The organism is Streptomyces sp. NBC_00154 (genome assembly GCF_026342835.1).
Taxonomy (GTDB): Bacteria; Actinomycetota; Actinomycetes; order Streptomycetales; family Streptomycetaceae; genus Streptomyces.
Window position 1 is genome coordinate 7,717,882 of the sequence record NZ_JAPEMI010000001.1, and the last position, 55,026, is coordinate 7,772,907.

56 protein-coding genes and 9 pseudogenes (2 of these 65 cut by a window edge) are annotated in these 55,026 nt (G+C 68.2%); 42 read left to right on the plus strand and 23 right to left on the minus strand.

From position 1 onward, the window contains the following. The 4 genes and pseudogenes from OHA03_RS47895 to OHA03_RS34820 all read left to right on the plus strand — a co-directional run. Positions 1-26, plus strand: partial view of a peptidoglycan-binding protein gene (locus OHA03_RS47895; RefSeq protein WP_323181301.1) — the final stretch only. The gene continues 1,012 nt to the left of window position 1, outside the view; 26 of the gene's 1,038 nt are visible here — the last part of the coding sequence; the start codon falls outside the window, past its left edge; its stop codon occupies positions 24-26. A 100-nt stretch (positions 27-126) separates the two neighbouring features. Beyond that, positions 127-1,236, plus strand: a complete 1,110-nt coding sequence (locus OHA03_RS34805) for a peptidoglycan-binding protein (RefSeq protein ID WP_267007634.1) — start codon at positions 127-129, stop codon at positions 1,234-1,236. A gap of 157 nt (positions 1,237-1,393) precedes the next feature. Continuing rightward, a pseudogene (locus OHA03_RS47900) lies at positions 1,394-2,550 on the plus strand (hypothetical protein). 91 nt (positions 2,551-2,641) lie between these two features. Further along, positions 2,642-2,914, plus strand: a complete 273-nt coding sequence (locus OHA03_RS34820; protein WP_267007637.1) for a hypothetical protein — start codon at positions 2,642-2,644, stop codon at positions 2,912-2,914. A 146-nt stretch (positions 2,915-3,060) separates the two neighbouring features. Here the strand turns inward: OHA03_RS34820 and OHA03_RS34825 are convergent, their stop codons facing one another. Next, on the minus strand, positions 3,061-3,717 hold the full coding sequence (locus tag OHA03_RS34825) for a GNAT family N-acetyltransferase (protein ID WP_267007638.1): 657 nt from the start codon (positions 3,715-3,717) through the stop codon (positions 3,061-3,063). Positions 3,718-4,027: 310 nt separating this feature from the next. On the opposite strand from OHA03_RS34825, the gene OHA03_RS34830 reads away from it, so the two are divergent. From OHA03_RS34830 to OHA03_RS34850, 5 genes are all read left to right on the plus strand, one after another. Next, positions 4,028-4,312 (plus strand): hypothetical protein, encoded by a 285-nt coding sequence (locus OHA03_RS34830; protein ID WP_267007639.1) that lies wholly within the window; start codon positions 4,028-4,030, stop codon positions 4,310-4,312. Positions 4,313-4,354: 42 nt separating this feature from the next. After that, complete coding sequence (locus tag OHA03_RS34835; RefSeq protein WP_267007640.1) at positions 4,355-4,618, plus strand: hypothetical protein; 264 nt, start codon at positions 4,355-4,357, stop codon at positions 4,616-4,618. 363 nt (positions 4,619-4,981) lie between these two features. Further along, positions 4,982-6,127: a PP2C family protein-serine/threonine phosphatase gene (locus OHA03_RS34840; RefSeq protein ID WP_267007641.1), complete on the plus strand. Its 1,146-nt coding sequence runs from the start codon at positions 4,982-4,984 to the stop codon at positions 6,125-6,127. 362 nt (positions 6,128-6,489) lie between these two features. Next, on the plus strand, positions 6,490-6,744 hold the full coding sequence (locus OHA03_RS34845; protein WP_267007642.1) for a hypothetical protein: 255 nt from the start codon (positions 6,490-6,492) through the stop codon (positions 6,742-6,744). Positions 6,745-6,793: 49 nt separating this feature from the next. Further along, positions 6,794-6,916 (plus strand): hypothetical protein, encoded by a 123-nt coding sequence (locus OHA03_RS34850; protein WP_267007643.1) that lies wholly within the window; start codon positions 6,794-6,796, stop codon positions 6,914-6,916. A gap of 122 nt (positions 6,917-7,038) precedes the next feature. Here OHA03_RS34850 and OHA03_RS34855 read toward each other — a convergent pair whose 3' ends face one another. Beyond that, on the minus strand, positions 7,039-7,647 hold the full coding sequence (locus OHA03_RS34855) for a TetR/AcrR family transcriptional regulator (RefSeq protein ID WP_267007644.1): 609 nt from the start codon (positions 7,645-7,647) through the stop codon (positions 7,039-7,041). Between the two features lie 70 nt (positions 7,648-7,717). Here OHA03_RS34855 and OHA03_RS34860 point away from each other — a divergent pair, with 70 nt between their 5' ends. The 3 genes from OHA03_RS34860 (at position 7,718) to OHA03_RS34870 (ending at position 10,544) form a co-directional block, all read left to right on the plus strand. Then, a complete protein-coding gene (locus tag OHA03_RS34860) occupies positions 7,718-8,767 on the plus strand; it encodes a zinc-binding dehydrogenase (RefSeq protein WP_267007645.1) in 1,050 nt (349 codons plus the stop codon). Next, positions 8,764-9,390, plus strand: a complete 627-nt coding sequence (locus tag OHA03_RS34865) for an NADPH-dependent F420 reductase (protein WP_267008263.1) — start codon at positions 8,764-8,766, stop codon at positions 9,388-9,390. Before OHA03_RS34860 ends, OHA03_RS34865 begins: the two co-directional genes overlap by 4 nt. Positions 9,391-9,455: 65 nt before the next feature. After that, complete coding sequence (locus OHA03_RS34870) at positions 9,456-10,544, plus strand: alkene reductase (protein WP_267007646.1); 1,089 nt, start codon at positions 9,456-9,458, stop codon at positions 10,542-10,544. Between the two features lie 275 nt (positions 10,545-10,819). Here OHA03_RS34870 and OHA03_RS34875 read toward each other — a convergent pair whose 3' ends face one another. The 4 genes from OHA03_RS34875 to OHA03_RS34895 form a co-directional block, all read right to left on the minus strand. Further along, positions 10,820-11,512: a hypothetical protein gene (locus tag OHA03_RS34875; protein ID WP_267007647.1), complete on the minus strand. Its 693-nt coding sequence runs from the start codon at positions 11,510-11,512 to the stop codon at positions 10,820-10,822. 211 nt (positions 11,513-11,723) lie between these two features. After that, positions 11,724-12,092 carry a hypothetical protein gene (locus OHA03_RS34880; RefSeq protein ID WP_267007648.1) on the minus strand — a complete coding sequence of 123 codons (369 nt, stop codon included), beginning with the start codon at positions 12,090-12,092 and terminating at the stop codon, positions 11,724-11,726. Next, complete coding sequence (locus tag OHA03_RS34885; RefSeq protein ID WP_267007649.1) at positions 12,065-12,715, minus strand: hypothetical protein; 651 nt, start codon at positions 12,713-12,715, stop codon at positions 12,065-12,067. Before OHA03_RS34885 ends, OHA03_RS34880 begins: the two co-directional genes overlap by 28 nt. A gap of 350 nt (positions 12,716-13,065) precedes the next feature. Next, positions 13,066-13,764 carry a TetR/AcrR family transcriptional regulator gene (locus OHA03_RS34895; protein WP_267007650.1) on the minus strand — a complete coding sequence of 233 codons (699 nt, stop codon included), beginning with the start codon at positions 13,762-13,764 and terminating at the stop codon, positions 13,066-13,068. A 262-nt stretch (positions 13,765-14,026) separates the two neighbouring features. Here OHA03_RS34895 and OHA03_RS34900 point away from each other — a divergent pair, with 262 nt between their 5' ends. Together OHA03_RS34900 and OHA03_RS34905 are read left to right on the plus strand one after the other, a co-directional pair. Then, entirely contained in the window at positions 14,027-14,389 is a 363-nt protein-coding gene (locus OHA03_RS34900) for a hypothetical protein (protein ID WP_267007651.1), read from the plus strand. A 437-nt stretch (positions 14,390-14,826) separates the two neighbouring features. Then, positions 14,827-15,102, plus strand: a pseudogene (locus tag OHA03_RS34905) (site-specific integrase); the annotation flags it as partial. Here OHA03_RS34905 and OHA03_RS34910 read toward each other — a convergent pair. Then, on the minus strand, positions 15,065-16,309 hold the full coding sequence (locus OHA03_RS34910; RefSeq protein ID WP_267007652.1) for an MFS transporter: 1,245 nt from the start codon (positions 16,307-16,309) through the stop codon (positions 15,065-15,067). The pseudogene OHA03_RS34905 and the gene OHA03_RS34910 sit on opposite strands and share 38 nt — an antisense overlap. A gap of 102 nt (positions 16,310-16,411) precedes the next feature. Between OHA03_RS34910 and OHA03_RS34915 the strand changes: the two genes are divergently transcribed. After that, positions 16,412-17,497 (plus strand): helix-turn-helix domain-containing protein, encoded by a 1,086-nt coding sequence (locus OHA03_RS34915; RefSeq protein WP_267007653.1) that lies wholly within the window; start codon positions 16,412-16,414, stop codon positions 17,495-17,497. Between the two features lie 192 nt (positions 17,498-17,689). Here OHA03_RS34915 and OHA03_RS34920 read toward each other — a convergent pair whose 3' ends face one another. Next, positions 17,690-17,815 carry a hypothetical protein gene (locus OHA03_RS34920; RefSeq protein ID WP_323181302.1) on the minus strand — a complete coding sequence of 42 codons (126 nt, stop codon included), beginning with the start codon at positions 17,813-17,815 and terminating at the stop codon, positions 17,690-17,692. A 522-nt stretch (positions 17,816-18,337) separates the two neighbouring features. On the opposite strand from OHA03_RS34920, the gene OHA03_RS34925 reads away from it, so the two are divergent. From OHA03_RS34925 to OHA03_RS34945, 5 genes and pseudogenes are all read left to right on the plus strand, one after another. Continuing rightward, entirely contained in the window at positions 18,338-18,544 is a 207-nt protein-coding gene (locus tag OHA03_RS34925) for a hypothetical protein (protein WP_267007654.1), read from the plus strand. Between the two features lie 237 nt (positions 18,545-18,781). Further along, positions 18,782-20,221, plus strand: a complete 1,440-nt coding sequence (locus tag OHA03_RS34930) for a cytochrome ubiquinol oxidase subunit I (protein WP_267007655.1) — start codon at positions 18,782-18,784, stop codon at positions 20,219-20,221. Continuing rightward, on the plus strand, positions 20,218-21,219 hold the full coding sequence (locus tag OHA03_RS34935) for a cytochrome d ubiquinol oxidase subunit II (RefSeq protein ID WP_266991326.1): 1,002 nt from the start codon (positions 20,218-20,220) through the stop codon (positions 21,217-21,219). The genes OHA03_RS34930 and OHA03_RS34935 overlap by 4 nt, the downstream gene beginning before the upstream one ends. Then, a pseudogene (locus tag OHA03_RS34940) lies at positions 21,219-21,500 on the plus strand (DNA helicase); the annotation flags it as partial. The gene OHA03_RS34935 and the pseudogene OHA03_RS34940, both read left to right, overlap by 1 nt. A 123-nt stretch (positions 21,501-21,623) precedes the next feature. Beyond that, positions 21,624-21,899, plus strand: a complete 276-nt coding sequence (locus tag OHA03_RS34945) for a hypothetical protein (protein WP_267007656.1) — start codon at positions 21,624-21,626, stop codon at positions 21,897-21,899. Between the two features lie 8 nt (positions 21,900-21,907). Here OHA03_RS34945 and OHA03_RS34950 read toward each other — a convergent pair whose 3' ends face one another. The 3 genes from OHA03_RS34950 to OHA03_RS34960 all read right to left on the minus strand — a co-directional run bounded on the left by OHA03_RS34950 (position 21,908) and on the right by OHA03_RS34960 (position 24,607). After that, positions 21,908-23,593 (minus strand): ISL3 family transposase, encoded by a 1,686-nt coding sequence (locus OHA03_RS34950; RefSeq protein WP_323181304.1) that lies wholly within the window; start codon positions 23,591-23,593, stop codon positions 21,908-21,910. Positions 23,594-24,059: 466 nt separating this feature from the next. After that, positions 24,060-24,278 carry a hypothetical protein gene (locus OHA03_RS34955; RefSeq protein WP_267007657.1) on the minus strand — a complete coding sequence of 73 codons (219 nt, stop codon included), beginning with the start codon at positions 24,276-24,278 and terminating at the stop codon, positions 24,060-24,062. An 11-nt stretch (positions 24,279-24,289) separates the two neighbouring features. Continuing rightward, complete coding sequence (locus OHA03_RS34960) at positions 24,290-24,607, minus strand: hypothetical protein (protein WP_267007658.1); 318 nt, start codon at positions 24,605-24,607, stop codon at positions 24,290-24,292. Positions 24,608-24,929: 322 nt separating this feature from the next. Between OHA03_RS34960 and OHA03_RS34965 the strand changes: the two genes are divergently transcribed. Next, positions 24,930-25,142, plus strand: a complete 213-nt coding sequence (locus OHA03_RS34965) for a hypothetical protein (RefSeq protein WP_267007659.1) — start codon at positions 24,930-24,932, stop codon at positions 25,140-25,142. 51 nt (positions 25,143-25,193) lie between these two features. Here OHA03_RS34965 and OHA03_RS34970 read toward each other — a convergent pair whose 3' ends face one another. Continuing rightward, positions 25,194-25,625, minus strand: a complete 432-nt coding sequence (locus OHA03_RS34970; protein ID WP_267007660.1) for a hypothetical protein — start codon at positions 25,623-25,625, stop codon at positions 25,194-25,196. A 1,137-nt stretch (positions 25,626-26,762) separates the two neighbouring features. Further along, positions 26,763-26,978: pseudogene (locus tag OHA03_RS34975) on the minus strand (transposase); the annotation flags it as partial. 270 nt (positions 26,979-27,248) lie between these two features. Between OHA03_RS34975 and OHA03_RS34980 the strand changes: the two are divergent. The 4 genes from OHA03_RS34980 (at position 27,249) to OHA03_RS34995 (ending at position 30,260) form a co-directional block, all read left to right on the plus strand. Then, on the plus strand, positions 27,249-28,334 hold the full coding sequence (locus OHA03_RS34980) for an integrase core domain-containing protein (RefSeq protein ID WP_267007661.1): 1,086 nt from the start codon (positions 27,249-27,251) through the stop codon (positions 28,332-28,334). Between the two features lie 199 nt (positions 28,335-28,533). Then, the gene (locus OHA03_RS34985; RefSeq protein WP_267007662.1) at positions 28,534-29,271 is read left to right on the plus strand and encodes a hypothetical protein; all 738 of its coding nucleotides are present in this window, start codon (positions 28,534-28,536) and stop codon (positions 29,269-29,271) included. Between the two features lie 312 nt (positions 29,272-29,583). Then, entirely contained in the window at positions 29,584-29,778 is a 195-nt protein-coding gene (locus OHA03_RS34990; protein WP_267007663.1) for a hypothetical protein, read from the plus strand. 104 nt (positions 29,779-29,882) lie between these two features. Further along, the gene (locus OHA03_RS34995) at positions 29,883-30,260 is read left to right on the plus strand and encodes a hypothetical protein (RefSeq protein WP_267007664.1); all 378 of its coding nucleotides are present in this window, start codon (positions 29,883-29,885) and stop codon (positions 30,258-30,260) included. A 189-nt stretch (positions 30,261-30,449) separates the two neighbouring features. On the opposite strand, the gene OHA03_RS35000 is transcribed toward OHA03_RS34995, so the two are convergent. After that, entirely contained in the window at positions 30,450-31,028 is a 579-nt protein-coding gene (locus tag OHA03_RS35000) for a TetR/AcrR family transcriptional regulator (protein WP_267007665.1), read from the minus strand. A gap of 90 nt (positions 31,029-31,118) precedes the next feature. Here OHA03_RS35000 and OHA03_RS35005 point away from each other — a divergent pair, with 90 nt between their 5' ends. The 4 genes from OHA03_RS35005 to OHA03_RS35020 all read left to right on the plus strand — a co-directional run bounded on the left by OHA03_RS35005 (position 31,119) and on the right by OHA03_RS35020 (position 33,754). Continuing rightward, a complete protein-coding gene (locus OHA03_RS35005) occupies positions 31,119-31,565 on the plus strand; it encodes a DUF1772 domain-containing protein (protein ID WP_267007666.1) in 447 nt (148 codons plus the stop codon). 45 nt (positions 31,566-31,610) lie between these two features. After that, positions 31,611-31,961, plus strand: coding sequence for an antibiotic biosynthesis monooxygenase (locus tag OHA03_RS35010; RefSeq protein WP_267007667.1), 351 nt, complete (start codon positions 31,611-31,613; stop codon positions 31,959-31,961). 582 nt (positions 31,962-32,543) lie between these two features. Continuing rightward, a complete protein-coding gene (locus OHA03_RS35015; RefSeq protein ID WP_267007668.1) occupies positions 32,544-32,969 on the plus strand; it encodes a DUF4267 domain-containing protein in 426 nt (141 codons plus the stop codon). 539 nt (positions 32,970-33,508) lie between these two features. Continuing rightward, complete coding sequence (locus OHA03_RS35020; RefSeq protein ID WP_267007669.1) at positions 33,509-33,754, plus strand: hypothetical protein; 246 nt, start codon at positions 33,509-33,511, stop codon at positions 33,752-33,754. A gap of 42 nt (positions 33,755-33,796) precedes the next feature. Here the strand turns inward: OHA03_RS35020 and OHA03_RS35025 are convergent, their stop codons facing one another. Continuing rightward, the gene (locus OHA03_RS35025) at positions 33,797-34,435 is read right to left on the minus strand and encodes a helicase associated domain-containing protein (protein ID WP_267007670.1); all 639 of its coding nucleotides are present in this window, start codon (positions 34,433-34,435) and stop codon (positions 33,797-33,799) included. On the opposite strand from OHA03_RS35025, the gene OHA03_RS35030 reads away from it, so the two are divergent. From OHA03_RS35030 to OHA03_RS35045, 4 genes and pseudogenes are all read left to right on the plus strand, one after another. Then, entirely contained in the window at positions 34,428-35,027 is a 600-nt protein-coding gene (locus OHA03_RS35030) for a hypothetical protein (RefSeq protein ID WP_267007671.1), read from the plus strand. The two genes, OHA03_RS35025 and OHA03_RS35030, sit on opposite strands and share 8 nt — an antisense overlap. A gap of 182 nt (positions 35,028-35,209) precedes the next feature. Continuing rightward, complete coding sequence (locus OHA03_RS35035; protein ID WP_267007672.1) at positions 35,210-36,301, plus strand: IS110 family transposase; 1,092 nt, start codon at positions 35,210-35,212, stop codon at positions 36,299-36,301. 65 nt (positions 36,302-36,366) lie between these two features. Further along, positions 36,367-36,753: pseudogene (locus tag OHA03_RS35040) on the plus strand (transposase); the annotation flags it as partial. A gap of 451 nt (positions 36,754-37,204) precedes the next feature. Beyond that, the gene (locus OHA03_RS35045) at positions 37,205-37,687 is read left to right on the plus strand and encodes a lamin tail domain-containing protein (protein ID WP_267007673.1); all 483 of its coding nucleotides are present in this window, start codon (positions 37,205-37,207) and stop codon (positions 37,685-37,687) included. Positions 37,688-37,945: 258 nt separating this feature from the next. Here OHA03_RS35045 and OHA03_RS35050 read toward each other — a convergent pair whose 3' ends face one another. The 6 genes and pseudogenes from OHA03_RS35050 to OHA03_RS35075 all read right to left on the minus strand — a co-directional run bounded on the left by OHA03_RS35050 (position 37,946) and on the right by OHA03_RS35075 (position 42,851). Further along, on the minus strand, positions 37,946-38,386 hold the full coding sequence (locus OHA03_RS35050; protein ID WP_267007674.1) for a cupin domain-containing protein: 441 nt from the start codon (positions 38,384-38,386) through the stop codon (positions 37,946-37,948). Positions 38,387-38,423: 37 nt separating this feature from the next. Then, positions 38,424-39,186 (minus strand): annotated as a pseudogene (locus tag OHA03_RS35055) (glucose 1-dehydrogenase). A gap of 51 nt (positions 39,187-39,237) precedes the next feature. Further along, entirely contained in the window at positions 39,238-40,500 is a 1,263-nt protein-coding gene (locus OHA03_RS35060) for an MFS transporter (RefSeq protein ID WP_267007675.1), read from the minus strand. 32 nt (positions 40,501-40,532) lie between these two features. Further along, positions 40,533-41,078: a cyclophilin-like fold protein gene (locus OHA03_RS35065; RefSeq protein WP_267007676.1), complete on the minus strand. Its 546-nt coding sequence runs from the start codon at positions 41,076-41,078 to the stop codon at positions 40,533-40,535. Positions 41,079-41,095: 17 nt separating this feature from the next. Next, a complete protein-coding gene (locus tag OHA03_RS35070; RefSeq protein ID WP_267007677.1) occupies positions 41,096-41,761 on the minus strand; it encodes an SDR family oxidoreductase in 666 nt (221 codons plus the stop codon). A 73-nt stretch (positions 41,762-41,834) separates the two neighbouring features. Beyond that, on the minus strand, positions 41,835-42,851 hold the full coding sequence (locus OHA03_RS35075; RefSeq protein ID WP_267007678.1) for a zinc-dependent alcohol dehydrogenase family protein: 1,017 nt from the start codon (positions 42,849-42,851) through the stop codon (positions 41,835-41,837). A 257-nt stretch (positions 42,852-43,108) separates the two neighbouring features. Here OHA03_RS35075 and OHA03_RS35080 point away from each other — a divergent pair, with 257 nt between their 5' ends. From OHA03_RS35080 to OHA03_RS35100, 5 genes and pseudogenes are all read left to right on the plus strand, one after another. Further along, complete coding sequence (locus OHA03_RS35080) at positions 43,109-43,996, plus strand: helix-turn-helix transcriptional regulator (RefSeq protein ID WP_267007679.1); 888 nt, start codon at positions 43,109-43,111, stop codon at positions 43,994-43,996. A gap of 353 nt (positions 43,997-44,349) precedes the next feature. After that, positions 44,350-44,888 (plus strand): annotated as a pseudogene (locus OHA03_RS35085) (transposase); the annotation flags it as partial. Then, a pseudogene (locus tag OHA03_RS35090) lies at positions 44,885-45,907 on the plus strand (transposase); the annotation flags it as partial. The pseudogenes OHA03_RS35085 and OHA03_RS35090, both read left to right, overlap by 4 nt. Positions 45,908-46,426: 519 nt before the next feature. Beyond that, positions 46,427-47,632: an ISAs1 family transposase gene (locus tag OHA03_RS35095; RefSeq protein WP_267007269.1), complete on the plus strand. Its 1,206-nt coding sequence runs from the start codon at positions 46,427-46,429 to the stop codon at positions 47,630-47,632. A gap of 504 nt (positions 47,633-48,136) precedes the next feature. Then, positions 48,137-48,640, plus strand: a complete 504-nt coding sequence (locus tag OHA03_RS35100; protein WP_267008265.1) for a reverse transcriptase domain-containing protein — start codon at positions 48,137-48,139, stop codon at positions 48,638-48,640. 192 nt (positions 48,641-48,832) lie between these two features. Here the strand turns inward: OHA03_RS35100 and OHA03_RS35105 are convergent. Beyond that, positions 48,833-50,071: pseudogene (locus OHA03_RS35105) on the minus strand (IS4 family transposase); the annotation flags it as partial. On the opposite strand from OHA03_RS35105, the gene OHA03_RS35110 reads away from it, so the two are divergent. Continuing rightward, positions 50,070-50,864 carry a group II intron maturase-specific domain-containing protein gene (locus OHA03_RS35110; protein WP_267007680.1) on the plus strand — a complete coding sequence of 265 codons (795 nt, stop codon included), beginning with the start codon at positions 50,070-50,072 and terminating at the stop codon, positions 50,862-50,864. The pseudogene OHA03_RS35105 and the gene OHA03_RS35110 sit on opposite strands and share 2 nt — an antisense overlap. A 205-nt stretch (positions 50,865-51,069) precedes the next feature. On the opposite strand, the gene OHA03_RS35115 is transcribed toward OHA03_RS35110, so the two are convergent. Then, on the minus strand, positions 51,070-51,720 hold the full coding sequence (locus OHA03_RS35115; RefSeq protein WP_267007681.1) for an FMN-dependent NADH-azoreductase: 651 nt from the start codon (positions 51,718-51,720) through the stop codon (positions 51,070-51,072). A gap of 147 nt (positions 51,721-51,867) precedes the next feature. On the opposite strand from OHA03_RS35115, the gene OHA03_RS35120 reads away from it, so the two are divergent. The 3 genes from OHA03_RS35120 to OHA03_RS35130 all read left to right on the plus strand — a co-directional run. Beyond that, positions 51,868-52,533, plus strand: a complete 666-nt coding sequence (locus OHA03_RS35120; protein ID WP_267007682.1) for a nitroreductase — start codon at positions 51,868-51,870, stop codon at positions 52,531-52,533. A 99-nt stretch (positions 52,534-52,632) separates the two neighbouring features. Continuing rightward, complete coding sequence (locus tag OHA03_RS35125) at positions 52,633-53,361, plus strand: SDR family oxidoreductase (RefSeq protein ID WP_267007683.1); 729 nt, start codon at positions 52,633-52,635, stop codon at positions 53,359-53,361. Positions 53,362-54,549: 1,188 nt separating this feature from the next. Then, positions 54,550-55,026: the beginning of a SpoIIE family protein phosphatase gene (locus OHA03_RS35130; protein ID WP_267007684.1), read on the plus strand. The gene runs 1,323 nt beyond the window's last position; only the first 477 of its 1,800 coding nucleotides appear in the window; the start codon lies at positions 54,550-54,552; the stop codon falls past the right edge of the window.

Here is a 55,026-nt window from a genome sequence, read left to right on the forward strand (position 1 = left end):
TCCACTGGGACGTCACCTTCAGCTGACCCCTCCGCCCCACCCCCCCATCACGCCAGGTGGCCGCGCCCTGCCCGGGCGCGGCCTGGCCACCCCGAACACACATCCTCAGAAATGGATCACAGCATCATGAAGCGCTCACCTCGCACCCTGCGCACCGCCGCCGCCAGCACCTGCGCCATCGCGGCCCTCACCGTGTTCGGCGCCGCACAGCCATCCGGCATCGCCACCGCCAGCAGCGACCCGGCCGCCGCCACGGCCCGCCACGCCACCACCCTCCAGAGCAACCCGAACTGGCCCACGACACGCAGCGGCAACCACGGCATCGCCGTCACCGCCCTGCAGCACCTGCTCACCGCCCACGGCCACGCCGTCTCCCCGGACGGGGCGTACGGCCCGCGCACGGCGGCAGCCGTTCGGGCCTTCCAGACTCGCCATCACCTCAAGGCCGACGCCGTGGCTGGCGCGAAGACCTGGAAGGCCCTCGTCACCACCGTCCGCGCCGGCAACCACGGCTCCGCCGTCACCGCCGCCCAAAAGCTGCTCACCGCCCACGGCCACACCGTCTCCCCAGACGGGGCATTCGGCCCCCGCACGGCGGCTGCGGTTAAGGCCTTCCAGACCCGCAGCCACCTCGATGCCGACGGCGTCATCGGCCCGAGGACCTGGAACGCCTTGCTCACCACGGCCAGGTCCACGCAGCCGACTACACCGAGCACCAGGCCCGGAACCGGCACCTACACGCTGAAGCTCACCAGGAACGGGGAGCAGCCGCTCAACTCACGACTGGCGCTGCTCCGGGGCGGCAAGGTGATCGACTCCTACCGTGCCGGGTCAGGAATGGGCAGCACCGACGAGTGCCGGCCCGACAAGGGGTGGCTGCCCAGCGGGACCTACAAGGTCAAAGGGCACGAGACCAACCGCGGCGGTTGGAACTACAACCCCCGCGTGCAGATCCAGGGCTACGCCATCCAGATCGAGGACAAGACCTGCACTCCCAAGCCTGGCGGCCACAAGCGCGTCAAGCGCACGCAGATGTTCATCCACAGCGAGATGCTCGCCGACGGCACGCAGGCCTTCGACAACCCCTTCAACGGGGATGACTGGTGGCGCTGGGACAACGCCGGCGACTACAGCTCCAACGGCTGCATCAAGCTCGCACCCAACGACCTCAAGGACCTCTTCACCCACCTCAACCGGGCCGGCTGGCCCAAGAATCTGACACTCCACGTCAGCTGACCACACACCCCAGGCCGCGCATCACGTTCGACCTGCGGGTCCCCGAACAGCAGGGAGGCCTGAGCCGCGACGGTTCGGGCCTCCTCCACGGTCCCCGGGGGTGGATGTTCATGCACGCGGTTCCAGGTCCAATAACCAGGCATGGAGCGGGGCACCGATGGGTGATGATGACGCGGTGAGTCTGGACTTGAGTAACTACGAACTCCTCTGGCCCACGACGCTGTTCGTGACCGAGGGCGAGTGGGTCCTGCGTACCACGGGGCCCTCCTGGGAAGATCGAGCGAAGTGGCTTCTGGCCGAGGCCTTTGCCGGCACCACAGCCGGTGCGGACTTCGAGCAGATACCCAGTCACAGGGAGTCGGCAGCCGATCCCTGGGCCACCACAGCCAGCCGCTGGGGCTACCAGGCCGGGAGGGATCGGGATCAGTGCGACTGGTTCGAGGAGCTCATTAGGCGGGCATCCGAGCTCCGGCACGCGGCGGCGCCGCGGCCGTATTGGCCTCAGCGCTACGGCAGCGGACTCTCGCCGGAGGCCAGCACCGAACGAGACGCCCGGCAGGACTTTGCGCGGCTCATCGGCGACTTCGCCGACAACGGATACCTGGTCGAGGTGTTCGGTGAGTACTGCGTCGACGGCCACGATGACCTGCCCGATGCCTCCGAGGTGATTGAGCGGCGCCTGGGCATTCCTGACCTGTGGCCGCTGGCCCGGAGGCGTGGGATGAGGAATCCTTCTACGGCCTCATCGAGGTACTCCACGATTTGGTGAGCCGCCCCCGCATGCGGCGGTATCACAGCTACAGCGGGTGCGGTTGGCACCACTCGGAATTTCACAACGGCCCGGCCCGGGTCCTGTACCGGTGGAAGGTCAACAAGCTGCTGCGCGAGGCCGGCATCGAGTACGAGCTCGCTGCGGAGGGCGAGGACCTCGGGCGCCTGATCGCCGTCACCGACGATGCCCGAAGCCAGCTGGTACATCGTGCTCTCAACGACAGCCCACCCGACGCCACCGCCGGAGTTCGCCACGCCATCGCACTTTTTCGAGGACGTGACACGTCGCCAGAGAGCAAGAGATCGGCGATCTTCAACCTTGGACGCATCCTCGAGGAACGGCGCGCCCTGATCAAAGAGGACCTTGGCGGGAAAGATGAAGGCGCCCTGTTCCAGATCGCCAACGGCTTCGACCTGCGCCACCGCCGGGCCGGCCAGCGCGGCGAGTACGACGAAGCGTTCCTCGACTGGATCTTCTGGTGGTATCTCGCCACGGTCGAACTGACCAACCGGCTGATCGCGTCACGCGGTGGCCCTGCATGAGACCACAGACCAAAGAACCCGAAGCCGTGCAAGCGAGGTCCGCCGGGACCTCGTTCCATGTCCCTCTGCCAACTGAAAGTTGAGAACGAACGTGGATGAGAACGAGGTGCACTGCCCGCGGTGCGGAAGCGCGGACACCGACGTCAAGCCGGGTGACGGCCGCGTCGAGCACGGCCGGTGTCTGCGCTGCGAAAAGGACTTCCACGCCACACCTGGCCCGGTCTGCGGGAGCTACCGCATCGACGGCTCCTATGGCATCTCCGGCATCCGCTTCACGACGCTCCCCGAGACCGTCACGTGCAAGGACTGCCGGAGTGAGATCCCGGCACGCGACCCCGGCCCCGAAGGACCGTCCGAGCCTTAACCGAGGCCCCGCAGTACCGGATCGAGCTCGGCCGCCGCGCCACAGAGGCTGCACGGGTGCTGCGCCGCGTCCAGCGCCCGGCCAGGGACAGGACCGGCGCGCCCGCCCCGCGTCGCGGCAACGTTTTGGAGGCGGCGGAACCTGGGTCAGGGCGCGGGGAGGGGCAGGACTCCATCAATGACCAGATGCCGACCGTAGGGGGTGGGCATGGGCTGCATCTGGACACCGGTGCGCAGCGGCTTCACCGAGAAGCGGAAGCCCTTGATCGGGCCGTGGCAGATGAACCCCGTCGGTGTGGGGATGCCGATGCCGTCGGGGGAGAGCGTGAAGCCGAGCCCCGCGTAGAAGTCCGTCAGCTCCGGTTCGTGCGTGACGTACAGGACGGCCGCGCCCAGCTTCCCGGCCGGGTGCGAGCCTGCCGCCTTCTCCGCTTCGGCGACCAGGGCACGCGCGACGCCCTTGCCGCGCCACTGGTCGACCACCGCGAGGGAGTCCAGGCAGGCGACCAGTCCGGCGATGATGTGCGCGTTGGGTGATCCCATGAGCATGGGGTGGGTGAAGGCCCACGTCGCCGGCAGTGCGAGCGCGCCGCCGATCAGCGCGCCGGACGATGTCTCCTCCACCACCCGTGCGTGCGTGAGCCTCTCCGGATCGAGGCTCTGGTCGATCACGGAGGGAAGCGCCCGCCAGGAGCCGTCGGGGTTGTCCGGGTCGGCCAGCCGGATCACAGGCTTCAGCGGGGCCGCGTCGGATTGGGTTGCGTTCCGGATCACGATGCCCTCCGGCAGGGACGGAACGCTCACGAGGATGACGGCACCCGGCTGTACTCCGGCCCTTTGGGCGGCGGCAGCGTACATGCGCCCGCCCAGGACGTTGCCCGAGTACAGGCGCTCTGCCTCCCTACGCACCGGATTCCCCGACCGACGGGCACCCTTGCGCGCACCGTTTCGCTTCCCCATGACGTCCCTCCCCTTGTCCTCGCGAACCTCCCCCACCCGGGACTGCCTTAACACCTGACAGACGGCGGCGACTTGGGCAGCATCAGCCATAGGGCGCCCGCACCGGCGGAGGGCCCGCCGCTGTCCACAAGCACCCCATGGCTTCCTGGTCGGCATGAGCGATCACGAGCAGCAGCAGCCGGCCCCGCGCCGCAGCAAGGTCCTGGAGGCCCTCGCGCGGGCGGAGCGGAAGGTGTTCACCCGACCCGCGCCGAAATCCGCAAAGGCTCAGGTGAAATTCCTTCTCACGCGCACGAAGGACTCGGCGCGAAACCTGGCGGACCGCCTGGGCGTCTCGACCCGTACGGTGGAGCGCTACCGCGCCGGAAAGCTGACGAAGCCGCAGAAGCGTCTCCAGGCCGCCCTGGTGGAGGCAACCGAATCCGAATGGCAACCGTAGGTCAGGGCACAGGCACGGGAGCAGGCAGCCACCTCCGGCGGCATGATGGTGCACGTCGTCGCCTACTTCGGGTTCACCGCCAGCGGGTCCTCCGACGACGGCCGCGAGCGCCACGTCACCACCGCGATCTTACCCACCTACGCCGCCCAGATACTCCAGCTCCAGGAAGATGGTGCGACGGAGGAGGAGCTGCATTCGATCGTCGCTGAGGCCATCACCGAGTCCTATTTTACGGACTGGGGTACCCGCGGCCAGGGTCTGGTCGCGGATTTTACGCATGTCCAGTCAATAGAATTCGAGTTCTGAAACGGCTGAATTCTGAACCTGCTATAAACCATATGAGACTGAGCGCGATAGTTGGCGGACTGGCGCCTGGGACCGGCACGGTGCGCCGTTCCGGGCGTATGAATGTGCCGAAGCGTCCAGGGAAGGCCAGGTCCGCCGTGGGGGCGCATGGTTGCACGCGGGACGGCGGTGTGTGACATGCCGCTGGTGGCGTAATGGGGTCTTGCACTCGCTGGCCAGGTAACCCTGTATTGCGTCGGTCACGGGTGCAGCTCGTCGGTGCTGTCGTGAGAGTGGATCTTTGGGCGGATCCGGCGAGAGGAACCGGAGATGACTGAAAGGTCTGCGGGGCTGGCCGGACTGCTCGCTGCGGCAGAGGTCCGGATGCCTGTCGAGTCGGTCGAGGTGGTCGCCTTCGAGCTGGCGAGGCGCCTGGGGGCCCGATCTGTTTCCTTTTTGATCACCGACTTCACCGGCAACGCTGTTGTGCGTCTGAGCAACGCCGACGCCGGTGAGGAGCGGGAGCGCATCAGGTTGCCCGGCACCGTCTACGGGCAGGTACTTCGCGAACAGCGGGTGTCCGTCCGCCGAGGCGGGCACCCCGACGGGCAGGTCCAGATCGTTGCCCCGGTGACCAACCGGGGGGATGCCATCGGGCTTCTTGAAGTCTTCCTCCCGAAAGCCCCCGAACCTGCAACCGTGCAGGCGGTCGTCGAGGCGGCGCATGCGCTGGCTTACATCCTCATTGCCAACCGCCGTTTCACCGACCTGTACCAGTGGGGCCGCCGCACCCTCCCCATGAATCTGGCCGCTGAGATCCAGAACACTCTCCTTCCCGACAGTCTCACCTGTGAAGGACTGCAGTTCACGGTCTCCGGCGAGCTGATCCCGACCGAAGAGATCGCCGGTGATACCTTCGATCACTCCCTCGACCGCCACACGCTGCATGTGTCCATCACGGACGCCATGGGCCACGATGTCCGTGCCGCTCTCATCGCGACCCTGCTTGTTGGCGCTCTGCGCAGCGCGCGGCGCGGAGGTGCCGACCTGGCCGACCAGGCGCGGCAGGCTCATCAGGCCTTGCTGGACCACGGCCTGCATGGCCCGTTGGTCACCGGCCAGCTCTTGCGCATCGATCTGCAGACGGGAAGCGTCGGCTTCGTCAATGCCGGTCACCCCTGGCCCTGGCTTCTGCGCGGGGGACGTCTCGAGCGCATCATTCCGGAGATCGATCCGCCCTTCGGTGCCCCCTTGCTGCACCCGCATCGCGTCCAGTCGCTCCAGCTGCGACCAGGTGACCGCCTCATCCTGGTCACCGATGGCATGCTCGAGCGTAACGCCGCTGCCGAGGACCTTCCGGCTCTGATCGAGGGCACTCGCGACCTGCACCCTCGCGAGGCCGTTCACACGCTTACTCAGGCTGTCCTGTGTGCTCAGCGAGGTGTCCTGCATGACGACGCCACCGTGGTCTGCCTGGACTGGCTAGGCACCCGGGACGAGGAGTTCCGAGCGGTTGGGAAGCCGGACTGAGCGCCGCAATTGGCGAATCCCGCCAACCGTGGCGCTCAGCCACACCATATTTGGCGGGCCGCCGTACAGCGCTCTGGCGGCTGCCCGCTCTCTCAACCCACACCCACGAACGCGAGGCCGAAGATGTCCAGGATCTGGCCGCCTGGCGGCGGTGCCCGTCGCCCGCTCTCTCCTCGGGTCGCCGCGCCCCGCGAGCCGGTCGACCCCGCCCGCATCGGCCGGCGCGTGGTGCGCCGCCGCGCCAAGGGCATGGACGCCGACGCCATTGCGTCGGCCCTCGAGGAAGCCCGGTTCGACGCGCGGCAGGACTCGCGGCACGAGCACCTGGCCGACGACGACCGCGGTCGCGCAGAGCTCGCGGAGTGGGAGCGCAGGTCAGGGCGCGCGGTAAGACGCCAGACTCCGAGATCCGTCTACGCAAGCAGATCGTCAAGCTGAAGGAACTCCGCGTCAAGGACGCCAAGGAGCTGTCGCAGTTGCAGACCGACATCGATCACCTCGTCCGCGCCGTCAACCAACTGACCGTGGAGAACCGGCAACTACGCGGTGCGCTGTCGCAGCCCAGTTCCCCGGTCAGAGCACTGCCGACGCAGCCGCGGCCCAATCGGATCCCGTGAACCGCGCTCAGGGGCCCCAGCTCGGCCGTGGGGAACATCGTTACAGCCGTTGGCAAGAACCCTGATCATCCTGGGCCGCTACAGCTTCAACGCCTCCGTGCCGTGCGAGGGCCTACGTCTGCTGCGTGACCCGGACGCGATCGAGCTCGACGAAGAGGGCGCGGAGGAGTAGAGCCCTCAACCAGGTCAGGCCGATCAGCCTTGTAGGGAGCGTGTCCATTCCTGCGCCTGTCGGGGCCGGGCCGTCTATCGCGAACGCCTCAGCTCCACGTCCCGCAGCGGCCCTGAGTCGCATCAGTCGAGGGCGTGGCTGCGGCCGGTCTGCAGGATCTCGTCGGAGAGCTCGGGCTCGACGTGGCATACGGCGCGGGCGAGCATCAGCGCGCCGACCATTTCGCTGAGCAGGCGGATGGCCCTGTGGCGGGCCTCGGCCGGGTCGAGCTCGTGGCCCTTCTCCTCGGCTTCGCGCAGGAACTCGGCGGCGAAGCCGGTGAGGTAACCCTCGACGCCTTCGGCGTACGCGCTCTGCACGGCTTCGCTGTGCCGTCCGGCGTCGGTGACCAGGGAGGCGGAGGGACAGCCGCCGTCCGGGGCGTCACGGTGCTCGGTGGACAGATACCCGGCCACGACCCGCTCCAGCGGAGAGCCGGCCTGGCCCGGACCGTCCTCGATCGTCCGGGCCAGGCCCCCGAGCGAGGCGGCGTAGGAGGCGCCGCACACCTCCACGGCCAGGTCGTTCTTGGAGGCGAAGTGGTTGTAGAAGCCGCCGTGGGTGAGTCCGGCTTCCTTCATCAACTCGGCGATGCCGACCGCGTCGATGCCCTGCGAGCGAAACATGCGGCTCGCCGCTTCGAGGATGTTCTGCCGGTTGCGGGCCTTGTCCTCCTTGGTGATCCGCGGCATGGCCGTCCTCTCGCGTCGCTCTCGGTTTGACATTTTTAATGATGCCTCTCATCATAGCAGGAGAGTTTCAATGATGACCATCATCAATAGTTCGTGGAAGGGGAGCGTCATGCACGCCATCGCCTACGACCAGCACGGAGAAGCCGGGCAGGTACTACGCCTGAGCGAGCAGCCGGCCCCTGCTGCGCCCGCGGCCGGGCAGGTGCAGGTGCGGGTGCTGTCCCGGCCGATCCACCCCGGCGACCTGGCGGGAGTGGAGGGCCTTCCGGGTGGGCCGCGGCAGCGGTTCGCCACGCCACGGATTCCCGGCGTGGAGGGAATGGGCGTCATCGAGACCGTCGGCGAGGGTGTGCAGGATCTGCGGCCCGGTCAGCGGGTGGCGTTCTTCCCGGTGCCGGGCGCGTGGAGCGAACTCGTCACGGCGCCGACCGATCTTGTGGTGCCGGTGCCCGAGGACCTCAGCGACGAGACCGCGGCTTTGATGCTGGTCAACCCGCTGACCCTGCTCTCCTTGCTGCAGGCGGTCGAGGACGCCCAGCACGGCCAGGCCGGTCCGGTGGTGCAGACGGCCGCCGGTTCGTCGGTGGGAAAGCTGGTCAGCGCCGCAGCACTCAAGCACGGCATCCCGCTGGTCAACCTGGTACGCAGCGCCACGGGGGCGCAGACCTTGCGGCAGCGCTTCCCTGGACTGCCGACCATCTCGACGGCCGACGCGGACTGGCGCACTCAGGTCCAGGACGCGACCGGCGGCCGGGGTGCCCAGGTCATACTGGACGCGGTGGGCGGATCCCTGACCGGTGAACTGGCCGGGCTGCTCACCGACGGCGGCACGCTGATCACCTACGGAGGGCTCGGTTCCGGCAGCACGCCGCTGGAGTCGCTCGCGCTGACCCCGCGGGCCCTGACCGTGCGGGGCACGTCCATCTTCCAGTGGATGGCCGCCCGCACGCCTGAGGAACGGGCCGAGGACGTCGCCTTCGCCGCCCGTCTGGCCGCGACCGCCCCGGAACTCTTCGAGGTCGCCGCCAGCTACGACCTCGCCGACTTCGCGAAGGCCATCGACCATGTCCGCCGCCCCGGCAAGAGCGGAACCGTCCTGCTCACCAGCCCCGCACCCTGAACCCCACGAAGGGCACCGCCATGAAGATCGGAACCCTCGGCGCCGGAACCGTCGCCCAGGCCATCGCCCGCCACGCCGTGGCCCACGGCCACCAGGTCGTACTGAGCAACAGCCGCGGCCCCGCCTCCCTGGCCGGCCTCGCCGACGAACTCGGACCGCTCGCCCACGCCGGCACCCCGCAGGAAGCCGCCGCGGCGGAACTCGTCGTGCTCGCAGTCGGCTGGCCCCAGATCCCGGACGCGGTAGCCGGCCTGCCACCCTTCGACGGGCGCATCGTCATCGACGCCACCAACCAGTTCGTCTCCCCGCCCCCGCCCATGAAGATCGCCGACCTGGGCGAGCTGACCGGCAGCGAACACGTCGCCTCACTGCTGCCCGGAGCCCGCGTCGTCAAGGCGTTCAACACCCTCTACGGCCAGTACATCGCCGCCGACCCGCGCCACCAGGCCGGACGCCAGGTGCTGTTCCTCGCCGGTGACGACTCCGACGCCAAGACCACCGTCAAGGACCTCACCGCCGCCTTCGGCTTCGCCCCCGTCGACCTCGGCTCCTTGCGCGAGGGCGGACGCCTCATGCAGCTCGGCGGCCCACTCTCCGGCCTCCACGCCCTCAAACAGGACTGAGCCGGGCCCTCGCCCATTCCTCACTCTCCTCCTCATCCACCCCCCTCAGCACAAGGAAGTTACTCATGACCACCACCCAGCCCCTGTTGCAGCCCGTCCGCCTCGGCGCGCTGGAGCTCCCCAACAGCGTCGTCATGGCCCCCATGACCCGCGCCCGCGCTCAGAACGCCGAGCTGGCCCCCACCGACCTGCACGCGACCTACTACGCGCAGCGCGCCGGCGCCGGCCTGATCGTCACCGAGGGAACCTGGGTCAGCCCCGACGCGGTCGGCTTCATCCACGTGCCCGGCATCTACACCGACACGCAGACCGCCGGCTGGGTGAAGGTCACCGAAGCCGTCCACGAGGCCGGCGGGCGGATCGTCTCCCAGTTCGGTCACCTCGGCGCGGCCTCCCACCCCGACCACCTCGGCGGCCGCCTGCCCGCCGGACCCTCGGCCATCAACCCCGGCGAGAAGTCCTTCACCCCCTCCGGCCCGAAGGACACCGTCACCCCGCGCGCCTACACCGCCGCTGAGATCGCCGCCACCATCGCCGACTACCGCCATGCGGCCGAGAACGCCCGCCGCGCCGGCTTCGACGGCGTGGAAATCCACGCCCAGCAGTCCCAGTTGATCCCGCAGTTCCTCAACCCGCGTCTCAACCAGCGCACCGACGCCTACGGAGGCAGCAGCGAGAAGCGGGCCCAGTTCCTCCTCGACATCCTCGACGCCGTCAGTGACGTGTGGGGCAGCGACCGCATCAGCGTGAAGATGTCCCCGGGCTGGGACAACGGAAACACGTTCACCGCGGACGAGGAGACACTCGCCGACTACGACCAGCTGCTCAAGAAGCTCAACGACAGCAACCTGGCCTACCTGCACCTCCTGGGCACCCCCGGCACCATCGAGGAGCGCATCGCCCTCTTCTCCCGGTACCGCGCCCACTACCAGGGCAACATCGTCGCCAACCTCGGCTTCACCCAGGCCCTCGGCAACGAGATCCTCGACCACGGGATCGTCAACGCGGTCTCCTTCGCCGAGCCTTTCATCGCCAACCCCGACCTGGTCGAGCGCTTCGCGCAGGGCCACCCGCTGGCCGACGCCGACCGGGGCACCTACTACGCCGGTCACAGCGAGGGCTACACCGACTACCCCGCCTTCACCGCCAACTGAGCAACTACGTCTTCCGGCGCCTTTGACGGTTGATCGGAGGCCCGCCGCGCCCGCTCCTCGCCACAGCGAGGAAGCGGCGCGGCGGACCTCGGACGCGCCGGCTGGAGGTGACTTGTGCACCCTGGCTCAAAACCGTGCGCACGGACCTGTTCGGAATCGGCGCAGGCAGGAACTCAGGACCGACTGCGGGACAGCGACAGGCGGCCGCGCCGCCTCACGCCGGACACCCCAGGCCTGGCAGCTTGGGGCGCGTTGAGAGCGGGCGGCTCGGCCGGCTACTTGCCCGCAGCGACCACGAATTCCCGGCGGCCCGTGAGCATTTCATGGCGCGCTTTCTGGTCCCGCTCCAGCTGCTTCTTGCGCGTCGCCCGGGCCTCGGCCGATCCAAGAAGCGTCGACACGCTGAGCCCAACCGGCGGACCATACTGACCGAATTCGTTCTCGATCTCGTATATCTCCTGTTCTCGGTCGGGCTCCGGCTTCCCGGCTCGCACTGCCCGGTCGTCTTCGGATCTGATCTCCATCACCCTGTCCCGTACCCACGCCAGTGACACGGCGTCGGAAGGGACGCTGTTGCGGGGGTCGTCGAGCATGGCTTCCTCGTGGTCTGCGCTGCTCCGCAGCTCGCGAAGCATCTTCTCCTCAGGATTTTCTTGGAGCGCTTCGTTGCTCATTGGGCCGACCGCTCGGAACTGGATGCGCTCTGCGACCTCGACTGGGCCGACGCCCGACTGGAACACGAGCTGCACCCTCAGAAGCTGTGACCGCATCCTTCTCTTTGTCGCCGGCGATGGATCGTTCAGCACCGCGTCAACGGCCACAAGAAAGTGGCCTGCAGCCTTCAACCGGTCCTGCGTGTACGACGACTGCGACGTGGTCCGGGACGCCAGGTCCGCTGCCCGGGACGCCGTACCCGATGCCAGAACCGCCGAACTGAGAGCGACGGCAGCGGCGACGAGGGCGGCCACGGTTGTAGCGACTGCCGTGGCAAGGGGAAACCACTCAGGGTTCTCATACAGGCATATTGGGCATCTGGGCTTTCGTCGAAGCTCCATTTGAGGGAGTCCAGAGCAAGCCGTCCCGAGTTGGGGCCGGTCGCTTGTCGCGCGCTCACAAGAAGCGGCCCGGCGCTGGAGACAGTCCTGCACGGGCACGGCACCCGGTGCTCAGTCACCACGATCACGCCACCCCCGGCATGCTGCCCGCGCATCCTGCCAGACGGGCTGCAACCGCCCGCTGGCGGACTACGTGCAGTTCGCCCACGCACTGCCGGAGCAGGTACTCAGCTGCGCGATGGCCAGCTGCGTCCGCGGCCGCGTCCGCATCCGCCTCAGTCCCCCGGTGGCGACGGCACGCCTCGTAGGCGGCGTCGGCCTCCGCCACCGCTTCCCGCGACTCCAGCAGCCGCCGCAGTGCGGCCGCTCGCCGGTCATCGAGGATCTGTTGGGCGACCTGCGGTGTCGTGTACGCGATCCAGTCCGGATCTGCGTCCGGATCGCAGGCCTGCTCGCATGCCGCCGTCAGCAGCGCGCGGGTGTCCTCTCGCACTGCCGGATGAGCTCGGCGACCGAGGTCGCGTCGGACAGATCCGCTCGCACGGCGACCGCCAGGTCGACCGCCTCCCGCACCAGCTCCTCGGTACGCCGCCGGTAGGAACACCCCGGACACAGGCCAGCGGATCCGGGCAGCCCGCAGTCCGCACACGCCGCCTGCCTGCGCGCCTCCTGCACGTCCTCCTCGAGGGCGCGGCGCCGCGCGATGGCCTGCCGCCGCTGCGCGACCTCGCGCTCCGCCCGGGTCCGGCGGAGCTGCGCCCGCTGCTCCTCGAGGACGTACTCCTCCCGCAGCCGCCGGCCGATCTCGGCCCGGCGCTCGGCGGGAAGGGCGTACGGCATGTCAGCCTCGACCGCGGCCGGGACCCGGGCCCGCAGCGAACGCCGGATGTGAATGACATTTCCGCAGCTCGGGCAGTCATCTCCCGTATCCGGGCGGATGCCGTCGTCGCACCTCCGGTCCGGGCATGCGGGGCGCTGGACCAGACCCCGACCCAGCAGCCGGCGCATCGGATCCCGGACCAGTGCCTCGCCTCCGACCTCCCGCAGCCGGTCGACGAGACGGTTGGCGAGCACCTGCGGGGCGGCCGCCGGATCCACGATCCCGGACAGGACCACCAGGGCCTGCTCAACGGCTGGAAGGGCTACAGCCCTTTGGCCATCGCGGAGTTGCTCCCACAGGTAGGCCACCGGAGCTAGAGCCACCTGCAACCGAAGATCGTCGGGGTCGGCCTGGCGCTGCCTTCAGTCACGATGAGGTGCACGAAGGGTGCTGTCGCTGCCTGTACCGTTTCGGCCGGACGAAGCCGGGCGACGTGCAGAGCCGCGTGCTTCTGCCGGATGGAGATGGCGCGGGCACCGGAGTCCTTGGGCATGCCCGAGGCCAGGGTCACCCACCCGCCCTCATCGAGCGGTGCGTTGATGTCCAACTGTTCGTAGCCCGGAGTCACGTTGGCCGTGTCGGTGGGTCAGGGTCGCTGTTCGCTGCAGTCCTCTTCGGTGCACTCGAGAGCGGTGAGGGTCTGGTCGGCCTGCTCGCTGGTCAGGGGAGGTTCGGGCAGTTCGTGGGCGCCCTGGGTGCGGAAGGCGTCGAGCATCAGGTGGAGGTGGCGGCGCCAGGCCCGGGGGGCGATGGTGCGGGTGGCCTGGATGATTCCGGCCTGGGACCAGATCACGAAGGCGATGTCCTGCGGGGTGACGTCGTCGCGCAGGGCGCCCTGTTCCTGGGCATTGCGCATGATCTGGGTGCAGATTTCCTTGGCGCGTTCGTGCATTTCGCGGCCGGCCGCGTGGAGGGGGAGCCGTGCCGAGACCAGGTCGTTGAAGGCGCGGTCGCAGGCCTGTAGCTGGCAGAGTTTCTCCATGTAGCGGCAGAACCCCTCCCAGGCGTCGTCCATGGCCGCAGCTTCTTCGGCGGCGATGAGCAGTTCCGTGTACTTCACGTTGAAAAGCGTTTCGACCAGGGCGAGCCGGGTGGGGAAGTGGCGGTAGAGCGTGCCGATCGCGACGCCGGCCTCGCGGGCGACGCCCTCCAGGGACGCCCCGAGGCCCTGCTCGGAGAAGGCTGTGCGGGCGGCGGCCACGATCGCGTCCCTGTTGCGCTGTGCGTCACGGCGCAGAGGTTTCGCCGGTGACTCGCTCGCGGACGTGGCGTGGTGGTGGCTCATGGCTCGACAGTAACATGAGGCACCCCTCCAATTGGATTGTTGTCATGTTTCCGATCGCAATCTCGCGCCTCCGACGTGCTGTGATGATGCTCACTGCAAACATGAGGCGCCCCTCGGGTACGGTGGCGGAGTCGAACGTGAGGCACCCCTCCGGATGACCTTGAAGCCAGCCGACTGATCCGGGATTTCCGGATCTCGGTTCACATGGAAGCGGCGCCCGCCGGATCGGCGAAGCCGCGGCAGTTTTGTAAGGGAAATGACCATGAGCAGCATGACGAAGCGCCTCTCGATCGCACTCGCCTCCACGGCACTGGCCGGCGGAGCGCTTCTCGGAGCCGGTGGCTCGGCGTCGGCAGCCACGACTTCGGTGCCCGTGCAGCACACGCAGTACGTGTCCGCGACCAGTAGCGAGCAAGTCGGCCGCCACACGGACGGCGCCCACCGCGGGCTGGACACTGTGCGCTACGTACGGGCGGCGGACCACGAGGGCGAGGCGGCGTCGTGGCACGGTGTCAGTGCCGCTCGTTGGTACGAGGACCAGGTCGACGAGGCGGCGTCGTGGCACGGTGTCAGTGCCGCCCGCTGGTACGAGGACCAGGTCGAGTGGTCCCTGAACCACAGCTGACGCGGCCCGGGCCGCCCCACTCCGAAACGGCGGCACCTGCCCGGACAGCAGCACGGCCGCACCCCCGGCCGACCGGGATCCCGGATCGCGCCCCCACGGCGCTCCGCACCCGCATCGGGACGACCACCGCACGCAAGATGAAGGCACTCCGGCCCCAGCGCCCGCCACGCCGACCACGGCCAGGCCCGCACCCGCACATGAACTTCGCCGGCCGCATCCCCGGCCGACCGCTTCCCCGCACACCGTGACACCCCGCCGGACCAGGCAGGTCCTCTCCACACCGGGACGGTCACCCGCGACGCGAACACCACGCCACGCCCGGTCCCGCCCGGCTGTCCCGGCACTCACCGGACCCCGCTCACGCAACCCACTTCGACGTCCCGGCGTCCAACTCCACGACGGACGGCCGCCGATCACCCAAGAGAGCGCGTGGCGAATGCCCGGACACCGGGCTTGCCCGGCTCTCCTACGGCCAGGCGCACGCCCTGCTGGACGACCACACCGCACTTCGGGGGCCGGGCACAGGCTGGGATCTGCACGAGTACCGCCACTCCTAGCTGACCCACTTCGGCGAGCAGGGCGCGTCCCTGTTGATGCTGATGGCGAAGTCCCGGCACAAGAAGGCGGAGAACGTCCGCCGCTACTTCAAACCGTCACCAGAGGCGATTGCCGGGCTCACAAGCCTGCTCGCTCCCGGGGGCAGCAATCGCTGAGCCGCGTTCCTTGATCCTTCTCGGTGGCAACGGCGGAGGCGGAGAGGAGCGTCGCAGCGGCGAGGCTGCCCCAGAGGGCGGCCGGGCCGTGGGGTGCGAGCGTGGTGATGACCGCCGGGGAGACGGCGAGGCCGAACCCCGTGGAGAGCTGGAAGCGAGCGAGGGCGCGTCCCAGGACATGGGCCGGGGCGAGGGCGGTGACGAGCGCGGTGGCGCTGCCGGCGTAGATGATCTCGCCGATCGTGCAGACCACGGACACCGTGGCGATGGCCGGGGTACCCCAGCCGTGTCCCAGTGAGGTGGCCGCGAGGAAGCCGAGGTAGGACGCGGCCAGCACCACGCCAGAGAGGGCCAGCACGGTCCGCCGGGAGAAGCGGGACATGAGGACGGTGACCGGCACCTGCAGAGTGACGACCAGCGCCGTGTTGGCCACGAAGACGGCTGCCGGCCATACCGGGGACGCGTGGAGCTGCGTCACCAGGACCAGAGGGAGCGCGATCTCGGGGACGTTGAGGCAGAAGACGTAGACCACATTGGCGGCAAGTAGCGCGAGCATCCGGGGTGCGGGCTCGTCGTCCCGGTCCTTGGCCGGGGCGGCCTCCGCTGGATATGTGTGCACGTGGACCGACCACGCCAAGGCGGCTGCGGCAAGGTAGGCGAGCGCAGTGACAGCTGCCAGCGCCCGCAGTGCGGTGGTGCCGCCCGCCAGGCATACGGTGGCAAGGAGTGCTCCGACGCCCAGGGCGGCGTTGCGCAGGGCGCGGGCCCCTGCGAGGGCGGTGTCGCGTTCTCGGCCGTGGGCGACCGTGGCCACGAGGGCGGCGTGGGCGGTCGGCCATGCCTGGTTGCCGATACCGAGGAAGAGTGCCGCCGTCGTGAAAAGCCAGACGTGCCCCGCTGGGGCGGCCAGCAGCAGCGCCACGCCCAGCACCCGCACCAGCATCGACGCCGCCACGACCGTGCTGCGTGCGCCGCGGTCCAGCCATCGGCCCACTGCGGGCATGCACACCAGACCCGCGACGATGCCGACCGTCATGGCGGTGCCGGTGACCGGAGCGGACAGCCTCAGTACCTTCACGCCGTAGAGCAGCAGAAAGGGCCGCAGCAGGCCGGTGCCTAGCGCGTCCACGGCCAGGGCGACGGCATAGCGGGGACCACCGGAGGCGCGGACGAGGGCGCGGGGCTGGATTCTGGTGATGGTTGCCATGGCGTCAGACGGTGCGTTCGGCCGCTGGGGCAGGGCACGTCGGTTGACGCACATCGTCAATCGACGCCGTCGCCAGGTTGTCCGGGCGGTGATGATGGGGGGATGACGTTGAGGATCGACATCAGCGGTCTACCGTCCGAGCGAGTGCGGTTCGCCGCTTCCCCGCTGGCCGAGCTGACCGCGATGCTGCACGTGCTGGCCGAACCCGGTCACCATCCGCAGTTCGCCGGCTGGGCCGCAGACGTCTGGGCCGGGCTGCGGCCGGAGCTGGCCGAGCGGCTCAGGGAGGCGGAGTTCCTCTGGCGTTCCTCACAGGCCGACTTCCTGATCCCCGCGCGGCCCCGGCCGACCCTCGCCGAAGAGCTGGACGACGTGGACCGGATCGACGACGAGACGTATGTGACCGCCGCGCTCGTCACCACGTGCGGCAGCAACCGGGTCCATTTCCCCGGCGCGTCGCCGCTCACCGACGCGACCGCGCGCGAGCGGGCCCTGGACGTGGCCCAGGCCCGCGGCGCGCTGCAGGAGGCCTTCGCGGAACGGCTGCTCGCGGACCCGGCCGCAGTGCGAGCGCGGGTGCGCCACACCCTCGAAGAATGCGCCGGAGCCTTCTTCGACGGCGCCTGGGCGGGCGTCGCGGTGCAGCTCGCCACCGATCTGCGACTGAAGAACGAACTGCTCAGGCGCCACGGCATCGGGGCGGCACTCGCCTCGGTCTCCGGCGCGGTCACCCTGGCACCGGACGGCGACTGCATCATCGTGGACAAGGTGCAGGACAAGGCGACCGCCGCCCGTGGCGCCGGGGTCACCTTCATCCCCAGCGTCTTCGGCCGCCCGCACCTGGTGGCGGTCCACGCACCCGGGTGGCATCCGGTACTGCAGTACCCCGTCGCCGAGCCGAGTCCGGCGGAGCCGATCTCTCTGGAGACGGTCACCCTCCGGCTGGAGGCGCTCGCGCATCCCGTACGGCTGCGGCTGCTGCGCACTCTGGCCCGCGGCCCGCACACCACCGGCGAGCTGGCCCACTTCTGGGAACTCTCACCCCCGGAGGTGTCCCGCCACCTTGCCGTCCTGCGCCGCGCGGGCCTGCTCACGGCTCGACGGCACGGTCGTTACGTCCGGTACACCCTCAATCTGTCCGATCTGGCGGCGTTGGGCACCGACCTCCTGTCGGCCGTACTGCGCTGAGTCGCTTCCGTGCATCAGAACGCGAGCGACCACCGCCTTCGCAGCATCAACCGACTCGGCAGGCCGCCGAGCAGTACCGGTGCGACCGCCTGCTGGCCTCGGGCAGCAGGCGGTCGCGCCAGCTGCACCGCCGAACGTTCCCCCTGGCTATACCCCGGGGGCGTCCTGTCCGGCCGTGCGGGCCAGGGCCTGTCACTTCTCGTCGGTCGCGTCCTGGTCGCGAAGCCGACGCAGGCCGCCGGGCAGGTCGGGAAGCTGGAAGGAGTACCGGCCGAGCATGTTGATGTGGTGCCGGACGAACGGGGAGAGGCGGGCCACGTCCTCGTCACGGACGTCGAAGACGTCCGCCCGCAGGTCGCAGCTTTGTCCAGGACGAGAGTTCGTTCCGCTTCCTGCCGGCTGCTCCTACGAACGAGCCGTGGGTGATGGTGGCGGCGGCCGGGTACACCTCGACGTGCAGGGTGGAGTCAGTGGTGTTCAGTACTTCGATGCGGCGGTGCACGGTCGTGCCCGGTCTCAGGTTGTCGATGATGTAGTGCCGTGCTCGTGGATCGTCGACCAGGTCGGCCGGTGCGTGAACGTCGCCGGCAGGGAGGCGACCGGAACGCGGGAGGGCTGCCGGACGGCAACCTGCAGGCCAGGCCAGCTTCGAGGTTGTCCGCCGTCAGCTCTACCTCGCCACAGAAACGCAGGGTCGTCTCGAACCGGCGCCGCCGCTCGCCTCCGCTGCTCACGGACCTCACTTTCGTGACGGTGGAAGCGGTCCGCACGACGTCGCCGGGACACCCGCGGAGGTAATCGACCCCGCGCTGCTGGACTCCGTGAAGGGATGAGCGGCCTATGACAGGAATCAGCGGTCGGGTCCGGCGCCTGCGTGGTCTCCTGGCCGGGGCCGCCGCGGGCGCTGGCGGGATCGCCGTCCTGGACGCGGTCGGGTACCTGGACATGGTGATCCGCGGCCGAGGAGCGAGCACGACACCCGAGGTCGCCGTGGAGCGGCTGTCGGAGACCCTGCACGTTCCGATCCCGGGCGACGGGAACGCGTGACCGACACACGACATGCGCAGCTTCGATCCGGCCCTGTTCCACCAGGCCCGGGCCGGCCTTGAGGTGTACGGCATGCAGCTGCGGGTGCTTCACCGAGTCTCCTCCGAGCATCGCCGGTTCCCGAACCGCGCCAGCCCCAGGGGGCCGGGGGTTTTGGGGTGATCCGCTCGGGTTAACGAGCTTGGCGGGGCCGTGTCGGCACGCGCCTCGATCACAGCGAGCGCGAGGATACGGGGCATGCCGTCAGCCTCATGCGCCACCACCGTAGTGCTGCAGGCGCTGGCGTCCGCAGGTGAGCCGTCGCAGTTGCTGCCCGCTCGTGAACAGATGGCCTTCACTCTCGGCTTCCACATCATCATCGTGCCGTTCGGTGTGGCCTTCACCTTCCTGATACTCCTCGCCAACCATCGAGGACTACGCCGCGGGGACGAGCAGGCCATGCTCCTGGCACGCCGCTGGTCGAAGGTTGCCGCAGTGCTGTTCGCGGTGGGAGCCGTGTCCGGCACCGTACTCACCTTCGAACTGGGCATCCTGTGGCCCGGACTGATGGGGCAGTACGGCGCCGCCTTCGGGTTCCCGTTCGCTATCGAGGGAATCTTCTTCTTCCTCGAAGCGATCTTCATGTCGTTCTACATCTACGGATGGGACCGGCTGTCGCCCTGGGCCCACTTCTGGAGCGGTGTCCCGGTGGTGATCTCCAGCCTCGGTGGTGCCACCGCCGTGGTAGCTGCCAACGCCTGGATGAACCAGCCCGGCGGCATCACCATGCATGCGGGCCGCATCGTCGACGTCAGTCCGGCCAAGGTGTTCTTCAACGGCGCGTTCTGGTTCGAGACGATCCACATGCTGCTGGCGGCGTACATCGTCGCCGGCTTCGTCGTAGCCGGGGTGTACGCGGCGGGGATGCTCAAAGGAAGACAGGACGCCTACCACCGCACCGGCTTCCTCATCGGCTTCGTCGTGGCCGCCGTCACCGTGCCCGTGCAGATCTTCGTCGGGGACCTGGTCGCCCGTCAGGTGTTCGACTCCGAACCGGCGAAGTTCGCCGCCATCGAAGTGCTTCCCGACTCCGGTGACCACGTCCCCGAGACACTCGGCGGTGTCCTGATCGACGGGAAGGTCCGTTACGGGCTGCCGATCCCGGATATGGCATCGCTTCTGGCCGGGTTCCGCCCCAGCACTCATATCGACGGGCTGGACGCAATCCCCGCACCGGTGCGCCCAAGCGATGCGGGTGTGAGCATTGTGCACTTGGCGTTCGACGTCATGGTGGGCGCCTCCATGGCTCTGCTGGCCCTGTCCGTGTGGTTCGCCTGGCTGTGGTGGCGCCATCGCCGCGTCCCCACCAACGTCTGGTTCCTGCGGTGCGCCGCGTTGTCGGGCGTGGTGGCCTTGGTCTCCCTGGAAAGTGGCTGGGTGGTCACCGAAGTCGGACGGCAGCCGTGGACCGTGGTCGGACTGCTGCTGACACGGGACGCCGTCACCACCCACGGCAACCTGTGGCCCTTCTTCGGCGCGACCGCGATCATCTACGTCAGCGTCGGCACCGGTGCCCTGCTGGTTCTGCGCGCCCTGCGCCGGCGATGGGCGGCAGAGGGCGACGAAGACGTCCAGGTCCCCTACGGCCCCGAAGCCCCTGCTGTCTCCGCCGCGAGCCCGGAAAGCCGAACGCCATGACCGATGCGATCGGCGTCATCCTGTTCACCGGCGTCATCGCCTACGCCGTCTTCGGTGGTGCCGACTTCGGCGCCGGGTTCTGGGATCTGACCGCGGGCGGAGCCGTACGGGGCAGCGCCCCCCGCTCGCTCATCGACCGGTCCATCGGCCCGGTCTGGGAAGCGAACCACACCTGGCTCATCTATTGCCTGGTGGTGCTGTGGACGGGTTTTCCGCCCGCCTTCGCCGCCATCACCACGACGTTGTACATCCCGCTCGGCCTCGCGGCACTCGGCATCGTCCTGCGCGGGTCCGGCTTCGCCTTCCGCAAAGTGACGCTGCGCACCGCGCAGCAGCGTCTCACCGGGGTCCTGTTCGCGGTCTCCTCGGTGCTGACGCCGTTCTGCTTCGGCGGCATCGCAGGGGCCGTCGCCTCCGGCCGCGTCCCCAGCGCCGGCGGCGGCGCCCCGCTGTCCAGCTGGCTCAACCCCACCGGTGTGCTGGGAGGTGTCCTGGCGGTCGTCGTATGCGCCTACCTCGCTGCCGTTTTCCTCTCCTCGGCTGCCACGCACCCCTATCGGGATGAGGCTCTGCACCTGTACTTCCGGCGGCGGGCACTGGCGGCAGGCATCGCGGTGGGCATCGTCTGCATGGCCGGCGTCTTCGTCCTGCATGCGGACGCACCGCGCCTGTTCCACCAACTCACTACCCGCGGACTGGCTCTGCTGATCGTGTCCGCCGCAGCCGGACTCGCAGCCCTGGCAACACTCAGAGCCCGTCGGCCGCGCCTGCCGCGGCCGTTGGCGTCGCTGGCCGTGGCCACGGTGATCGCCGGATGGGGCGTCGCCCAGTATCCGTACCTCCTGGGCACCCACCTGTCCTTGACCCAGGCCGCCGCTCCCGACTCGACCCTGTGGGTGCTGGTCGCTGTGGCCTGCACCGCGGCCGTGCTGATCGCTCCCTCCCTGGCCGCCCTGTACGTGCTGCACGAACGGGACCGGCTGACTTCCTCCGCCTGACCTTCCGCTTCGGCCCCCACCTCGCCCGCGAAGCCAACCGCCGGCTGCACATCGCAGGCGCACCCATCCGCCTCACCGGCACACCGGCCGTGCCCACCGAACTCGGCCCCGTGGCCTGCCCCGACGCGGTCCTGTGCCGCACCAACATAGGAGCCAGGGCCCAAGTCATGGCCATGATGGCCAGCGGACAACGGGTCGCCCTGGCCGGGGGAGGAGACGGACTGCGTGCTCTTGCGCTGGCCGCCCGCGACCTGAAGGAAGGCCGCCGCACCAACCCACCCTGGCTTTGTCCACGAGAACGGGTTCTGGCTCACTTTCCGTGGAGGGCTGACTGAGTGTGATGTCAGTGGTGTGTGGTGGGATGGCCGGACTCTGCTGCCGTGACCTGTTGGAAGTCTGCCTTGATGCCCGTGTACTCGTCTCTGACCCACGCCCTGGCCGAGGCCTTGGTCGACGTCCTGTGGTTCATCGAGGGCAGTGAAGACGAGCAGATGGATCCGGACGACGCGGTCAAGGTCCTGGAGGGTGTCGCCCACCTGGTCAGCAAGTTGTCGAGCGACCAGCGGAGCGAACTGATCGACCTGCTCGGGACGATGGCTGAAGCCGAGTCCGATCCCGCTCGGCGGGAGTTCCTGGAAGGGGTCCCGGAAGGCTTCGGGCTCCTTGATGATGTGGTCTGACCTGTGCTTCACGAGTAGAGCAGGACGCGCTTGCGCAGGAGATGAAAGCCGGCCCGGCCGAACATCTGGCGTTTGAGCATTTTGATCCGGTTGACGTGGCCTTCGACGACACCTGAGCTCCAGGGCAGGGTGAGGCCGGCGATGACTGCATCGCGGTCACGGTCGATGCCTGCGGCGAGTGTGTGGAGGCTGGGGAGGTCGTCTCGCCGGACGGCGTCGAGCCACTGCGGCAACCGTTCGCCCTGGCGCTCGGTGAGCATCTCACCGAAGGAGCGGACGTGGCCGGTGAGGGCGTCAAGTTCAGGGCAGTGGACCAGAACGGCTTTGAGCCGCAGGTTCTCCGTCTCGGTGAGGGTCTCCGGCCGGCGGAGGATCCATCCAGCGACGACGCGGGGTGACGGTGGCCGAGCTGTGACGGGGCCCGGCGAGAGCCGCTTCTCCCGGAAATAGGCGCGAACCCGCTGGTAGCTGCCCTGATAGCCAAGCGGCACAATCTCCTCCCACACCGTCCAGGCGTTCGTGCAGCCTTGGTTCCAGCGGTCATCCAGGTAGGGCTTGAAGGCGTCGAGTTTGGATGGCCGGCCCTGCCACTGCCCGTGGAACAGGTCCTCCGGGGTGGCTGCGTCGGCGAAGAGCTTGACGGTGCGGTAGGTCATTCGGAGTTGCCGGCCAATCGCCCTTCGGCTGAGCCCGGCGGCCAGTAATTCGTGGACGGTCGCGTGCTTGACACGGGTGCGGTCAGCGAAGCGGTGTCCCCTCGGCCAGGGCGAGCCTGAAGGGTCTTCGAACTTCTCCGGCTCGGGGGCAGGCTGGGCTGGATCTGGCGCCAGGACCTGCAGACATCCGCGGTGGTCTGCGACGCACCGCTCTGCAGCCTCGCTCAGGTTGTGCCAAAGATGCCATCTGTCCGCCACCTGCACCGCCTGTGGTGCCCCGGCCGTGGCACCTTCGGCGAAGAACGGCGCACGATCGCGGCATACCACCTCCACTCCGGGCCGTTTCGCGAGCCAAGCGGCCAGGCTGGACGCCTCCCGGTCGGGCAGCAGGTCCACTGGCCGCCGACTCTCGACGTCGACCAGGACAGTCCCGTAGTGACGCCCTTTGCGGGTCGCGTATTCATCGACGCCGACCACCCGCAGGGCCGTAACTTCGGGGTCGGGCAACGCTTCGACCAGCCGCAGCACCGTGCTGCGGCTCACGGACACGCCGAACACGCTCGCCATGCGGGCACCGGCCCGACCGGCGAGCGCGAGACCGACCGCGGCCAGCGTCGACCGCAGCCGCTCGGTCCGCCGGCCGTACCGACGGGTCAACCCTGGCAGCTGTTCGGCGAAGGTCCGCCGCCCGCACGAGATGACCGGGCAGAGGAACCTGCGGACGCGCAAACAGAGAGCGACCCGTCTGCCTCCGCTGGGCACATCAGCGGGAAAGCGCAGGTAGGAGCTGTGAATCCGCCGTGACCAGCTCCCGCATCCGGGACAGATGGCCCCAGCCACCGTACTTCGAGCCTCTATGCGTACCGCCTCGTCGTTCACGGCGATGGACAGCACCGCCACGTCGGCGATCGACGGGAACAGCAACTCCTCCAGGCGGAGCACCACTTCTTCCACGGGCCGAACTGTCAGCCACACCAAACCCGGTACGGGCCAATTCCGGGCAACTTCCCCAAGACCCACTCGCCCGACAACCGTCACTCAGCGTGCAAGCTCCACGGAAAGTGAGCCAGAACCCGTTTTCGTGGACAAAGCCATGCTGAAGCATCCGTCGCACGGCCTCCGGATGCCATCGATCGCTCCGGCAGGGCGGGAACTGCGCTGTTTCCAGGCAGCGACAGATCTCGCGCAGGAGGCCGAGCACGGTGGACGTGCTGCCGGGACCGCTCCGGAGCCGGGCCCCATCCGTCGTCACGCTATAGCCGCAGCGGCTGAAATCGGCGCGGGCGGCGGTCGGACTCGCGGCCGCAGAAACCTGCGCGCCTCGTGGTGGCCAGCACGGTGGCGGCTACGTACATGATCGTTCGCACGATCCGGACAACGCGCTCCGCCGCGCTGCTCACAAGGCCTCGTGCTGCTGCGGCTTCTTCCTCGTTTCTCAGGAGCGCTTCCTGGAAACGCTGCACCTCATGGGCGAATTCGGATTACCCGCTCATGGTCGTGGTCTTCACTGCTCGGCGAGTCGGTAGGTGGCGCTGTCCGGGTCGTTCTTCACGATGACGCCTGCTGTGGCAAGGTCGCGGAGGGCTTCGCGGGCTCGCTTCTCTTGCTGCCGCTGGTCGCCGTCACCGCGACCGGCGTCGCGGAGCGCAACCACGGCGCGCCGGGTGTCCCAGGTCCCACCGAGAGCTCGGATTGGCTTCTCCAGGATCTGCGCGATGGTCATGGTCGTGGTCCTCACTGTTCGGTGCGGTGGTACTTACGCTTGTGGTTGGCGATGCTCTCCGCCGTTCCTCGATAGCCGGGCTTGCTGGAGCACTCGCGGCACTCTTCCCAGACGCCGGCATCGACCGCAGCACGGCTGACGGAGTGGTGGGGGCCGTAGCCGTGGGTGTGGAGGAACTCGGGTACGGAGGAGCCGTACTTGATGGCGATGAGGGCGGCTTCGGCGACCTTGTCGTGGCCGGGGGCGAAGAACTTGCCGAGGCCGACTTCCTTCTCGCAGCCGCACCAGCACGTGCCGGTGGGGATGAGGCGGGGCTTCTTCTCTGTCATGGGTTCAGCATGCCCAACTTGATCACAAGAGTTTAACCCAAGGATTACTCCCAAGGGTTATTTTTTGCTGGGCAGCAACTGCCCACATCGAGCCCACCCTTGAACCATGAGCACGAACCTGGACCCCGGCGAAGCCGGGGCGACCGTCAGTCAAGGCCAGCGCTACTTCCTGTAGCTCAACTACTCACACCCGTAGTTCCTCGCGCATGGACCCGCGCAAGTTGAGCAATCCGGCGTCGATGCATCCGGATTGATCCCGGCTCAGGCTTGGTGGGCGCGACCTGCCCGGCAGTGGTGATCGCTGCCCGCGTACGGTCGCTTGATGAGCACGATGCGCCGACGTCTCGGCACCGGTCCCACCACTCGTACGACGCCCTCGGCCGACGCCGAGTCCCTCCGGCTGCTGCCCGCCGAACGCATCGAACCGGATGCGCGTCTACAGGAACACGACGACGGCGCCCAACTGCCGGAGTCGAGAGGCCGGCGGACTCTCGGCAGGGGGACAGCGACGCTCTCGGCGTCGCTTGAATTCTGACCCAGCCGAAGCGGACCACGGCAATACCCTGCGTGTCTCAGTGGCCCGCGACTACCTGAGATCAGAGTGCACGGCCCATTCACGTCGTAGGTAGCGCAGTTCCACGTACGTGTCGGACCAGTCCTCGCTCCGGGGCACGTCGGTGAGTTCGTGGTTGGCGTAGGCGGGGGCGGTCTCTCCGTGGTGCGCCAGGGAAGTGCTGTGCTCGCCGTCGTGATCGCGGAGGAGCTTCGCGATGTGAAAGGCTTCTTTAGCGAGGTCCGACCGGCCGTAGCCGTCGGTCCATGACAGCTGTACGAAGTCCAGCCAGGCTGCCGCTGTGAGCAGCGCTTCGCGCTGCTTGAGGTGGTCATCGGAGAGGGACCGGTAGCCGTTCTGTCCTGCGAGAGTAAGGGCAGCGCCGTACATGAGCGACCAGGTCGTGATCGAATTTTCCGGGTTGGCGCCTGGGTAGTTGACTTGACGCCGTTCGTTGTCTGCCATGCCGAAGACCGTATGAGAACCCGCTCTGCGTTGACTGGGCTTTCGGCTAGATCACGGTGGGCGCGGTGAGCAACGCTGTTACACGCCCAGCCTTATGCGCGGTCACCACAGCGGACCGTTCTCACCGAAGTCAGTCGATCGCGGACCGCTGACCAGGCGGACGAAGTTGGTTGAGATAGACGTCCTCGGCGCGACCGGACATCAATGTGCGTTTTAAGTCTTTACGAGCCGGAAGGGCTGTCCTTCCCGGTCAGCAATCACGACCCCTGACTGTCCATTGCAGAGCCAGTGCACTCCGACACGCCACGTGACATCTCCTGGCGTGCCGGAGGTCACTCTGAGGAAGAAATGCTCGGGGTCAAGGTGCGAGACCGTGTACGGGAAGTCCGGTACGCCGTCGGCTGGCCTTGGCACGGGCGTCTGGTCGCTGAGGTCCACATGGAAAGTGCGCACTTGCTCCGGCGACATAGGTTCAGCCATCGGAGGTGGCTCGACGTTGTCAATGCGGGGAGGGGCGCATCGCGATTCCACGTGTATGTCCAGCTTGCTGAGGATCACTGCACGCTCAACGGTGGCTTCGACAGTCAGGTACACGACGCTACTACCCAGATCCACCCAGCCGGTGGAGTTTCGCCGGGCCTCCAGGTCCTCGGGCACAGGGCCAATGTGCCCGCTAAGGCCGGGCGTCCGGTAAGCCATCACGATGAGTGGGGCCGATGGTGTGGGTGCCAGCACGGCGTCACGGCCACGTGTGATGACCTTGTCGGCACTGCGCGCCACGAACCCGCCTAGAGCTGAGGCGAGCCCGGCGAGGACCGCTGCCACGATCCACTTGCCAATCCCCGGTACGGCGACAACTACAACGACTGCAGCTAGCAGTAAGCCAACTACGCCAGCCCGCACCATTCGTCGACGAGACCCCACAGCTCCCCCTTCAGCACCTCTCCGAGGTGCCATGATGCCTGCCCCCCAAGTCAGCCGGCTGGATTCGATGAGACGGCGGCTGGCTTGGGCGAGAACGGACAACAGCCCTTGCGTGCGGGCGCCGGGCCCTCACCATGCCCACCGACCGACACCGCTCCAAACGACCCCACGCAGCCAGCCAGCAGCCTCAACTGAAACGGCGGGGTTCGCCGGTCAGCTGGCGGGACGGGGCAGTGCGGCAAGGCGGTGGAAGGCCATGACCAGTTCGTGTCTCCAGGGCCAGGTCGCCGAGATCCGCAAGCGCAAGCGTCGGCCGCCGCGGGTGAGGCGGGCTGTGACGTGCAGTAGCCGGTAGCGGAGCTTCTTCGGCTCGGCCGTGGCCAGCTCCCCGTCCAGTAGCAGGACACGGGTCCAGGCCGAACGCAAGTCCCGGCGGCGCGGTGGGGGTGCTAACGCCGTTAGCACCCCCACCGGCGTCCCCACTGCCGTGTATGTGGTTGTCGACGGAAACCGCCGTCTCGCCGGTGCCAACATGGCCGGCCTCGACGACGTACCCGTTCACATCGACGACTACCTCGCGGAGAACGCCGACCGCGGCCATCGACCTTCTCGCCTGGACCCTGTGGGGCTCGTAAAGTCATCGCTGCTGGTGGGAGCCCGTGTGCAAGGCCCTCGGTGGTGGCTGGGATGCTGCACCCCGTGATCATCTCGATCCTGTACCGGGCCACCCGGGCGTTGCTGTCCGTGCCTGCGGTGCTGCTGCGCCGGGACACGGTCAAGGACGCCGAACTGCTGGTGCTGCGGCACGAGAACGCGGTGCTGCGACGACAGCTCAGCGGTCCGGTCCGCTACGAGCCCGCAGACCGGTTCTGGCTGGCCGCGTTGTCGTCGCTGATACCGCGCTGCCGCTGGAGCGGTGTCTTCCCGGTCACGCCGGGGGCGCTGCTGGCCTGGCACCGCGGGCTGATCACCAAGAAGTGGGACTACTCCGACAGACGCCGACGCACCGGGCGCCCTCCCACGGCCGCCGCGCTCAAGAAGCTGGTTCTGCGTCTGGCGCAGGAGAACCCGCGGTGGGGCCACCGGCGGATCCAGGGTGAACTGGCCCGGCTGGGGCATCCGATCGCGCCGTCCACGGTGTGGGAGATCCTGCACGCGGCCGGCATCGGTCCGGCCCCGCGCCGTACCGGCCCGAGCTGGCGCGAGTTCCTCTCCACCCAAGCCGAGGGGATCATCGCGGCGGACTTCTTCCACGTGGACACCGTGACCGGCAGGCGGCTGTACGCGCTGGCGTTCCTTGAGCACGGCACCCGCAGGCTCCACCTCACCGGCGTCACCGCCCACCCCACCGCGCAGTGGGCGACCCAGCAGGCCCGCAATCTCGCCGCCGACCTCGGCAACCGCGTCGAGTCGCTGCGCTTCGTTCTCCGCGACCGCGACAGCAAGTACACCGACTCCTTCGACGCCGTCTTCGAAGCCGAGGACACCGAGGTGCTGCTCAGCGCACCTCGGGCGCCGCGCATGAATGCCCACTGCGAGCGAGTAATCGGCACGAGCCGGCGCGAGGCCCTCGACCATATCCTGATCATGAACGAGGCCCACGCCCGACAGGTCCTCGCCGAGTATCAGGAGCACTACAACTGCCACCGGCCACACCGATCACGAGACCAACGACCACCCGAAGCCCCGGAACAGCCAGCGGTGTTGCACGATCGCGTGCCCCGCAGGCTCCTGCGCACCCGCGTCCTCGGCGGGGTCATCAACGAGTACCGATACGCGGCTTGAGCTGCAGCGATGACTTTTCGAGCCCCACACGTGCCCGGGCTTCCTCGCCCACACCACGGCCGACCGAGGCTGGCGGCTGCCCGATCGCAGCCCTGCCTGCTCCACTCCCGAGCAGTCGGCCGACCCTGCCGAATCCGCGTCGACCGTCGGGGCTGCCGTCTTCCGCCTCCTCCGCTGGCCGTGCAGTTCGGATGCGTTGATGCACGAGATGCACGACGTACTCGTGCAACTGACCGGCCGGATGCTTCTCATCACGGCCGCGCTGTTCAAGCGCACGCCAACTCCTCCTCTCCGCGTCGCGCTGGCGGCGGCGCTCACCGCCCGGAATGCAGTCATCGAGGGCGACACCGCGGCGATCGACGCGTTCAGCCGGACATGGCTTGGTCTCTCCCGTCCCGAGCGGTGGCGTGCGGCGGTGGAGGTGGCGCTGCTGGGGGACTGGGTCGACGCACTCGGCCGGGGTGCGGCCACCGATCAGTACGTCCTGAGCCTGCTGCGTCGGCATGCCGACAACGAGCACCGGGCTCTGCAGCCACTGTGGGAACGGAGAGTGCGCGGCAAGCGCACCGTCCTGCTCGGCCAACCGCTGGGCACGGATCTGACCGTGCAGGACCTGCTGGTCGACCACCACACTCCGGAGTCGGAGGTGCTCAGCGAGCTGGCCGACAGCCGACTCCTCACAGTGCTGCAGGGCCTCGATGCCGATGAGAACACGCTCGCCATGGCCTGGGCGGCGAGCAGGGACACCTGGGCCGAAGCCGCGCTCGTCGCCGAGTTGCCTACGGAGTGCGGAGAACGGGTACGGCGCAAGCTCAAGCGGCTCGGCCGGCGGTACGAGGAACGGCGTACGAACGCCGCAACGGTGGTGGCAATGCCGGCGCCCGGTCAGGCGATGTACGGCGACGGGGGTTGCGGAGGTAGCCCCGAAGCGGTGTAGGGACGCTTTCAAGCGCACAACACCACCACTTCCCTAGCGGCGCGGGAAAGGCAATTCAAGGTCTGCCGCCAGGCAGTTCGCGGAACAGGCGCAGGTCAGCGGCCCTTGAATTAAGGATCTCCGGCATTGTGGTGAGCGGTTCGAAGCCGGGCGGCGCCCCCGGCCGCTCTCCCGCCAGCCCCTTCAACAAGGGGTTGCGCGGCTAACCACTCCGGCCTCCACAGTGAGCTCGCGCCGCTTGCCAACCGCGGCAAAGCCCTCTCCTCACCCCATCCGTGCTGACCTCGCACGCCCAAAATCCAAGGACACCCGATGAACCCGACCGGTCCCCAGGACCACACCCAGACGCTCCTGCTGCTGCTCCTCGCCGCCGTCCTCGGCCTGGTCTTCGCCGGGCTCGCGTACGTGACGTACCAGCACCCGGCGCTGGCCGTCCCCCTGACGGTGGCAACCGGCGGCGCGCTCGCTCTGCTGTCCGCGTTCGGGTTCGTGCTGTCCCGCCGGTAGAGCGGGTCCCGACGCCGGTGTCGTGTGTGGGGTGCCGGGCTGCGACTTCGCGGCCCGGCAGTCCCGCGCGGCCTCCGGCCCGGCCCGCGCCCGCGAACGCCGCCGTGCTCCCCGCCTCCTATGCCGTGTGGGATCTCCTCTCCCACCCCGAACTCGGCGACGTCCGCAGCCGCCTGTACACCGAGCGGCGCGCCCTCCTCCTCGACCTGCTCCACGACGTTCCGCCCCCGATCCAAGCCGTGCCCGCCACGGATGATCCGGACGTCGCGCAGGACTGGTACGACATGCTCCAGGGCCAAGGTTGTTTAGGCACAGCTGCCGTGTCTCGTAAGGGGTGTGGGAGTCAGGGATCGAACGCGTTTGTGGGGTGCGGTGAGCTTTGTCTTGAGCTTTGTCTTGGCTGTACGGTCGAGGGCCTGCGCCCACTGCGTGACCCGGCGACCGTCCACCTCGACGAGGACGACGAGGGCGCCGGCGAATGACGCGGCGTTAGGGCGCGTGTCGGGTCGTGATCAATGAGCATCTCAGCTTCCGGGGCGGGCGACTGTCTGGGGTACGGGGCCCGTCGATCTGCGGCTGCGCCGTGTGGGCGCGTGTGACCGGAAGCGATGCCGCAGGCAGGCAGCGGCGGGGCCCGAGGGCCTCGGCTGCGTGCCCGCAGGGACGGTGTGTCAGACCATGGCGAGCCGGTCCACCAGCAGCTCCACCCTCGGCTCGGTGTCCTCTGGCGGCAGCCGTCCCGACCGGGTCAGGGTCGCCAGTCCGTGTAGGGACGCCCAGAACATCTCGGTGAACAGCCCCGGGTGAACGCCGTCCCCGGCGACCTCGCCCAGGCTCTCCAGCAGTGCGGCGAAGGCGTCCTTGAGAGGTTCCGGGGTGTCCTCCTGTGCGTACGGGAGACCGCCGTCGAGCTGGAAGATGGCGTCGTAGACCGCCGGGTTGCGTGCGGCGAAGTCGAGGTAGGCGCGGGCGAGGGCGTATACCCGCTCGCGCGGGCCGTCTGCGGCGGCGGTCGCGGCGCGCACCGCCGCGGCTAGCTCGGCGGCGCCCTCCAGGGCGACGGCGCCGATGATCTCCCGTTTGCCGCGGAAGTGGCTGTAGAGGACGGGCTGGCTGTATTCGATGCGCTCGGCGAGCTGGCGGGTGGTGACTGCGTCCCAGCCCTGCTGCTCGGCGAGTTCGCGGGCGGTGGCCACGATGAGGCGCTCCCGGCTCGCCCGTTCGCGCTCCTTGCGTTCTTTTACCGACATGATTCGATCCTAGCACCGCTAGACAAGCGAGCGGCAGCAGCGCTAGCGTTGCCTCATCACCTAGCGATGCTAGATCCCGGAGGGGTAGTCATGCTCAACGCACTTGAGATCGTCACCACCGTGGTCGTCGGCGTGATGGTGGGGGTGGAGTTCTCCGTCGCCTTCGTCATGAACCGGATCTTCAACGCACTCCCGGAGGACAGTGGCCAACTCGGTCGCGCCCACGGGGGCCGGATGCTCGGCGCCGTGATGCCGTTCTGGTACATCGGATCGCTCGTCCTCGTCGCGGTCTGGGCCGTCGCCGGATGGCACCACGACGGCGCCGGCCTCGTCGTCACCGCCGGCGCGCTGCTGATCGTCAGCGTGGTCATGTCGATCCTGCTGCTCGTCCCGATCAACAACCGGGGCAAGACGTGGACCCCTGACAACCGGCCTGAGGACTGGAAGGAGCAGATGAACCGCTGGGACCGCTTCCACTACGTCCGCGTCGCGGTCATCATCGCCGCCTTCACCCTGCTGGTCACCGCCCTCACCTGAGCCACCCACCACCCACTGACCGATAGCGGAGAGGAAGTACCGAAAATGGCCAAGCTGCAGAGTCTCGACCCGCACACGCCGATGTTCGCGCAGTTCAAGGAGAAGACCGGGCCCATCACCCTGGCCAACACCTTCTTCGTCCCGAAGGAGAGGGCTGAATTGTTCCTGGCCCTCTTTCGGAGGCAGGCCGAGTTCATGAAGGCTCAGCCGGGATTCGTCTCCCTGCAGATGCACAAGGGAACGGCGGGAAGTCAGCTTCTGATGAACGTCGCGGTCTGGGAGTCGACCGAGGCGCTCGCCACGGCGTTCGGCAACCCGGAGTTCCAGCGCATGGCGGGCGAGTTCCCCGACGACATCGTGTCGTACCCGCACATCTTTGAGCAGATCGACGTATGAGATAGCCAGCTGTAGCAGCACGGGTGATGTAGCCCTTGTCGCCCAGCACATGGTCCGGGCGGGTGCGCGGCCGGCCCGAAATACTGTGGCCGCCGCTCCTGCCCGGTCGATCCGGAGGCGGACATCGTCCTGCGTATGCAGGCCCATCACGAGCGCGTTGAGGCCACGCTGGACGCCGCGGTGCCGGCGTGGGCGGCCACCGCCGGAGCCGACGAGCGCGACATTCTCGTGGCGACCCTCGCCGATCACCGGGCAGTCCTGCTCGAATACCTCGACGACGAGGAGGCCCACCCTCCTTCCGCTCGCGGCCGAGCACCTCACCGAAAAGGAATGGGCCACCCTGGGCGACCACCCGGTGGGCAACGCGCCCAGCTCACCCTCTTCGGCCTCGTCCTGGAGGACGCGAACCCGGCCGAGCGCGCACGCTCCCGTCCGCCCTCCCCGCACCGGTATGCGACATCTGGCACGTCATCGGCCGCCCCGCTACGCCCGCCACATCAGCCGCGTCCGCGCCGTCTGACCAGGCCCCATACGACTCACCAGGGTCCACCAAGCTCACGAAGACTCGCATGGAGAAGAACAATGTCGCTGAAGAAGATCAACACCGTCCTGGCCGCCTCCTTCATCCTCTTCATCCTCTGGTTCGGGACGGAGTTCATCCTGAGCCCGGAGACGACGGCGCCGGGCTACGGCCTGCCGAGCTGGCCGTCCGGCGACGGTGACGGCTTCCTGATCATCAAGGGAATCCGCGACGTCGTCTTGGCCCTGGTCCTGGGCATCCTGCTGGTGACGGGCCACCGCCGGGCGCTGGGCTGGGTGCTGCTGGTGGAGGCCCTCGCCGCGTACGGCGACATGACCAACGTGCTGGCCCACCACGGCTCCGTGGCCACCGCGCTCGGCGTCCACGGCCTGACCGCGACGCTGATGGTCGTCAACGGCCTGCTGATGATGCGCGAGACCCGCAAGGTCGCGGCCGCTCCGGCGACGCTCGCCCCGCAGCCCGCCTGATCCCACCGGTCCAAGGTGGCCCGAGCCCGGCCGGGCCACCTTGGTGCACGCCGGTATTCGCGTGTCAGCGTCCGCCAGGAATGGCCAGGCAGCGCAGCCAGCTGCAACTGCAGGTGGCAGCACGCCGGTTCGACACGTCACCCAAGGGAGCGGCCTCCAGTAGCCCTGCAGAGCGACACGAACGCCCGCCTCAGCGGGACATTGGATCCCGCCCTGATCCAACTCAATGAGACGCGACCAGTGCGGGACACGCCCACTGCGGAGACAACCAGGGCATTGAGGGCGTCGTCTGCAAGCGCACCACGTCGCCGTACCGGGCCGGTCGGATCTGGACTGTTTCGTGAACTGGGGATCTGAACGTACGGTCATGATCCCCGTCCGGTTCATGATCGGAAAAGGGGTATGGACCAAGGCGTGCCGCTCGCCGACGTCCAGGACGCCATGGGCCACGCCGAAACCTCACCCCCGCCCGCCACGCGGTGCGCTTTCCAGGACGCTCTATCGACCTCGCACTCGATACGGCGACGTGGAAGGCGCTGATGGGCTGCCTCAGCCACCGGGCCTCGCTGGGAACGGACAACCCGCACTTCCTGGTGACGCGCCTGACCAGAACCACCAGAGAACCGGCCGGCGCGGCCCACATCCGTGACAGTCTGGCCCCGGTCGGCCTGCTGCCGCGCGTCCTGCGCTCGACCCGGCTGCTCACCCTCGCCGCCGAACTCGACATCAAACAGCTCACCGCGACGCTGGGCATGTCGTATGCCGGGGCTGCCCACTACCTATAGCCCCTGGGGCCTGCCGGTGCCGGGAACGGGGAAATCCCCGCTCTACCGTGCCCAGTCGTATCCGAGTTCGGCGAGGGCTGCGAGTTGGTGGTCGGTGAGTCGGTCGCGGCGGTTTTTGTGGTTGCTGAGGAAGACGCCGAGGCGTACGGAGGTGCCGTCGGGGAGGTCTTCCACGTGCTGTCTTCCGACTACGGTTTTCCCCTCGCGTTGGATGTATCGCTGGAGGGCTGCTACGCCCCGCTGGAACGCGTCGGAGCCCTTCGTCGCCTCAGCCTTCGCGTTGGTTCGTGCTGCAGCCTTCTGGTGCCTTACAGCCGGTTTCACGCCCGCCTCGTCCAGGCGGTGTTGCTGCTCCGGGTTCAGGCGTACCCAGTCCCGTCGCTGCCGGATCAGCCAGCGTCCGATGTCGTCTCCGTGGTGGGTGACGCCGGGCACGATCTCTTCGAGGCCGGCACCGCCGGCGAGGAGCGTGGCCAGTCCGGCCCAGTGGCGTTGCCAGTCGACGGTCCAGCCGAGCTGTCCGGGGTTCCAGTCCGGGTCGATCGCGGCGAGCTGCTGGGCCCGCTGTGCTGCGCGTTCGGGGTCCTTGCCGAGTCCGCCGGGGCGTCGGAGGTTGGTGAGCCATTGCCCGACGGGTTTGTCGAGGGCGACCGCGTGGCGGGGTGCGGCCAGCGTGAACATGTCCCAGATCTCCGCCCGCCGCGAGACCGCCAGCAACGCAGCACGGCAGCACTGGGTCGCCGAACGCCTGCTGGACCACTTCCCGGCCGCAGTCACCCACGTCCGTCCCACCTTCTTCGCCGAGTGGTTGATCAACATGTGGAACGGGACCGGTGAACTGCGCTTTCCGTTCGCGAATGCACGGCATGCCCCGATCGCTGCCAGCGACCAGGCGAAGGTGATCGCGGCGATCCTCGAAGACCCTGCCCCGCATGCCGGCAAGATTTATCCGCTCTATGGAGCCGTTGAGCTGGACCACTACGAGATCGCCGAGGCGATGTCACGCGCCCTGGGCCGCAAGGTCACCTACGTGCCGATCGAGCTCGAGGAATTCAGCGCCATCCTGGAGAAGCGCGGCGCCTCGCCCCACCTCATCCAGCACCTTCTCGCCGTAGCGATCGACTACCGGAACGGCGTCTTCTCCGGCATGAACGACCTGGTCAAGAAGATCGGCGGTGACGATCCGCTCGACGTCGAGAGCTTCGTCACCCAGAACCGGGCCTTCTACGACAACTGTGAGGATCACGGTGTGCCGCAGGGGGCCGGAGCCTGACCCGTGCGACAACTGGCCACAGCTGCCTTGGAGTAGAACTGTCGGCTCCGGCCCCCTGCGGTGCGTACTGCCGCCGGCCCGGTGAACGTGTCCCGATAGGGGCTTTGCCACACAAAGCACCGTCACAGTTCTGACCGCCCACCGGACCGGCGTCAGCCACCAGACCCAGTCCAAGGAGCCTCGTGACCGTCACCAGCATGCCCCAGCCGACGCTGCCCGCGCAGCGAGTCCCGGGCCCGGCCGAGGAGGTGATCCTCGGGGTGGACACCCACAAGGACATCCACGTTGCCGCTGTCATCACCACCCTGGGCACCTCGCTCGCCCACCAGGAGTTCCCGGCCACCGCCGTCGGCTATCGCCAACTGTTGGCCTGGGGGCGGTCGTTCGGCGTCCTGTACCGGGCGGGTGTCGAGTGCACGGGATCCTTCGGGACCGCGCTGACCCGGGTCCTGCGCCGGGAGCACATCGACGTCGTGGAGATCAACCAGCCCGACCGTGCCACCCGGCGCAAACGCGGTAAGACAGACGCCATCGACGCGGACGCGGCTGCCCGCGCGGTGCTGTCCGGACGGGCCACCACCGTGCCGAAGAGCGCGGATGGGCCCGTGGAGGACATGCGGGTCCTGCGGCTTGCCAAGGAATCGGCCGTCAAGGCCCGCACCCAGGCACTGAACCAGCTCAAGGCCGTCCTCATGTCCATCGACCCGGATCTGCGCGAACTACTCACGGGCCTGAGCAATCCCGCGCTGGTCGCCACCTGCGCGGCCCTCGACGTCGATGACCGGGGCGAGGCCGTTTTCACGATGCGCCTGCTCGCCCGCAGAGTCCAGCACCTGTCCGACGAGGTCAAAGAGCTCACCCGGCGCACCACCCGGGCCGTCCGTGCCTGCCGGCCTCAGATGCTGGACCTGGTCGGTGTCGGGCCCGACAGTGCCGCCGTCCTCCTCATCGCCGCAGGTGACAACCCTGACCGGATCACTGACGAGGCATCGTTCGCCGCCCTGTGCGGCGTCAGCCCGGTTGAGCAGTCCTCCGGCAAAACGCAACGCCGACGCCTGAACCGTGGCGGCAACCGCCAAGCCAACGCCGCCCTCTACCGCGTCGTGATGACCCGCATACGCTGGGACGAACGCACCCAGAAGTATCTGGAGCGACGCACCGCCGAGGGCATGTCCAAGCGCGAGATCATCCGGTGTCTGAAGCGGTACGTCGCCCGCGAGCTCTACCGGCACATCCAACCCCTGGCCGCGAGTCAACTCCCTTCTGTGGCTTGACGAAACATAGGGGCTTCTACTCCGCCTGAGTGCTCAGCAGCGCTTCGTAGCTGAATGGCGGCCAGCGGCGCCTTGCGGCGTGGAACAAGGCCGGAGTGCGGGACCGGCTGCACGTCGTGTTGCTGGCCAAGCTCCGGGCGCGAAGCAGCTGGACTGGTCTCGGGCGGTGATCGACTCCAGCCATGTCCGGGCCGATCGAGGGGCCCAAAGGCGGGCCGAGCCCAGTCGACCGCGCCAGGCCGGGCAGCAAGCACCACGTCCTTGTCGATGGGCAGGGAATCCCGCTCGCCGTGTCGCTGACCGGCAGAAACCCTAACGACGTCACCCAGTTGATACACCTGCTCGAGAAGATCTCCTCGGCGCCGGGTCTCGTCGGGCGTCCGCGCAGGCGACCCGACATTCTGCTCGGCGACCGCGGCTACGACCACCACGACAAGTATCGCCGCCTGGTTTGAGCACAAGGCATCAAACCCGTGATCGCACGTGGCGTATTCCCTCGTCGTTGACAGGAGCCCTTGCTTGTCATGCTGTTGTGCGATGTGGGCCTGGGTGTGCGAAGAATCGTGCGGGGTGCCCGTTACCAAGATCGTGCCGGGTGTGGGGGTTGTGCGCCGGGTGGTGTGGTGGGTTGTGCGCCGGAGCGTGGAAGGGCTTGCTGTTGATCGTTCAAGGGGTGGATGTAGCGGCCAGCGAAAGCCGGTGCCATGCCTGTCGTATATGTGTGCCGACTGCAGGCGACGGTAACGGAAATATCCGTATTCGGTAACCGGCCCCGGTAGGCCTGCTGTTGGCCTCGTCGGCGGGTCACAGTTTGGGTCCTCGGCCTACGAGAGGCCGGGGTACCCGCACCGCCCTGTGGCCTGTATCGGCCGGTGGGGCACTGTTCTTGAGGGGGCATCACTTATGTCTGCTTCTGTATCCGCCCGCCGTATCGCGGCCACCGTCCTGGCCGCCGGCGCCGTCGTCTCCGCCGTCGCCCTGCCGGCCTCCGCTCACGACAACGACCGGCACCGGCACCCGCGGGTCGAGATCAGCGCCGTCCGGGCCGACAGCCCCGGCCGCGACAACTACTCCAACCGGTCGCTGAACGCCGAGTGGGTCGAGCTCACCAACAACGACCGCCGCGCGGTGAACCTGGATGGCTGGACGCTGCGCGACGAGGACGGTCACCGCTACCGCTTCGACGGCGTCCGCCTCGTCGGCCGCACCACCGTCCGCATCCACACCGGTATCGGCCGTGACACCCGCACCGACTTCTATCAGGACCGCCGCAACTACGTCTGGGACAACCGTTCCGACACCGCGACCCTGCACGACGACCGTGGCCGCACTGTCGACACCGAGTCCTGGGGTTGGGGCCGGGGTTGGGGCCACCACCGCCGCTGACACCTGGCAGTGAGTGGCTGCCCGCCGACGGCGGGCTGAGAGCTGCGCCATCCAAGCAGGCCGTGCGCCGGACAGTCCTATCTGCCCGGCGCACACGCACGCGCGCAACGGCGCACGGCAAAGCCGGCACCGCCGCGCGCGACCGCAGTGCCACCTATCCACGGTGTCCTTGATCACGACTCGATCTGGTTCGAACAGGCCGCGCAGCCGGGCTGTCGGTGCCGTTGGCCTAGACGGCGATGGCCGCTTCCAGTGCCGCTATGTTGCGCTGGAAGCAGCGCGACCCGGGCTGTAGGTCTTCCGGGTGCTGCCGTACTGGGTGTCGGTGACTGGTTCGGCCCAGGTGGTTTCGGGTGTGCCGTTTGCCGTGGCTTCCCACATGGCGATGTGTTCCATGAAGCGGTCGGGGACGGCGCCGTGCCAGTGTTCCTCGCCGGGCGGGCAGGTGACGGTCTGGCCGGGGTGAGCTTCGAAGACGGTGCCGTCGCGGGTGCCGATCAGGGCGACGCCGGAGACCACGTGCAGGGTCTGGCCTACGGCGTGGGAGTGCCAGTTGGTGTGTGCACCGGGTGAGAAGCGGACCAGGTTGGCTCGCATCCGGGACGGCTCCTGTCCGGCGACGATGACGTCCCACCACACGTCGCCGGTGAACCAGTCGGACGGCGCCTTGCTGGTGGGCGGCTGCTTGACGAACTCCATGAGGGTCCTCTCGGTGCTGTTGTTGCGGTGAGGGTGGTTACTGGGCGACGTAGCCGCCGTCGACGGGGAGGGCGACGCCGATGACGAAGCTGGCTCCCGGGCTGCACAGCCACAGGACGGCCTGGGCGATCTCGTCGGCGGTGCCGAGCCGGTTGATGGGCTGGCCCGCTTCGGCTTGGGCGCGGTCGAGCTCTCCCTTGGCGATCATGTCGCTGACCATGGGGGTGTCGATGGTTCCGGGGCAGATTGCGTTGATGCGGATGCCGCGGGGGGCGTATTCGAGGGCGGCGCTGCCGGTGAGGCCGATCACACCGTGCTTGGATGCGTGAGGCGCGGCCGGGGATGCCGACCAGGCCGCCGAGGGAGGAGCAGTTGACGATGGCGCCGCTGCCCTGTTCTCGCATGTGACGGAGTTCGTGTTTCATGCTGGCCCAAATACCGCGGAGGTTGATGGCGTTGACGCGGTCGAAGATCTCGGCTTCTTCGTCGGCGGCGTCGGCGGGCGGGATCTGGATGCCGGCGTTGTTGTAGGCCATGTCGAGTCGGCCGAAGGTCTCGACCGTGCGGTCGACCGCGGCGGCGACCTGGTCCTCGTGGGTGACGTCGCACGTGAGGGCGAGGACCTGACGCCCTTCGTCGGTGAGTTCCTTCGCGGCCGCTTCCAGGGCGGCTTTGTTGATGTCGGTGAGGGCGACGGCAGCCCCGGATCGGGCGAAGGCGCGGGCGGTGGCCAGGCCCATGCCGGAGCTGGCGCCGGTGACGAAGGCGACCTGGCCGCGGAAGTCGTAGGTGGGGTTCATGCGGCGTTCTCTTATCGTGAGCTGAACGGTGGATGCTGGTGCGGGAGTGCGTTAGCGGTGCGACGGCGCCGATACGGCCTTGTCGTCCGGCACGGGTATGAGAGTGGCGCGCTGGGCGACGATCCGCGCTCGCCGAGGTGTGTCGCCGAGGGGCAGGGCGAGAGCGATCAGAGGCAGCAGCGTGAGGACGGCCATGACAGCGCCGACCATGGCTGGCCCGGTCAGGCCGAGAGAAGAGTCCAGGGCGCGGCCGGCGAGGGCCGAGCCGACGGCGATGCCGGTGTTGTAGGCGGAGGTCGTCAGCGCCGAGGTGAGGGTGGGTGCGTCGCCCGCGAAGCGGACGGCGAGGGAGGTGACGACCGGGTTGACGGTGAATCCGGCCAGCGCCATGAGAAAGACCAGGACGACGGCCGCGATCGGGCCGCTCGACAGCGGAACCAGCGCCAGCAGGACCAGCGCAGTGGCCGCGGCGGCGGTGATGGTCGTCGCCATCGGGCGGCGGTCGCCCAGACGGCCGCCGATGGCAGTGCCGCCGAGCGCGCCGACCCCGAAGGCGATCAAGACCAGCGGGACGGCGCCGGACGCGATGCCGGCGCGGTCGGTCAGCAGCGGTGTGATGTAGGTGTAGGTCGCCAGGACACCGCCCATGATCAGTACGGCGGCGGCGAGTGCCAGCCACAGACGGCCCTGCCGCAGCGCGCGGACCTCGGCTCGTACGGAGACCTTCTCTCGCTGCTCCGTTCGGGGGATGAAGCGGCCGATGAACGCGGCGGCCAGGACGGACAGCACGGCCAGGGCCCAGAACGGGCCGCGCCAGCCGGTGAGCTGACCGGCGAGGGAGCCGATCGGAACGCCGATGACGTTGGCCAAGGTCAGGCCGCCCATCATGAGGCCGACGGACCGGGTGGAGTTGCCGGGGCCGGCTGCGGCGGTCGCGATAACGAAGCCGACGGCCCAGAACGCCCCGGTGGCCAGCGCGGTGATGACGCGGGCTGCCAGGACGATGGTGAAGGAGGTGCTCAGCGCTGCGACGACGTGCCCCAGGGCGAAGACGGACAGGGCCAGGACCAGGGTGCGGCGCTGGGGCAGGCGCAGAGTGGCCATGGCCATGGTGGGCCCGCCCACGATCATGCCGACGGCGAAGGCGGTGATCAGCAGGCCGGCGTGGGAGACGCTGACGTCGAGGTCACTGGCCATCTCGGGCAGCAGGCCGGCGATGACGAACTCGGTGGTTCCCATCAGGAACGTGCCGGCGGCGAGCACCCAGACGACGAAGGGCAGCTTGCCCGGGGCGGTCCCGGAAGCGGAAGGCATACGAGTGGTCTCCATACGAGGGGCTGACGTGGTCAGGATGCGGCTTCGATGGTGATGTGCTCGGCGCCGGCGAGCCGGTCGGTATCGGCGTCGATGTGACCGAGGACGAGGAGGTCGGAGGAGGCGGAGGGGCCGTCGCGGTAGAAGAGGGCCAGGTTGCCCCAGGGCGCGTAGTAGGCCAGGTCGCCGGCCTTGGCCGCGGCGGGCTCGGGAGCATTGGCGGTGTCCAGTTTGCGCGGCGGGTAACCGATCCGCTCGGTCCCGTGAAAGTCCTTCAGGTCCAAGGTGAGCGGGAGCAGGGTGGCGAGGTCGCGGGCGGTGGGGCTGCCGTTCAAGGTGGCGTCGACGGGCTGGCCGTCGATGGTGACGCGGATGTCCATGGCGGTGTCTCTGTCGGAGCCGGACGGGGCGGGGGAGGCCGGCCTCTCCGGCTGTCCTGAGGACGCCGACGAGAAGGAAGAGGCGGCAGCGGAGGATGATGTGGCGGGGGGCGAGTCCTGGGAGCAGGCGGTCACGGCCAGGACGAGGGCGGCTGCCGGGGCGGCGTGGACCAGGGCACGGCTGGCTGCGAGGCGCATCGGTGTCATCCCCCGGGTCAGTCGGGCATCGGCTCGGCGTAGTGCCGAAAGCCGCTGCGCTCGGTGTGCAGGGCATACAGGCGCTCGGCGAGGGCGCGGGGGCTGCTGTGCTCGGCGTCGGGGCGGATCGCCCCGGGGATGATCAGCTGGGCTGCGTGGATGTTCTGCCCGGCGAGTGTGTCGTGGAGCATGCGCGCGTAGGCGCTTTCGGCAGCGAACGCGATCGAGGTGCCGGCCCGCTCAGGATGCGGGCGGACGGCGCTGCCGCCGTTGACGAACAGCAGGGTGCCGCGGCCCAGGGCCCGCATACCGGGCAGGACCGCGTTTGCGCAGGTGACCGGGCCCTTGACGGAGAAGGCGAACGGATCGTCCAGGTCCGTGGCCGTGGTGTCCAGGACCGGCTTCATGAAGTCGGCGCGCGGTACGGGGCTGTACTGCAGGATCTCGATCGGCCCGAGTTTTTCGGCGGCCTCTTGGAGGGCCGCGGTGAGGGTGGCGGGGTCGAGGACGTCGGCGGTGAAGCCGCGGGCCTGCACCCCGTCGCGGCCGAGGCCGGCCGTCAGGTCCTGAAGGTGCTCGGTGCTGCGGGAGATCAGGGCGACGCTGTGGCCGGCGGCGCCGAAGCGACGGGCGCAGGCCAGCCCCAGGCCGGAGCCGGCGCCGACGAGAGCGAACGTGGTCACGGTGAATCCTTCGTACCGGGGACCGGGGCCAGGCGGCGAGCGCCCGGCCCCGAAACGAGCAAATGTACGGGGGTCAGGGCTTGAGGAGGGCCTTGATGGCGCGGCGTTCGTCCATGGCTTTGTAGCCCTCGGCGACCTGGTCCAGGGGCAGGGTGAGGTCGAAGACCTTGCCCGGTGTGATGCGGCCCGACAGGACGCGGTCGATCAGGTCGGGCAGGTAGCGGCGCACGGGGGCGGGGCCGCCGCGCAGGCCGACGTGGGAGAAGAAGAGTTCCTGGCCGTCGATGGCGACCTCGTGCGGGACACCGACGAAGCCGACGTTGCCGCCGGGCCGTGCGGAGTGCAGGGCCTGCTGCATGGCCTGTGCGGTGCCGACGCATTCCAGGACCGCGTCGGCACCGATGCCGTTGGTGAGGTCCTTGATTCGTGCGATGCCTTCGTCGCCGCGTTCGGTGACGATGTCGGTGGCGCCGAATTCGCGGGCGAGCTTCTGGCGAGACTCGTGGCGGCTCATCGCGATGATCCGCTCCGCGCCCATTTCCTTGGCCGCGATCACGGCGCTCAGCCCGACCGCGCCGTCGCCGACCACGACCGCGGTCGAGCCGGGCTTGACCTCGGCGGCGTCGGCGGCCCACCAGCCGGTGCCCATGACGTCGGAGACGGCCAGCAGGCTGGGCCACAGATCCTCGTCCGGCACCTGGTCGGTGGCGACCAGGGTGCCCTGGGCGTTGGGGATGCGGATGTAGTCGGCCTGGCAGGTGCTCATGAACTCGCGGTGCAGGCAGTTCGACTGAAAGCCGTTGCGGCAGTTCGCACATGTGTTGTCCGAGGTGGCGAACGAGCCGATCACGAACTGGCCGGGCTTGACGGAGGTGACCTCGCTGCCGACTTCCTCGATGAAGCCGACGTACTCGTGCCCCATGGGGTGCGGATCGCCGATCGGCTCCAGGCCGCGGTAGGGCCACAGGTCGGAGCCGCACACGCAGGAGACGGCCGTGCGGATGATCGCGTCGGTCGGGTGGAGGATCTTCGGGTCGTCCAGGGTCTCGAAGCGGACATCGCCGGGGGCGTGGATCACTGCGCCGCGCATGAGGGGTTCCTTACGTGCCGAGGCGTGCGCTGCCGGGGGTGTACCCGACAGGCACCGAATGCAGATGCGGGCCCGACGCGGACGGCGAGTCGCCGCCCACGAGCCGGGTGCGGGCTTTTTGTCCGACCGCGTTCACGGCCGGACGGAAAGCGCCGCGTCATCCAGGTAACCGGCTTCCGGCGCGCGTAACGAGTCACCGTCAAGGGGTGTACCGGCAGTACATCCCTCTGGCGGCGCGCGGCACGTACGGTCGAGGGGTGGACAACCAGCGAGAGGTCCGCGAGTTCCTTACCTCGCGGCGAGCGAAGATCACCCCCGAGCAGGCGGGACTGCCTACCGGTACCCGGCGCCGCGTCCCTGGCCTGCGCCGCAGCGAGGTCGCAGCCCTGGCAGACGTCAGCGTGGAGTACTACGCCAAACTCGAGCGTGGCGGCCTTGCCGGCGTCTCTCCGGCCGTCCTCGAAGCCGTCGCCCGCGCCCTCCAGCTCGACGACGCAGAGCGCGCCCACCTGCTTCATCTGGCTCAGGCCGCCGACGGCTCCGATGCCCTCAGCCGGCCCCGACGCCGCATCGCCAAGCAGTGGAAAGCGCACCGCAGCCTGCAGTGGACCCTGGACGCCGTCACCGCTGGGCCGGCCTTCGTCCGCAACGGCCGCATGGACCTGCTCGCCGTCAACCAGCTCGCTCGTGCCTTCTACCACGACGTCTACGCTGATCCTCACAACCAGGCGAACCTCGCCCGCTTCAACTTCCTTGACCCCGCATCCCGCCGCTTCTACCCCGACTGGGATGAAGCCGCCGACATCGCCGTCGCCATCCTGCGGACCGAAGCGGGCCGCAACCCGCACGACAAGGATCTGCACGACCTTGTCGGCGAGCTGTCCACCCGCAGCGACGCCTTCCGCACCCGCTGGGGCGCCCACAACGTCCGCCACCACGGCACCGGCACCAAGCGCTACCACCACCATGCTGTCGGCGAACTCACCCTCGCCTACGAAGGCTTGGAGATGGCCGCCGAACCCGGCCTCACCCTCACCATCTACGCCGCCGAACCTGGCTCCCCCTCCGAAGAGGGCCTTCGCTTGCTCGCCTCCTGGGCCGTCACTCAAGAAGCTGGCTCCTCCACGCAACCGGCACCCAGTTGACCGCCCCGCCACGAAGTTCCCGTCAAGTCAGCTCTGAACACCAATGGAGCGACCTCGGCGTGACTGGTGCGAAAATCGAGGGGACGGAGGGGTTTTACGGCAATCCGCAGTCCTGACCGGGCAACGGTGTCCAGCCGTTCAGGTACCGCCCCAGAGCGCCGCTGTAGACGGTGTGGTCCCGGCCCTCGACCGTCAGGAGTGCATGAAGGACGGCACGAGCAGGCCGCCGTTGAGACCCGTCGGATCTTCTGCGCAACCCTGGCGGAACTGAGCGCGCTAGGGTGCGTATCGAGTCGTGATCAATCTGCGGGATTCGCCCTCGCGGCGGTGCCTGGACCGGTAGATGTTCTTGCATGACGCGAGTGCAACTGGCGGACACCGATTGGGAGTTCATCGAGCCGTACCTGCCCATCGGCGAGTACGGCCCGTATCCCGAGCGGCTTCGGCAGCAGTTCGAGGGCGTGATCTGGCGGTTCAAGACGGGCGGGCAGTGGCGGGAGATGCCGAAGGAGTTCGGTGCCTGGTCGACCGTCCACAACCGCTTCCGGCAGTGGCGTGACGCGGGGGTCTTCGAGGCCCTGCTGGAGGGCCTGATCGCGGAAGCCGCGAAGCGGGGCGAGGTAGACCTGTCCCTGGTCAGCGTCGACTCCACCACCGCGCGGGCTCACCACGACGCCGCCGGGATGCATCTGGAACAGGACGTCGTCGCCGCGCTGGAGAAGGCCGCCGCCGAGGAGGAGAAGGCCAGATCAAAGGGGGCGGCCTCGAAGAACAAACCGGGCCGGACACAGAATCCGATCCCGAGCGGGAAGAGCGACGACGCATCCGGCGTCGCCGAAAACTCCGACTGAAGGCCGCCCTCCTCGGACGCTCCAGAGGTGGGCAGACGAGCCCGGCCGCAGCTCGTGGACCGCACCGCTGGACGCACTGCGTCTGACGCCGGGGGATGACGCCGCTACCGCCACCGCCCAGCAGCTGCGTGACCTGGTCGAACGTCTCATCACAGCCGGACAGTGGTCCACCGGCGACCCTGACATCCTCATCGTCGCGGACGCCGGATACGACGCACCCCGCCTCGCCTTCCTGCTGGGGGACCTGCCAGTGCAGTTACTGGCCCGGATGCGCTCGGACCGAGTCCTGCGTCGAGCTGTCCCGCCCAGGCAGCCACACACCCAGGGCCGACCACCCCGGCACGGAGGCGAGTTCGTCTTCGGGCAGCCCGACACCTGGGGCACCCCGGACACCGAAACCGTCACCGACACACGCCTCTACGGCACAGCCACCGCCCGATCCTGGGACCGCCTGCACCCCAAACTGACCCACCGCTCGTCCTGGGCCGCAGCGGACGGCACCCTCCCGATCGTGGAAGGGACCGTAATCCGCCTGGACATCGACCATTTGCCCAGCGGAGCAACCCCGAAGCCGGTCTGGCTGTGGTGGTCCGGCACCGACGCCACCCCAGCCGACGTCGACCGTCTCTGGCAGGCATACCTGCGGCGCTTCGACATCGAGCACACCTTCCGCCTGTTCAAGCAGACCCTCGGCTGGACCTGCCCGAAGATCCGCACCCCGGAAGCGGCCGACCGCTGGACCTGGCTCATCCTCGCCGCCTACACCCAGCTCCGTCTCGCCCGCCCTCTGGCAGCCGATCTCCGACGGCCATGGGAGAAGCCGAGCCCGCCAGACAGACTCACGCCCGCCCGTGTCCGCCGCGATTTTCGGCACATCCGCCCGAAGGCCGCCTGCCCAGCCCAAGCACCGAAAACCGCCCGCCCGGGACCCGGACGACCCCCAGGCCGCAAGAACACCCGGCCCACCCCACGCCACGACGTGCACACAGTCCGCAAAACAGACACCACGAAACCGAGAACCAAGAAGTCCGCGACACCACGGCCCCGCCGCACAGGTTAAAGATCAAGTGTACGTCCAGCAGTCCGGACGTCTTCCCAGTTCAGAAGGGATGTGAACGATGTAACCGGACGACAAGCTCAGGACAGCCAGCCGGTGGAAGTCCGGTCCGGGGAGACGCCAGGGTCCCCGGTAGCTGACTCCCGGCGTCGCCCGAAATGGTGACGTCGAAGTGGAGTGACAAGCGCCCCTCGGGGGCGTGCAACCGACCAGTCCGCAACATGAAGTGAAGCCTGCAGCGTCGTCATTTAACCCCCGCTCCGCTTGGGGCGGGCCAAGGAGGAGCCGAGCCTGTGCTTGTTTGGCGAAGGCCACGGAAGATGATCTCGGACCTGGAGCGGTCGTCGAAGAACCTCCCGGCGTAAGGGCAGGGGCATTGCGTGATTGGGATTGGTCCGGTTCGCCGGTCTCGTGAGTGACGTGGCGTCATGTCCGTTGTGGGGCAAGGGGCCCGGGAGAGCAGAGCAGGCACGGTGCTGGTGATCATGTGGTTGTCGAGACCCATGAGAACCGAGCGAGACCGTGCCTGCCCGAACATCATCGCCCATCCCTTCCGCACTGGAGAAACTGGGTTCCCCGACTGATCCCCTCACCTCAAGCGATGTCGCTGACCTGCGGCGTTTCCTGATCCTGGTCGCCGATCCCCGCGATGCGCGAGGACTGCGGTATCCGGCCCTCGCGTTGCTGTGCGCAGCCGTCTCGGCGGTGCTGACCGGGGCTCGCTCGCTCATCGCGATCAGCGAGTGGATCACGGATGCCCCGCAGCATGTGCTGGGCGTCCTCGGCTTCGCTGCCGATCCACTTACCGGTCTGCGGCCGGTGCCGCACGCCGCAACCGTGCGCCGCCTGCTGCAGCGTGTGGACGGTGACGCGCTGGACGCGGCGATCAGCGCGTATCTGCAGGCCAGAACGCCGCCCCCGGTCGAGCCGGAGGCGGAGAAAGGGCCGGTGCGACGGGTGATCGCGGTCGACGGCAAGGTGGTCCGCGGATCGCGAACCGCAACGGCCGCGGCGATCCAGCTGCTGGCGGCGATGGACCACCACGGCGTGGTCCTGGCCCAGCGGCAGGTCGCTTCCAAGAGCAACGAGATCCCCTCCTTCGCGCCGTTGCTGGACGGTCTCGAGCTGGAGAACACGGTGGTGACCGCCGACGCACTGCACACCCAGCACGACCACGGGGCCTATCTGACCAGTCGCGGCGCGCACTACGTGGCCGTCGTGAAGAAGAACCATCCGGGCCTGTACGCCCAGGTCAGGAAGCTGCCCTGGCGAGACATCCCGCTCGGGCACCGCACTCGCGACCACGCCCACCACCGCGACGAGATCCGCCGGCTCAAGGTCGCCGCGTTCAGCCACCTCGACTACCCCGGCGCCCGCCAGGCGATCCAAGTCGTACGGTGGCGACGCGACTTGAGCACCGGGAAGCTGACCATCGAGCGCGTCTACCTGATCACCAGCCTGAGCGCCTTCGACGCCACCTGCACCGAGCTCGCCACCTGGATCAGAGGCCACTGGGGAATCGAGAACCTCCTGCACCACGTGCGGGACCGCACGTTCCGCGAGGACGACTCCAAGGTCCGCACCGGCACCCTGCCTCGCGCCATGGCCTCCCTGCGCAACCTCGCCATCAGCGTCTTCCGCCAGGACGGCCAGACCAACATCGCCGCCGCCCTCCGCCACACCGGCCGCGACTACCACCGGCCCCTACGAACCCTCGGTCTCACGTGACGAACCCAGACAGATCTCGATCATGCAATGACCCTGGGCGTAAGGGGCGTGGAATGGTCGGAAGGTTGTCCTGGGAACTGGAGAGAGCCTCCTCGGCCCCGGGTTTGCGGCCCGGGAAGCGTGGCCTGCCTATAACCGGCAGAACCGGGAAATGGCAGGTTGCTGAGAGGCAGTCGGAGGGGGTCGTAGTAGTGGTGATCGGCGGGACAACACAACCCGCTGGGAGCGAAGGACCCCTGCTTCATCGACGCGATTCGCAAACAGGGAGGGACCCGGATGAGTGCCGTTTCGGCTAGTTCCATCCGCCGGGAGGAAGACGCCGCAGGACCGGGCCGCCGTCCTCTGGACAAGGTCCGAGCCCTGCAACGGACGCTTTACCGCTGTGCCAAGCAAGAACCCGAACGCCGGTTTCATGCCTTGTATGGCCATGTCCACCGCATGGACGTTCTTTGGCGGGCGTGGGCCGGTGTGTGCGCAAACCGAGGTGCCCCCGGCGTGGACGGTATGACCGTCGACGCGGTGGCGTCCTCGGGGGTGGATGTGTTCCTCCAGGACCTTTCGCAGAGACTGCGGACGCATACGTATCGTCCGTCAGTGTTGCGGCGGGTCCAGATTCCCAAACTGGGGCGGCCGGGGGAGTTCCGGCCGCTATCGATCCCCACCGTGGCGGACCGGGTGGTGATGACGGCTGCGAAACTGGTCCTTGAACCAGTATTCGAAGCCCAGTTCACCGAGGCGAGCTACGGATTCCGGCCGAAGCGGTCCGCGATCGACGCATGCGAAGCCGTGCGCGTCGCCGCGAACCAGCGGCGGGAGTGGGTGCTCGAGGCCGATATCCGCGACTGCTTCGGCACGATCGACCATGAGGCGCTGATGGCCCAAGTGGCACGGCGTGTGGTGGACCGGCCGATGCTGAAGCTGATCCGGGCCTGGCTGCGGATGGGAGTCCTGGAGGGCGGGGTGACCTCGCCTACCGGGGCAGGAACCCCGCAGGGCAATGCCACTTAGTTAGGAAACGGCGAGGATTTTGATGTGGGGTGGGTCGGGGTGGTGGATGATGGTTTCGGTGGGCTGCTTCTTTCTGTAGGCGTGGACGTGGACACGCTTTACGGCTCGTGGGCTGGTGCGGTGTCTCCGACGGGGGTTGGGCCTTTCTATTATTTCCGTGCGGGCGACTTCAAGGGCCTTCGCGAGGCGGTCAGGGGGAAAACCCGCCTGGCCTGTGATCTGGCGGCGGATGATACGAAGTGACCGCATGAACGATAGGCGGTCCGGGTCGATGTCGGCCTGTTCGGCTGCCTCACACATCAGGTGCCGGACCGCGTAGTGGGTCAGGAGCAGTGCCCAGATCTCCTGCTCGACCATGTCCGGTGTTTTCGAGCGCAATACACCGCCGCGGCCGCGTTGGTGGGTCTTGATCTCGTCAAGGCTGGACTCGAACTCCCACCGTTCGGCATAGGCAGCGGCGAGTTCAGCGGCACCAGCCTCGTCCGGGTCCATAACGGTGGTGATCAGGCAGAAGATCTCTCCTCTACCTTCGCGGTTCGTCACTTCGTATTCGACGACACGGACCGGAATCCCGGACGGCTCCTCTATGTTGTCCGACCCGCGGTGACGCTGGACTGCGCGCCGCCGACGGACCTTCGGGTCAAGCAGGAACGACTCATAGGATCCGTCCTTCAGCGGCCGGACTACCGGCAGATGAGGGCCGTCGGGCATGCGCCACAGCAAATCAGCACCGGTTGCCGCGGCCGCTTCCCACAGACGATATGCGTAAAATCCCCGGTCGGCGGTAACCAGCATGCCTGGTTCGAAATCGGCGACGAGTTCCCCGGCGAGAACGCCTTCGTCCACGCGCCAGGGACCCAGCCGGGCCGCCACCACAGCATGAGTCCCGCATTCACCCAGCCCCACGATCTTCACCTGGGGGAAAGGTGCGGGACTTCGTGTGCCCCCGGACCGGCCGAACTCCCCATCATTTGCTGGGGTGTCAGGAATATCCAGGACGAACCCGTCAATGGCCATCAGACGCCACCGACCCATCCACGCTCCCTGCGTGCCCCGCTGCGCGCAGGGCAATGCCACCCGCTCGAACAGCACCCGCAGCGGCTCCGAACCCAGACGCCGGCGCGCCTGGGAAATCGCACCCGTCGTGGGAATCGTCCAGTCCTTCCGCCATGTCCCCAGAAAACGTAGGCCGTTGACGAGAAGACGCATCACTTCCTCGTACGACTCGCCGAAGAACAGACACAGAGCCATCACGTAATAGACGACGACACGCGCCGGCAGCAAACGTGACCGTTTCTCTGTACGGCCCGTCTCCGCGAGTACCTCATCGACCAGGTCCCGATGAACCAAACGTGTCAGAACCCCGACACCCACCCGGTCGGTCAAGCGCACACCAGAAACCGGCACCACGTTATCCCGCACCCCGCCCATGAGCGAGGAACATAACCGGTTCACCGGCAGGAAGGAAGTGCGGCAACCGGATCAGTTGACCATCCACAAACACCCCGGGCGTGTCCCTGTGCATATGTGGACGACCGATTACCAGACCGCTTATCTAAGTGGCATTGCCCCGCAGGGCTCACCGATTTCCCCATTGCTGGCAAATATCGCGCTGCACGTTCTCGACGAGGAGTGGCAGAACGAAGGTCGCCGGCTGGGGACGCTGGTGAGGTACTGCGATGATTTCGTAGTCCTGTCGCCGACGGAGCAACGGGCCGAACAGGCCCGTGAATTGGCGGCGCGAGTTCTGGAACGGCTCGGGATGCGATTGCATCCCGAGAAGACCGGCATCGTCCGCCTCACCCGAGGTGGGCAGGGCTTCGACTTTCTCGGCTTCCACCACCGGAAGATGGAATCGTGGAAATGGCGGGGCAGGTACTACTTGCAACGCTGGCCCTCGGCCAGGGCGATGCGGGTACTGCGGGACAAAGTCCGTGCGGCGACCGCTCGTTCGAAGACTGAGCGGCCGGTATCCGCCGTGGTCGCCGATCTCAACCCGGTCCTGCGGGGCTGGGCGGCGTACTTCCGTAACGGGAACTCCGGACGGAAGTTCAACGTGGTCGACGGCTATGTCCACGAGCGGCTGGCGATCTTCGCCAGCGCGAAACACAGACTCGCGGGCAGGAATTGGGCCACCCGATTTACTTATGGGTGGATCACCCGGCTCGGTGTCTACCGTCTTACCGGAAACGTACGCAGGGCGACAGCGCATGCCAGTCGGTGAACGATGTCGGAAAGCCGTGTGCGGGAGAACTGCATGCACGGTTTGAAGCGGCGGGGGCTGGAAACGGGGCGGAAGCCACCGCGCCAGTCCCCGACCCTACTAGTGCAGAGGAGCGCCACAGGCGCCATCGGAGAGAGCGCAGACGCCGAGGACGCCGTGTGACGTCCGGGGGCGAAGCGTCACACGGCGTCTGGTGCCTGGCGGGTTACGCGGCGAGGCGCTCCGCGAGTTCCTTGGCCTTGAGGGTCGCGTCCTCGAAGGCGCGCTTACGGGAAGCCTCGAAGAGAGGGACCAGTTCGGACATGGCCGGGTTGCGGGGGGCCATGGTGAGTTCCGGGACGATGAAGTCGAGGTCCAGGCCGAGGGTGCCCCGGAGAACGGCCTCCAGGTAGTTCTGTACGAACTCGTAGCCCTCGCGCGGGGTGCCCGGCGCGTAGGAGCCGCCGCGGCTGGCAACGACGAGGGCGGGGGTGCCCTGGGCGGAAGGGGTCTCGCCCGCCGTGCGGCCGAGCAGGAGCACGCTGTCCAGCCACGCCTTGAGGGTCGACGGGATCGAGAAGTTGTACATCGGGGCGCCGATCAGGACGGCGTCCGCCTGCTCCAGCTCCTCGATGAGCACCGCGCGCTCAGCGAACGCGGCGGACTGCTTCGGGGTGCGCTCGGCCGGTGCGGTGTAACCGGCGGACCAGGCGTCGGCGGTGATATGCGGGACCGGGTCGGCGGCGAGGTCGCGGTAGATGACCGCGCCCTGCGGGTGCTGCTCCTCCCAGGTCTTTCGGAAGGCGGCCGTGACCGAACGGGACGAGGACGCCTCGCTGGGGAGCACGGACGAGTCGATGTGCAGCAGTGTGGCCATGGGTTTCTCCAATGTGCAGTGTGCGGGGCGGGGAGCCGCGGGCGACGGGTCCATGCCCAGCAGCAGTTTCACTCAAGATGGTATCGAATGATACTGTCGTGATCGTAACGGAGATGCCGCGTCGAGCAGGACGAGAGTCAGGCGATCATGGATGTTTACGAGGCGGTCACGAGCCGACGGGCGGTGCGCGGATTCACCGACCGCGAGGTCCGGGGGGAGGTGCTGCAGCGCGTACTGTCCGCCGCGGCTTGGGCGCCGTCCGCGTCGAACCTTCAGCCGTGGCACGCCTACGTGCTGACCGGCGGGCCGCTCGCCGAGCTGAAGAAGCGCGCCGGCGAGCGCCTGGCCGCGGGTGACCCCTGGGACGAGCCGGAGTACGAGCAGTACCCGTCCCCACTGAAGCCCCCGTACCGCGAGCGCCGATCCGCGTTCGGTGAGCAGCGCTACGGCGCACTCGGTATTGCGCGCGAGGACATCGAGGCGCGCCAGAGGGCCTCTTCCGCGAACTGGGACTGCTTTGGTGCGCCCGCGGCCCTGTTCTGCTACATCGACCGCGATCTGGGCTCGCCCCAGTGGGCCGACGTTGGCATGTACCTGCAGACCGTGATGCTGCTGCTCCGCGTCGAAGGCCTGCACAGCTGCACGCAGATGGCATGGGCGAAGTTTTACAGGAGCGTCGCGGAGGTCCTGTCACCCCCGGACGAGCTGATGCTCTTCTGCGGAATGTCGATCGGGTTCGAGGACCTCGCGGCGGATCGCACACGTATGGGCCGGGCGCCGCTTCACGAGACGGTCACGTTCGTCGGTGACTGACGCCGCCCGCTCTCAGCCGACAAGGACGCGTTTTCCTGTCGCGCCCACATGGCGGCTCGTGTTCCATATTGCACATATATTCCCGAGGAAAGGCATGCCATGAAGATCGCAGTCATCGGCGGTACCGGGCTGATCGGATCCCAGGTCGTCAAGAACCTGAACGCCGCCGGGCACGAGGCGGTACCGCACTCGAAGTCCACCGGAATCGACGTCATCACCGGCCAGGGACTGGACGAGGCGGTGGCGGGAGCCGAGGTCGTCGTCAACCTAACGAACTCCCCGACCTTCGACGAAGCCTCCCCGGCGTTCTTCCAGACCTCGATGGAAAACCTTCTCGCCGCGGCCCGCAAGGGCGGCGCCGGCCACTTCGTCATCCTCTCGATCGTCGGCACGGACCAGGTACCGGAGCTGGACTACTACCGGGCCAAGGCGCTCCAGGAGCACATCCTCGCGAACGGGCAGATCCCGTACTCGATCGTCCGGGCGACGCAGTTCATGGAGTTCATGGACGCCGTCCTGTCCTGGACCGCCGACGGCGACACCGTCCGGCTGCCCGCCACGCCGATCCAGCCGATCGCCGCCAAAGACGTGGCCGGCGCAGTGGCGGAGGTCGCCGCGGGCGCTCCGCTGAACGGCATCCGCAACATCGGCGGCCCCGACGTCTTCACCCTGGACGAACTGGGCCGCATCACCCTGTCCCACAAGGGCGACAACCGCACCGTCGTCACCGACCCCACCGCCGGCATGTTCGCCGCCGTCAAGGGCGACGTCCTCACCGACAAGAACGCCCACCTCGCCCCCACCCGCTACACCGACTGGCTCTCCTGACCCGCTCGCGCCCTCTCAGACGGCACAGAACCCTGGCCGCCGTGGACGATGGCAACAAGTCGGCACGGCGGCCCAGGGGCGGTGTATGCCGCTTCAATACAGCAACCGCATCTAGCCCACGTGGTCGAACACGAGGAGCTCGGGAACGGTGGAATGCCGGATCACGTACGCGGCGACACGGATTCTGGGAGTGGCCACCGGATCTCGCTGGAGACCGTCTCCCTCGCACTTGACCTCCTGGCCTGGATGCCGATGCTCGCCCTGACCGCGGAAACCCGCCGCTGGGAACCCAAGAAGCTCCGCCTGCGACTGTGCCTGCTCGATCTGTTTTGCTCCAAGCAAGGGCGCAACTGGTCGGCGTCTCGATGTACGACTCGGTCCGATTCTCCACGTGGGTGAAATCCAGATCTGCCATGACATAAGCCGCAGTGCAGTGCAGCAACAAGCCACGACACGTAGCTCAGGGCGACCAGGCCACATCCGCCGGAGTGGATAACGACGGCTACGCGGTGGTCCCGTTCTTGAGGCCATGCGGTGAGTTCGGTGGGCAGGACGGTGCTGTCGGTTTCTGACTCGATTGGGTGGAGCGCGCTTTCTACCACTGGTCAGCGGCTCATCTGCGGCGGACCTCGCTCTTCGTCGTGCTGCTCGGTCAGCACCGCTCCGACCCTGCGGATCAGGGCGGCGCGATCGATCAAAGAAAATGCCGACCACATCGGTGCGGCGGCGGATCTCCTCGCTGAGCCGTACTTGCAGCTTCTCCGACTTGACGAGGGAAGGCGGTAGGCGCCTTCCACTCGCGGCATGGTGTCTCCTGTACGGCGGCCCGAATCTTACGCCGCCGGACTGACTGCCCGTTACGACCGCTGTCATATGTGCGCACACCCGACGGTCGGAGCCACTGCCCCTGCCCCCATCACCAGCTTAGCTAGGGCCGGGCGGGGCCCTGGACGGAGGCCGTGGCGTCGGCGGTCTCTGCGCGGCCCACGGCCACCCGCAGCGTCATGGCAGCCGCGACTCCCGCTACCAGGCCGCAGGTCAGGGCGGCCGGGACGCCGCCACCAATCCCGGCGGACAGCTGCAGCAGCGACGCGATCCACCCCGGCTACATCGAGACCCGCTGCCCGCCTCCGCCGCGCAGCGGCGGGCAGGGCACGGCCAAATTCGGGCAGGTCATAGCATAAGTACATGAAGGCGATGGTTCCTGACCCGGACGACTCAGAGGGCGGCCAGGCGCTGGACAACGATATACACCAAGCACGGAGGCAGCTGGAGCTGCTTTCGAACGCAGCGTCGATCGGCGCGTCCTTGAACGTGGAAACGACCGCTCAGCGTCTGGCCGACCTCGTGGTCCCGGGGCTGGGCGATTTCGCGAACGTGAACCTGGCCAGGGAAGTCTGCGACGGGGAGGAGCCACCGGAACGGACAGGGGGCGGGGATTTGGCGCTGCGTCGTACGGCGCTCGCACCCGCAGACAGGCAGTGGCCGAATGGCTACGTTCTGGTGGGCGATGATCTTCCGAGTTTCCCTAACCAAGCGGTGGTAAGAAATTTCCAGGCCGGAAAGGGATTTACGATCTCCGGCCGCTCGCACTTCAACACCGTCTACGACCACAACCCTGACATGGTCAGGGCCCTCCTCCCGATAGACGGAGATGACGAAGAG

Coding starts and splice junctions, on each gene's coding strand:
- OHA03_RS34805 (WP_267007634.1), top strand. CDS start 127: ATGAAGCGCTCACCTCGCACCCTGCGCACCGCCGCCGCCAGCACCTGC.
- OHA03_RS34830 (WP_267007639.1), top strand. CDS start 4,028: ATGAGCGATCACGAGCAGCAGCAGCCGGCCCCGCGCCGCAGCAAGGTC.
- OHA03_RS34835 (WP_267007640.1), top strand. CDS start 4,355: ATGATGGTGCACGTCGTCGCCTACTTCGGGTTCACCGCCAGCGGGTCC.
- OHA03_RS34840 (WP_267007641.1), top strand. CDS start 4,982: ATGCCTGTCGAGTCGGTCGAGGTGGTCGCCTTCGAGCTGGCGAGGCGC.
- OHA03_RS34855 (WP_267007644.1), bottom strand. CDS start 7,647: ATGCCGCGGATCACCAAGGAGGACAAGGCCCGCAACCGGCAGAACATC.
- OHA03_RS34860 (WP_267007645.1), top strand. CDS start 7,718: ATGATGACCATCATCAATAGTTCGTGGAAGGGGAGCGTCATGCACGCC.
- OHA03_RS34870 (WP_267007646.1), top strand. CDS start 9,456: ATGACCACCACCCAGCCCCTGTTGCAGCCCGTCCGCCTCGGCGCGCTG.
- OHA03_RS34895 (WP_267007650.1), bottom strand. CDS start 13,764: ATGAGCCACCACCACGCCACGTCCGCGAGCGAGTCACCGGCGAAACCT.
- OHA03_RS34900 (WP_267007651.1), top strand. CDS start 14,027: ATGAGCAGCATGACGAAGCGCCTCTCGATCGCACTCGCCTCCACGGCA.
- OHA03_RS34910 (WP_267007652.1), bottom strand. CDS start 16,309: ATGGCAACCATCACCAGAATCCAGCCCCGCGCCCTCGTCCGCGCCTCC.
- OHA03_RS34915 (WP_267007653.1), top strand. CDS start 16,412: ATGACGTTGAGGATCGACATCAGCGGTCTACCGTCCGAGCGAGTGCGG.
- OHA03_RS34925 (WP_267007654.1), top strand. CDS start 18,338: ATGACAGGAATCAGCGGTCGGGTCCGGCGCCTGCGTGGTCTCCTGGCC.
- OHA03_RS34930 (WP_267007655.1), top strand. CDS start 18,782: ATGCCGTCAGCCTCATGCGCCACCACCGTAGTGCTGCAGGCGCTGGCG.
- OHA03_RS34935 (WP_266991326.1), top strand. CDS start 20,218: ATGACCGATGCGATCGGCGTCATCCTGTTCACCGGCGTCATCGCCTAC.
- OHA03_RS34945 (WP_267007656.1), top strand. CDS start 21,624: ATGCCCGTGTACTCGTCTCTGACCCACGCCCTGGCCGAGGCCTTGGTC.
- OHA03_RS34955 (WP_267007657.1), bottom strand. CDS start 24,278: ATGACCATCGCGCAGATCCTGGAGAAGCCAATCCGAGCTCTCGGTGGG.
- OHA03_RS34960 (WP_267007658.1), bottom strand. CDS start 24,607: ATGACAGAGAAGAAGCCCCGCCTCATCCCCACCGGCACGTGCTGGTGC.
- OHA03_RS34965 (WP_267007659.1), top strand. CDS start 24,930: ATGAGCACGATGCGCCGACGTCTCGGCACCGGTCCCACCACTCGTACG.
- OHA03_RS34970 (WP_267007660.1), bottom strand. CDS start 25,625: ATGGCAGACAACGAACGGCGTCAAGTCAACTACCCAGGCGCCAACCCG.
- OHA03_RS34985 (WP_267007662.1), top strand. CDS start 28,534: ATGCACGAGATGCACGACGTACTCGTGCAACTGACCGGCCGGATGCTT.
- OHA03_RS34990 (WP_267007663.1), top strand. CDS start 29,584: ATGAACCCGACCGGTCCCCAGGACCACACCCAGACGCTCCTGCTGCTG.
- OHA03_RS35000 (WP_267007665.1), bottom strand. CDS start 31,028: ATGTCGGTAAAAGAACGCAAGGAGCGCGAACGGGCGAGCCGGGAGCGC.
- OHA03_RS35005 (WP_267007666.1), top strand. CDS start 31,119: ATGCTCAACGCACTTGAGATCGTCACCACCGTGGTCGTCGGCGTGATG.
- OHA03_RS35010 (WP_267007667.1), top strand. CDS start 31,611: ATGGCCAAGCTGCAGAGTCTCGACCCGCACACGCCGATGTTCGCGCAG.
- OHA03_RS35015 (WP_267007668.1), top strand. CDS start 32,544: ATGTCGCTGAAGAAGATCAACACCGTCCTGGCCGCCTCCTTCATCCTC.
- OHA03_RS35020 (WP_267007669.1), top strand. CDS start 33,509: ATGGGCTGCCTCAGCCACCGGGCCTCGCTGGGAACGGACAACCCGCAC.
- OHA03_RS35025 (WP_267007670.1), bottom strand. CDS start 34,435: ATGTTCACGCTGGCCGCACCCCGCCACGCGGTCGCCCTCGACAAACCC.
- OHA03_RS35045 (WP_267007673.1), top strand. CDS start 37,205: ATGTCTGCTTCTGTATCCGCCCGCCGTATCGCGGCCACCGTCCTGGCC.
- OHA03_RS35050 (WP_267007674.1), bottom strand. CDS start 38,386: ATGGAGTTCGTCAAGCAGCCGCCCACCAGCAAGGCGCCGTCCGACTGG.
- OHA03_RS35060 (WP_267007675.1), bottom strand. CDS start 40,500: ATGCCTTCCGCTTCCGGGACCGCCCCGGGCAAGCTGCCCTTCGTCGTC.
- OHA03_RS35065 (WP_267007676.1), bottom strand. CDS start 41,078: ATGCGCCTCGCAGCCAGCCGTGCCCTGGTCCACGCCGCCCCGGCAGCC.
- OHA03_RS35075 (WP_267007678.1), bottom strand. CDS start 42,851: ATGCGCGGCGCAGTGATCCACGCCCCCGGCGATGTCCGCTTCGAGACC.
- OHA03_RS35100 (WP_267008265.1), top strand. CDS start 48,137: ATGACCGTCGACGCGGTGGCGTCCTCGGGGGTGGATGTGTTCCTCCAG.
- OHA03_RS35110 (WP_267007680.1), top strand. CDS start 50,070: ATGAGCGAGGAACATAACCGGTTCACCGGCAGGAAGGAAGTGCGGCAA.
- OHA03_RS35115 (WP_267007681.1), bottom strand. CDS start 51,720: ATGGCCACACTGCTGCACATCGACTCGTCCGTGCTCCCCAGCGAGGCG.
- OHA03_RS35120 (WP_267007682.1), top strand. CDS start 51,868: ATGGATGTTTACGAGGCGGTCACGAGCCGACGGGCGGTGCGCGGATTC.
- OHA03_RS35125 (WP_267007683.1), top strand. CDS start 52,633: ATGAAGATCGCAGTCATCGGCGGTACCGGGCTGATCGGATCCCAGGTC.